At 70.9% G+C, this 56,487-nt stretch carries 54 protein-coding genes, 1 tRNA gene and 1 pseudogene (1 of these 56 cut by a window edge); 37 read left to right on the forward strand and 19 right to left on the reverse strand.

The genetic code is table 11. From position 1 onward, the window contains the following. Positions 1–67 precede the first annotated feature (67 nt). The 19 genes from ABIC53_RS00265 (at position 68) to der (ending at position 17,444) form a co-directional block, all read left to right on the forward strand. Complete coding sequence (locus tag ABIC53_RS00265) at positions 68–475, forward strand: hypothetical protein (RefSeq protein ID WP_354449943.1); 408 nt, start codon at positions 68–70, stop codon at positions 473–475. A 29-nt stretch (positions 476–504) separates the two neighbouring features. Then, positions 505–1,137 (forward strand): hypothetical protein, encoded by a 633-nt coding sequence (locus ABIC53_RS00270; RefSeq protein ID WP_269268025.1) that lies wholly within the window; start codon positions 505–507, stop codon positions 1,135–1,137. Then, the gene (locus tag ABIC53_RS00275; protein WP_274179021.1) at positions 1,137–2,171 is read left to right on the forward strand and encodes an HAD-IIA family hydrolase; all 1,035 of its coding nucleotides are present in this window, start codon (positions 1,137–1,139) and stop codon (positions 2,169–2,171) included. Before ABIC53_RS00270 ends, ABIC53_RS00275 begins: the two co-directional genes overlap by 1 nt. A gap of 20 nt (positions 2,172–2,191) precedes the next feature. Continuing rightward, positions 2,192–2,401, forward strand: coding sequence for a hypothetical protein (locus ABIC53_RS00280; protein ID WP_112617530.1), 210 nt, complete (start codon positions 2,192–2,194; stop codon positions 2,399–2,401). Further along, positions 2,398–3,204, forward strand: a complete 807-nt coding sequence (locus tag ABIC53_RS00285) for a TlyA family RNA methyltransferase (RefSeq protein ID WP_274179020.1) — start codon at positions 2,398–2,400, stop codon at positions 3,202–3,204. Before ABIC53_RS00280 ends, ABIC53_RS00285 begins: the two co-directional genes overlap by 4 nt. A gap of 8 nt (positions 3,205–3,212) precedes the next feature. Then, positions 3,213–4,136, forward strand: a complete 924-nt coding sequence (locus tag ABIC53_RS00290) for an NAD kinase (protein ID WP_439117198.1) — start codon at positions 3,213–3,215, stop codon at positions 4,134–4,136. Continuing rightward, positions 4,133–5,824 carry a DNA repair protein RecN gene (recN, locus tag ABIC53_RS00295; protein WP_274179018.1) on the forward strand — a complete coding sequence of 564 codons (1,692 nt, stop codon included), beginning with the start codon at positions 4,133–4,135 and terminating at the stop codon, positions 5,822–5,824. Before ABIC53_RS00290 ends, recN begins: the two co-directional genes overlap by 4 nt. Before the next feature lie 18 nt (positions 5,825–5,842). Further along, positions 5,843–7,537 carry a CTP synthase gene (gene pyrG / locus ABIC53_RS00300; protein WP_094262415.1) on the forward strand — a complete coding sequence of 565 codons (1,695 nt, stop codon included), beginning with the start codon at positions 5,843–5,845 and terminating at the stop codon, positions 7,535–7,537. Next, positions 7,530–8,096 carry an NUDIX domain-containing protein gene (locus tag ABIC53_RS00305; protein ID WP_112617526.1) on the forward strand — a complete coding sequence of 189 codons (567 nt, stop codon included), beginning with the start codon at positions 7,530–7,532 and terminating at the stop codon, positions 8,094–8,096. The genes pyrG and ABIC53_RS00305 overlap by 8 nt, the downstream gene beginning before the upstream one ends. Positions 8,097–8,101: 5 nt before the next feature. Further along, positions 8,102–9,025 carry a site-specific tyrosine recombinase XerD gene (gene xerD / locus ABIC53_RS00310; RefSeq protein ID WP_274179017.1) on the forward strand — a complete coding sequence of 308 codons (924 nt, stop codon included), beginning with the start codon at positions 8,102–8,104 and terminating at the stop codon, positions 9,023–9,025. Between the two features lie 51 nt (positions 9,026–9,076). After that, the gene (locus ABIC53_RS00315; protein WP_274179016.1) at positions 9,077–10,153 is read left to right on the forward strand and encodes a DUF2207 domain-containing protein; all 1,077 of its coding nucleotides are present in this window, start codon (positions 9,077–9,079) and stop codon (positions 10,151–10,153) included. A gap of 92 nt (positions 10,154–10,245) precedes the next feature. Then, a complete protein-coding gene (locus ABIC53_RS00320; RefSeq protein WP_274179015.1) occupies positions 10,246–10,869 on the forward strand; it encodes a vitamin K epoxide reductase family protein in 624 nt (207 codons plus the stop codon). Between the two features lie 161 nt (positions 10,870–11,030). After that, positions 11,031–11,915, forward strand: coding sequence for a ParA family protein (locus ABIC53_RS00325; protein ID WP_094262410.1), 885 nt, complete (start codon positions 11,031–11,033; stop codon positions 11,913–11,915). Then, complete coding sequence (locus ABIC53_RS00330; RefSeq protein ID WP_269268015.1) at positions 11,899–12,747, forward strand: segregation and condensation protein A; 849 nt, start codon at positions 11,899–11,901, stop codon at positions 12,745–12,747. The genes ABIC53_RS00325 and ABIC53_RS00330 overlap by 17 nt, the downstream gene beginning before the upstream one ends. Then, positions 12,737–13,330 (forward strand): SMC-Scp complex subunit ScpB, encoded by a 594-nt coding sequence (gene scpB / locus ABIC53_RS00335; RefSeq protein ID WP_112617521.1) that lies wholly within the window; start codon positions 12,737–12,739, stop codon positions 13,328–13,330. The genes ABIC53_RS00330 and scpB overlap by 11 nt, the downstream gene beginning before the upstream one ends. Further along, the gene (locus ABIC53_RS00340; protein WP_274179014.1) at positions 13,327–14,103 is read left to right on the forward strand and encodes a pseudouridine synthase; all 777 of its coding nucleotides are present in this window, start codon (positions 13,327–13,329) and stop codon (positions 14,101–14,103) included. Before scpB ends, ABIC53_RS00340 begins: the two co-directional genes overlap by 4 nt. After that, on the forward strand, positions 14,100–15,227 hold the full coding sequence (locus ABIC53_RS00345; RefSeq protein WP_274179013.1) for a prephenate dehydrogenase: 1,128 nt from the start codon (positions 14,100–14,102) through the stop codon (positions 15,225–15,227). The genes ABIC53_RS00340 and ABIC53_RS00345 overlap by 4 nt, the downstream gene beginning before the upstream one ends. Beyond that, complete coding sequence (gene cmk, locus ABIC53_RS00350) at positions 15,220–15,918, forward strand: (d)CMP kinase (RefSeq protein WP_274179012.1); 699 nt, start codon at positions 15,220–15,222, stop codon at positions 15,916–15,918. Before ABIC53_RS00345 ends, cmk begins: the two co-directional genes overlap by 8 nt. Further along, positions 15,918–17,444, forward strand: coding sequence for a ribosome biogenesis GTPase Der (der, locus tag ABIC53_RS00355; protein ID WP_112617517.1), 1,527 nt, complete (start codon positions 15,918–15,920; stop codon positions 17,442–17,444). The genes cmk and der overlap by 1 nt, the downstream gene beginning before the upstream one ends. Before the next feature lie 32 nt (positions 17,445–17,476). Here the strand turns inward: der and ABIC53_RS00360 are convergent. Beyond that, positions 17,477–18,854 (reverse strand): annotated as a pseudogene (locus tag ABIC53_RS00360) (HNH endonuclease signature motif containing protein). A gap of 128 nt (positions 18,855–18,982) precedes the next feature. Then, positions 18,983–19,402: a GNAT family N-acetyltransferase gene (locus tag ABIC53_RS00365; RefSeq protein ID WP_112617516.1), complete on the reverse strand. Its 420-nt coding sequence runs from the start codon at positions 19,400–19,402 to the stop codon at positions 18,983–18,985. Positions 19,403–19,495: 93 nt separating this feature from the next. Between ABIC53_RS00365 and ABIC53_RS00370 the strand changes: the two genes are divergently transcribed. Next, positions 19,496–20,386, forward strand: coding sequence for an NUDIX domain-containing protein (locus ABIC53_RS00370; RefSeq protein WP_354449944.1), 891 nt, complete (start codon positions 19,496–19,498; stop codon positions 20,384–20,386). Then, a complete protein-coding gene (locus ABIC53_RS00375; RefSeq protein ID WP_274179009.1) occupies positions 20,383–20,790 on the forward strand; it encodes a DUF2809 domain-containing protein in 408 nt (135 codons plus the stop codon). The genes ABIC53_RS00370 and ABIC53_RS00375 overlap by 4 nt, the downstream gene beginning before the upstream one ends. Here the strand turns inward: ABIC53_RS00375 and ABIC53_RS00380 are convergent. Further along, positions 20,729–21,376: a TetR family transcriptional regulator gene (locus ABIC53_RS00380; protein ID WP_354449945.1), complete on the reverse strand. Its 648-nt coding sequence runs from the start codon at positions 21,374–21,376 to the stop codon at positions 20,729–20,731. The genes ABIC53_RS00375 and ABIC53_RS00380 overlap by 62 nt on opposite strands. 51 nt (positions 21,377–21,427) lie before the next feature. On the opposite strand from ABIC53_RS00380, the gene ABIC53_RS00385 reads away from it, so the two are divergent. Genes ABIC53_RS00385 through ABIC53_RS00395 form a run of 3 tightly spaced genes read left to right on the forward strand, consistent with a single transcriptional unit; the run spans position 21,428 to position 23,374 of the window. After that, entirely contained in the window at positions 21,428–22,069 is a 642-nt protein-coding gene (locus ABIC53_RS00385; protein ID WP_274179007.1) for a biotin transporter BioY, read from the forward strand. After that, the gene (locus ABIC53_RS00390; RefSeq protein ID WP_274179006.1) at positions 22,066–22,752 is read left to right on the forward strand and encodes an energy-coupling factor ABC transporter ATP-binding protein; all 687 of its coding nucleotides are present in this window, start codon (positions 22,066–22,068) and stop codon (positions 22,750–22,752) included. Before ABIC53_RS00385 ends, ABIC53_RS00390 begins: the two co-directional genes overlap by 4 nt. A 25-nt stretch (positions 22,753–22,777) precedes the next feature. Beyond that, positions 22,778–23,374, forward strand: coding sequence for a CbiQ family ECF transporter T component (locus ABIC53_RS00395; RefSeq protein ID WP_274179005.1), 597 nt, complete (start codon positions 22,778–22,780; stop codon positions 23,372–23,374). A gap of 30 nt (positions 23,375–23,404) precedes the next feature. Here the strand turns inward: ABIC53_RS00395 and ABIC53_RS00400 are convergent, their stop codons facing one another. The 8 genes from ABIC53_RS00400 to ABIC53_RS00435 form a co-directional block, all read right to left on the reverse strand. Further along, the gene (locus tag ABIC53_RS00400) at positions 23,405–24,121 is read right to left on the reverse strand and encodes an anaerobic ribonucleoside-triphosphate reductase activating protein (RefSeq protein ID WP_274179004.1); all 717 of its coding nucleotides are present in this window, start codon (positions 24,119–24,121) and stop codon (positions 23,405–23,407) included. A gap of 10 nt (positions 24,122–24,131) precedes the next feature. Beyond that, a complete protein-coding gene (locus ABIC53_RS00405) occupies positions 24,132–25,928 on the reverse strand; it encodes a ribonucleoside triphosphate reductase (RefSeq protein ID WP_323986495.1) in 1,797 nt (598 codons plus the stop codon). A 209-nt stretch (positions 25,929–26,137) separates the two neighbouring features. Next, positions 26,138–29,164, reverse strand: a complete 3,027-nt coding sequence (locus ABIC53_RS00410; protein WP_354449946.1) for an alpha-mannosidase — start codon at positions 29,162–29,164, stop codon at positions 26,138–26,140. Positions 29,165–29,191: 27 nt separating this feature from the next. Beyond that, positions 29,192–30,043: a carbohydrate ABC transporter permease gene (locus ABIC53_RS00415; RefSeq protein WP_112617507.1), complete on the reverse strand. Its 852-nt coding sequence runs from the start codon at positions 30,041–30,043 to the stop codon at positions 29,192–29,194. A 1-nt stretch (position 30,044) separates the two neighbouring features. After that, on the reverse strand, positions 30,045–30,989 hold the full coding sequence (locus tag ABIC53_RS00420) for a carbohydrate ABC transporter permease (RefSeq protein WP_112617506.1): 945 nt from the start codon (positions 30,987–30,989) through the stop codon (positions 30,045–30,047). A gap of 7 nt (positions 30,990–30,996) precedes the next feature. Further along, positions 30,997–32,358 carry an extracellular solute-binding protein gene (locus ABIC53_RS00425; RefSeq protein ID WP_274179001.1) on the reverse strand — a complete coding sequence of 454 codons (1,362 nt, stop codon included), beginning with the start codon at positions 32,356–32,358 and terminating at the stop codon, positions 30,997–30,999. A gap of 107 nt (positions 32,359–32,465) precedes the next feature. Continuing rightward, positions 32,466–33,695 (reverse strand): ROK family transcriptional regulator, encoded by a 1,230-nt coding sequence (locus tag ABIC53_RS00430; protein WP_274179000.1) that lies wholly within the window; start codon positions 33,693–33,695, stop codon positions 32,466–32,468. An 88-nt stretch (positions 33,696–33,783) separates the two neighbouring features. Then, a complete protein-coding gene (locus tag ABIC53_RS00435) occupies positions 33,784–34,680 on the reverse strand; it encodes a Bax inhibitor-1/YccA family protein (RefSeq protein WP_269267994.1) in 897 nt (298 codons plus the stop codon). A 158-nt stretch (positions 34,681–34,838) separates the two neighbouring features. On the opposite strand from ABIC53_RS00435, the gene ABIC53_RS00440 reads away from it, so the two are divergent. Genes ABIC53_RS00440 through ABIC53_RS00460 form a run of 5 tightly spaced genes read left to right on the forward strand, consistent with a single transcriptional unit; the run spans position 34,839 to position 40,716 of the window. After that, the gene (locus ABIC53_RS00440; RefSeq protein ID WP_274178999.1) at positions 34,839–35,837 is read left to right on the forward strand and encodes a glycerophosphodiester phosphodiesterase family protein; all 999 of its coding nucleotides are present in this window, start codon (positions 34,839–34,841) and stop codon (positions 35,835–35,837) included. 6 nt (positions 35,838–35,843) lie between these two features. Beyond that, complete coding sequence (locus tag ABIC53_RS00445) at positions 35,844–37,466, forward strand: sensor histidine kinase (protein WP_274178998.1); 1,623 nt, start codon at positions 35,844–35,846, stop codon at positions 37,464–37,466. A gap of 10 nt (positions 37,467–37,476) precedes the next feature. Further along, on the forward strand, positions 37,477–38,436 hold the full coding sequence (locus ABIC53_RS00450; protein ID WP_274178997.1) for an ABC transporter ATP-binding protein: 960 nt from the start codon (positions 37,477–37,479) through the stop codon (positions 38,434–38,436). After that, positions 38,433–39,524 carry an ABC transporter permease gene (locus ABIC53_RS00455; RefSeq protein ID WP_112617501.1) on the forward strand — a complete coding sequence of 364 codons (1,092 nt, stop codon included), beginning with the start codon at positions 38,433–38,435 and terminating at the stop codon, positions 39,522–39,524. The genes ABIC53_RS00450 and ABIC53_RS00455 overlap by 4 nt, the downstream gene beginning before the upstream one ends. A 7-nt stretch (positions 39,525–39,531) precedes the next feature. Beyond that, on the forward strand, positions 39,532–40,716 hold the full coding sequence (locus ABIC53_RS00460; protein WP_274178996.1) for a sensor histidine kinase: 1,185 nt from the start codon (positions 39,532–39,534) through the stop codon (positions 40,714–40,716). A 10-nt stretch (positions 40,717–40,726) separates the two neighbouring features. Here ABIC53_RS00460 and ABIC53_RS00465 read toward each other — a convergent pair whose 3' ends face one another. The 3 genes from ABIC53_RS00465 to ABIC53_RS00475 form a co-directional block, all read right to left on the reverse strand. Continuing rightward, positions 40,727–41,644 (reverse strand): helix-turn-helix domain-containing protein, encoded by a 918-nt coding sequence (locus ABIC53_RS00465; protein ID WP_274178995.1) that lies wholly within the window; start codon positions 41,642–41,644, stop codon positions 40,727–40,729. 19 nt (positions 41,645–41,663) lie between these two features. Continuing rightward, a complete protein-coding gene (locus ABIC53_RS00470) occupies positions 41,664–41,990 on the reverse strand; it encodes a DUF7882 family protein (protein WP_112617498.1) in 327 nt (108 codons plus the stop codon). Positions 41,991–42,177: 187 nt separating this feature from the next. Continuing rightward, positions 42,178–42,387, reverse strand: coding sequence for a hypothetical protein (locus ABIC53_RS00475; protein ID WP_274178994.1), 210 nt, complete (start codon positions 42,385–42,387; stop codon positions 42,178–42,180). Positions 42,388–42,521: 134 nt separating this feature from the next. Here ABIC53_RS00475 and ABIC53_RS00480 point away from each other — a divergent pair, with 134 nt between their 5' ends. From ABIC53_RS00480 to ABIC53_RS00490, 3 genes are all read left to right on the forward strand, one after another. Further along, positions 42,522–42,857, forward strand: a complete 336-nt coding sequence (locus ABIC53_RS00480) for a DUF7882 family protein (protein ID WP_269267985.1) — start codon at positions 42,522–42,524, stop codon at positions 42,855–42,857. Between the two features lie 163 nt (positions 42,858–43,020). Further along, a complete protein-coding gene (locus ABIC53_RS00485) occupies positions 43,021–44,127 on the forward strand; it encodes a fatty acid desaturase family protein (RefSeq protein ID WP_269268047.1) in 1,107 nt (368 codons plus the stop codon). A gap of 43 nt (positions 44,128–44,170) precedes the next feature. After that, on the forward strand, positions 44,171–44,476 hold the full coding sequence (locus ABIC53_RS00490) for a biopolymer transporter Tol (RefSeq protein ID WP_274178993.1): 306 nt from the start codon (positions 44,171–44,173) through the stop codon (positions 44,474–44,476). Between the two features lie 8 nt (positions 44,477–44,484). On the opposite strand, the gene ABIC53_RS00495 is transcribed toward ABIC53_RS00490, so the two are convergent. From ABIC53_RS00495 to ABIC53_RS00505, 3 genes are all read right to left on the reverse strand, one after another. After that, positions 44,485–44,560 (reverse strand) — tRNA-Met (locus ABIC53_RS00495). A gap of 63 nt (positions 44,561–44,623) precedes the next feature. Beyond that, the gene (locus tag ABIC53_RS00500; protein WP_274178992.1) at positions 44,624–44,968 is read right to left on the reverse strand and encodes a hypothetical protein; all 345 of its coding nucleotides are present in this window, start codon (positions 44,966–44,968) and stop codon (positions 44,624–44,626) included. Further along, positions 44,965–46,464 (reverse strand): PspC domain-containing protein, encoded by a 1,500-nt coding sequence (locus ABIC53_RS00505; protein ID WP_274178991.1) that lies wholly within the window; start codon positions 46,462–46,464, stop codon positions 44,965–44,967. The genes ABIC53_RS00500 and ABIC53_RS00505 overlap by 4 nt, the downstream gene beginning before the upstream one ends. A 114-nt stretch (positions 46,465–46,578) precedes the next feature. Between ABIC53_RS00505 and ABIC53_RS00510 the strand changes: the two genes are divergently transcribed. From ABIC53_RS00510 to ligD, 5 genes are all read left to right on the forward strand, one after another. After that, complete coding sequence (locus ABIC53_RS00510; RefSeq protein ID WP_274178990.1) at positions 46,579–47,820, forward strand: ATP-binding protein; 1,242 nt, start codon at positions 46,579–46,581, stop codon at positions 47,818–47,820. After that, positions 47,789–48,472 (forward strand): LuxR C-terminal-related transcriptional regulator, encoded by a 684-nt coding sequence (locus tag ABIC53_RS00515; protein WP_274178989.1) that lies wholly within the window; start codon positions 47,789–47,791, stop codon positions 48,470–48,472. Before ABIC53_RS00510 ends, ABIC53_RS00515 begins: the two co-directional genes overlap by 32 nt. A 44-nt stretch (positions 48,473–48,516) precedes the next feature. Further along, positions 48,517–50,985: an ATP-dependent helicase gene (locus tag ABIC53_RS00520; protein WP_274178988.1), complete on the forward strand. Its 2,469-nt coding sequence runs from the start codon at positions 48,517–48,519 to the stop codon at positions 50,983–50,985. A 45-nt stretch (positions 50,986–51,030) separates the two neighbouring features. After that, entirely contained in the window at positions 51,031–52,113 is a 1,083-nt protein-coding gene (locus tag ABIC53_RS00525; protein WP_274178987.1) for an SseB family protein, read from the forward strand. Between the two features lie 186 nt (positions 52,114–52,299). Then, the gene (gene ligD / locus ABIC53_RS00530; RefSeq protein ID WP_274178986.1) at positions 52,300–53,331 is read left to right on the forward strand and encodes a non-homologous end-joining DNA ligase; all 1,032 of its coding nucleotides are present in this window, start codon (positions 52,300–52,302) and stop codon (positions 53,329–53,331) included. 15 nt (positions 53,332–53,346) lie between these two features. Here ligD and ABIC53_RS00535 read toward each other — a convergent pair whose 3' ends face one another. Together ABIC53_RS00535 and ABIC53_RS00540 are read right to left on the reverse strand one after the other, a co-directional pair. Then, a complete protein-coding gene (locus ABIC53_RS00535) occupies positions 53,347–54,645 on the reverse strand; it encodes a threonine/serine exporter family protein (protein ID WP_274178985.1) in 1,299 nt (432 codons plus the stop codon). 80 nt (positions 54,646–54,725) lie between these two features. Further along, positions 54,726–56,487: the 3' portion of a phosphatase PAP2 family protein gene (locus ABIC53_RS00540; protein WP_274178984.1), read on the reverse strand. 338 nt of this gene lie beyond the right edge of the window; only the last 1,762 of its 2,100 coding nucleotides appear in the window; its start codon lies off the right edge, out of view — the gene reads right to left on this strand; it ends in the stop codon at positions 54,726–54,728.

Consider the following 56,487-nt stretch of genomic DNA (forward strand, 5'->3'; position numbering starts at 1 on the left):
TACTCTGCTGCGGATTCCGGCGCACGGCGTCCGCGTCGCGACGGCGATGCTCGTCCGCCGCGTTCCAATGACGAGCGCCCGCGCCGGGAAGGCGATTCCCGTCCGCGTCGTGACGGCGATTCCCGCCCCCGTCGTGATGGTGACCGTCCGTCGTACCCGCGTCGCGATGGGGCGGGGGATGGTCGTCCCCGTCGTGACGGTGATTCGCGCCCCCGTCGTGATGGTGACTCGCGTCCGCGTCGTGACGGTGATTCGCGTCCGCGTCGCGATGGTGACTCCCGCCCGCGCCGCGACGGCGATCGTCCGTCGTACCCGCGCCGTGATGGTGACGCGCGCCCGCGGCGCGACGACCGCGACGGGGCACGTTCATCGCGTCCGCCGCAGGGGTCCGAGCGTCGCGACGTCCCGCGCGGCCCCGAGATCCCCGAGACCGTCACGGCTCGCGATCTGCCGGGCGCTGCGCGCAACGAACTGAAGACTCTGAGCAAAGAGAACGCGGAGCAGGTGGCCCGCCACCTCGCCATGGTCGCCCAGCTGATCGACGACGACCCCGCGCTCGCGCACGAGCACGCGCTCGCGGCTTCACGTCGCGCCGGACGCGTCGGGGTCGTGCGCGAGACCGTCGCCATCACCGCCTATGCGACGGGGGACTACGCCCTCGCCCTGCGGGAGCTCCGCACGTACCGACGGATCTCCGGCAGTGACGACCAGATCGCGATGATGGTCGACAGTGAGCGCGGTGTCGGTCGCCCCGACCGGGCGCTCGAGGTCGGTCGAGCGGTCGACCGGTCGACGCTTCCGATCGAGGTTCGCGTCGAGCTCGCGATCGCGATGTCGGGGGCACGGCTCGACCTCGGTGAGACCGAGCGCGCGCTGCAAGAGCTCGACATCCCCGAGCTCGACCCCGACCGTGCGTTCTCGTGGAGCCCCGCCCTGTTCGCCGCCCGGGCTGCCGTGCTCGAGGACCTCGGTCGCTCCGAGGAGGCCGCGCTCTGGCAGCGGCGCGCCCTCGTCGCCGAGGAAGCCCTCGGCGCGACTGATGCGGACCGTGAACTGATCGTGGTCGACGACATCGACGAGGACGCCGCGCTCGAAAGCGAGGCGCCGGCGGAAGGCAAGACCGAGGAGCGCGGCTGATGGGCCTGTTCTCCCGGGCACCGTCGACACCGCTCGACGGTGTGGATGCCGTCCTGGCCGATCTCGACGGTGTCGTCTATGCCGGTCCCGGCGCCCTGCCGCACGCGATCGAGAGCCTCAACCGCGCGGGGGAGACCCGCCGGCTCGGGTACATCACCAACAACGCGTCCCGGCGCGACTCGGTGGTCGCCGACCATCTGCGGGAACTCGGCCTGACGGCGACGCGCCCCGAGGACGTCATCACGAGCCCGCAGGCAGCGATGCGCCTCCTCCGCGAACGTGTTCCCGCCGGGGCGACGATCCTCGTCGTGGGCGGCGATGGACTGGTCCACGAACTCGAGAAGGCGGGCTACGTCCCCACCCGGTCTGCCGACGACGATCCGGCCGCCGTCGTGCAGGGATTCGCACCCGAGGTCGGCTGGGCGCAGCTTGCCGAAGCCGCCTATGCGCTGGCGACTCCGGAAGACGAGGGCGGCATCCCCTGGATCGCCACGAACACCGACTGGACCATTCCGCAGGCGCGGGGGATCGCGCCGGGGAACGGCACGCTGGTGTCCGCCGTGCACACGGCGGTCGGACGTCTCGCGACCGTCGCCGGCAAGCCCGAGCGACCCATCTTCGATGAGGCCGTCGCGCGTTTCGGCGCCTCCCAGCCGCTCTTCATCGGTGACCGACTCGACACCGACATCGCCGGGGCCCAGGCGGCCGGCATCCGGTCGGTGCTGGTGCTGACGGGTATCGATCGGCCCAAGCACGTGCTGGCGGCGCCCGCCAACTCGCGCCCGACTTACATCGTGAGCGACCTGCGCGAGCTCCACGAGCCCTACCCCGAGGTCAGGACGAAGGGCGACGTGACGACCGTCGGCAACGCGTCGGTGCGCATCGACGGCGCCGACATCGTCATCGTCTCGGCAGGCGACCGGCCGATCGATCTGGTCCGGGCGGGCGCGGCCGCGATCTGGGCGACGGGTCGCGCGATCTACGGATTCCGGGTTCCCGAGGCTCTCTACGCGGATCCCTTCCACCGTCCCTGACCCCGCGTATCGTGGGAGCCATGTCGATGGATGGTGCCGACCCGGGCGAGCACGAGCCCACCGCCGCGGACAGCGCGACGCCGAGCATCGCCGAGCAATGGCGCGACGACCTGCTGTCTTCGCTCGACGTCATCGAAGACCAGCCCCTGAGCGAGCGTGCCGCGTCGTACGCGGCGCTGCACGACGAGCTCGCGCGCCGCCTCGACTCCGGTCCGACCGGCGCCGCGTGAGCACCCGACTCGATGCGGCCGTCGCCGCCCGGGGTCTGGCGCGCTCACGCAGCCACGCCGCAACACTGATCGCTGAGGGACTCGTCTCCGTCGACGGGCGCACCGTCGTGAAGGCGTCACATCCGGTGGCCGACACCGCGACCCTCGTCGTCGCCGGCGCCGACCACTACGTCAGCCGCGCCGCCCACAAGCTGATCGCCGGACTCGATGCGTTCGATATAGCCGTCGCCTCGCGGAGCGCACTCGACATGGGCGCCTCGACCGGCGGCTTCACCCAGGTGCTCCGCGAGCGCGGCGCTCGGCCGGTCGTCGCCGTCGACGTCGGTCACGGTCAACTCGCGCCGAGCATCGCCGCGGACGACGACGTCATCGCGGTCGAGGGCTTCAACGTCCGCGACCTCTCGCCCGAGACGCTCGCCGGGCTCGTCGGCGCCCCGTTCGAGCCGCAGGTCATCACCGGCGACCTCTCCTTCATCTCCCTCGAGCACGTCCTGCCCGCCGTCGTCTCGGTCTGCTCACCGGGAACGGATGTCGTCCTGCTCGTGAAGCCGCAGTTCGAGGTCGGGCGGACCGCCGTCAAGGGCGGGCTGGTCACCGATCCGGCGCTGCGGGCGGATGCCGTGATGAGTGTGCTGTGGTCGGCGTGGGACGCCGGACTCGCCACCCACGGGGTGATCGCCTCGCCGCTAGTCGGCACCCACGGCAATCAGGAGTACGTCGTCCACCTGTGCATCCGCGCTGGTGAGGCGGGCAATCCGACACAATGGATACACACGGTGGACGAACTGGCGGGAGCCCGATGATCGATGCGATGCGCAACATCCTCGTCGTCGCCCACGCGCGCCGTCCCGACACCGTCGCCGCGGCGCAACGCGTCCTGAACGCGCTGTCCGACGCGGGGGCGCGTCCCGTGCTGGCGGCCGACGACCGCGCCGAGCTCGTCGAGGCGCTGGGCGAGCTTCCCGGTGTCGTGACGCTCGACCTCGACGTGAGCGTCGCCGAGCTCGAACTGGCGATCGTCCTGGGCGGCGACGGCACGATCCTGCGCGCCGTCGACCTCGTCCGGGGCGGCACCGCTCCCGTCCTGGGGATCAACATGGGCCACGTCGGGTTTCTCGCCGAGATCGAGGCCGACGACATGGACGATGCCGTCCGGCGGGTCATCGATCGCGACTACGACGTGGAGGAGCGCATGGCGCTCTCGGTGCGGGTCAAGGACGGCTCCGGCGACGTCGTCTACGAGACGTGGGCGCTGAACGAGGCGACCGTCGAGAAGGCCAGCCGCGAACGGATGCTCGAGGTCGTCCTCGAGGTCGACCGGCGTCCGCTCTCGGCCTTCGGCTGCGACGGAGTGGTGATCGCGACTCCGACCGGGTCGACGGCGTACAACTTCTCCGCCGGCGGTCCCGTGATTTGGCCGGACGTCGAGGCGGTCGCGGTGGTGCCGCTCTCCGCGCACGCGCTGTTCGCACGCCCGCTCGTGATCAGCCCGGAGGCATCCGTCGCGATCGAGGTCGGCGCGGGTACGAACGGCACCGGCATCCTCTGGGCCGACGGACGCCGCTCGCAGGAGCTGCCTCCCGGAGCACGCGTCGTCGTGCGCCGTTCGAAGACCCCGGTTCGCCTGGCCCGGCTGCATCCGGCCGCCTTCACCGACCGGCTCGTCCGGAAGTTCCGGTTGCCGGTGGTCGGGTGGCGTGGTCCCAGTCTCGAGCAGCGGGAGGGCGCCTCGTGATCGAAGAGATGCGCCTGCGCGGCCTCGGTGTCATCGCCGAGGCGACGCTGCCGATGGGTCCCGGGTTCACCGCGATCACGGGCGAGACGGGCGCGGGCAAGACGATGGTCGTCACCGGACTCGGGCTGCTGCTCGGCCAGCGGGCCGACTCGGGCGCCGTGCGTGCGGGCGCGCCGCAGGCATCGGTCGACGGCGTCTGGATCATCGACGAGGGCGGACCCGTCGCCGAACGCGTCCGCGAAGCCGGGGGAGACGTCGAGCCGATCGGCGGAGGCCGCTCCGAGCTGTATCTGGGACGCGTGCTGTCGAGCGAAGGTCGTAGTCGCGCCAGCGTGGGCGGGCGTCCCGCGCCGGCGGCCGTACTCGCCGAGCTCGCCGAACAGCTCATCGTCGTCCATGGGCAGTCCGACCAGCTGCGGCTGAAGTCGGCCACCGCCCAGCGCGACGCACTCGACCGCTTCGGCGGCCCCGAGATCACCACGGCGCGCGACCGCTACCGCGCGGCGTTCGACGCCTGGCGTGCCGTCGACGCAGAACTGACGCAGCTCGACGCCGATCGCGACGCGCGCCGCCGCGAGGCCGACGACCTGCGCGCGCGCATCGCCGACATCGAGGCCGTCGCCCCGCAGCCGGGGGAGGACGCGGCGCTCGCCGAGCGGGCCGAGAAGCTCGCCAACGTCGAAGAGCTGCGTGCCGCCGCTGCGACGGCGCACGACGCGCTCTCGAACGACGACGAGCTGCCCGACGCGGTGTCTCTGCTCGCCGAGGCCCGGCGCGCGATCGAGCGCTCGGCGGCGAGCGACACGGCCCTCGCCGCTTTCGTCGAGCCGCTGGCCGACCTCGGCTACCGCGCCGCCGACCTCGTGACAGGGCTGAGCGCGTACCTCGCCGATCTCGATGAGAGCGGGCCGCAGGAACTCGCGGCCGTCGAGGAGCGGCGCGCCGCGCTCGGCGGTCTGCTGCGCGTGCACGGCACCCTCGACGAAGCACTCGCGCTGCTCGAGAGCGGATCCGCACGGCTCATGGAGCTCGACGACGACGGCGACCGCATCGAGCGCCTGCGCGCTCAGCGCGACGAGCTCGCCGAGGCGCTGGATGCCGCCGCCGCCGAGCTGACCGCGGCCCGCACTGCCGCCGCGGAGCGACTCGGTGCCGCGGTCACGGCGGAGCTCCGCGAACTCGCCCTGCCCGACGCGCGCCTGGTCGTCACGGTCGAGCCCGGCACGCCATCGGTCTCGGGGCGCGACGACGTCACGATCCTGCTCGCGCCTCACCCCGGCGCCGAGCCCCGTCCGGTCGCCAAGGGCGCCTCGGGCGGTGAGCTCAGCCGGGTCATGCTCGCGATCGAGGTCGTGATCGCGGGAACCGACCCCGTGCCGACGTTCGTGTTCGACGAAGTGGATGCCGGAATCGGCGGCGCCGCGGCGATCGAGGTCGGGCGCCGGCTCGCCCGGCTCGCCGAGACGAGCCAGGTGATCGTCGTGACCCACCTCGCCCAGGTCGCCGCTTTCGCGACGAACCACCTGACCGTCGTGAAGTCGAACGACGGCTCGGTGACCGCGTCGAGCGTCCGGCGGCTGGAGGGCGGCGACCGCGAGGCCGAGATGGCGCGTCTGCTGTCGGGCCTGCCGGATTCGGGCGCCGCGATCGAGCACGCCCGAGAACTGCTGAACCTCTCGCGTTCCTGACTGATAGAATAGAAGCCCGTGACGGACACTCATCGCGCGGCCTCTTCCCAGAACACCACCAAGCAGATCTTCGTGACCGGTGGTGTGGTCTCTTCTCTCGGTAAGGGACTGACCGCCGCGAGTCTCGGCAACCTCCTCACCGCACGCGGTCTTCGCGTCGTGATGCAGAAGCTCGACCCGTATCTGAACGTCGACCCGGGCACGATGAACCCGTTCCAGCACGGTGAGGTCTTCGTGACCGATGACGGCGCCGAGACCGATCTCGACATCGGACACTACGAGCGGTTCCTCGACATCGAGCTGAGCCAGGCGGCGAACGTCACGACGGGCCAGATCTACTCGCAGGTCATCGCCAAGGAGCGCCGCGGCGAGTACCTCGGCGACACCGTCCAGGTCATCCCGCACATCACCGACGAGATCAAGCGCCGGATGCGGCTGCAGGCGACCGAGGAGCCCCGCCCCGACGTCATCATCACCGAGGTCGGCGGCACCGTCGGCGACATCGAGTCGCAGCCGTTCCTCGAAGCGGCCCGTCAGCTGCGCCACGAGCTCGGCCGCGACAACGTGTTCTTCGTGCACGTCTCGCTCGTGCCGTTCATGGGCGCCTCGGGCGAGCAGAAGACGAAGCCGACGCAGCACTCCGTCGCGGCCCTCCGCCAGGTCGGCATCCAGCCCGACGCCCTCGTGCTGCGCAGCGACCGCCCCGTCAGCGAGAGCAACCGCAACAAGATCGCGCTCATGTGCGATGTCGACGTCGAGGGCGTCGTGAACACCGTCGACCTGCCGAGCATCTACGACATCCCCTCGACCCTGAACGATCAGGGTCTCGACGCGTACATCACGCGCCGGCTCGGGCTGGCCGAGAAGGCCGACGACGTCGACTGGACGCGGTGGAGCAAGGTGCTCGACGCCGTCCACAACCCCAAGCACGAGGTCACGATCGGTCTCGTCGGCAAGTACATCGATCTTCCCGACGCGTACCTCTCGGTCACCGAGGCGCTGAAGGCCGGCGGCTTCGCGCAGGAGACCAAGGTCAACGTCACCTGGATCCCCTCCGATCTGTGCGAGACCCCCGAGGGCGCCGAGAAGGCGCTCGCGAGCGTCGACGGCATCGTCGTGCCCGGCGGCTTCGGCATCCGCGGCATCGAGGGCAAGCTCGGCGCGCTGAAGTTCGCGCGCGAGCAGGGCATCCCGACCCTCGGCATCTGCCTGGGGCTGCAGTGCATGGTGATCGAGTACGCCCGCAACATGGCGGGCCTCGCCGGTGCGTCGTCGAGCGAGTTCGACCCGGAGACCGAGTTCCCCGTCATCGCGACGATGGCCGAGCAGGTCGACATCATCGCCGGCGGCGACCTCGGCGGCACGATGCGCCTGGGCCTGTACGAGGCCGACCTCGCCGAGGGCTCGCTCGCGGCCGAGGTGTACGGGGCGACGAAGGCCTCCGAGCGCCACCGCCACCGCTACGAGGTGAACAACCGGTACCGCGACCAGATCGCCGAGGCCGGCCTGGTCTTCTCGGGCCTGTCACCCGACCGCAACCTCGTCGAGTACGTCGAGCTGCCGCGCGACGTGCACCCGTACTACATCGCGACGCAGGCCCACCCCGAGCTCCGGTCGCGTCCGACCGAGGCGAACCCGCTGTTCCGTGGGCTGGTCGCCGCCGCCCTCGACCGGCACCGCGCGAGCGAGCTGTTCGAGGTCGAGGATGCCTGAGCTGCGCGACGAGCCCGTCGAGCCCGAGGTCATCTCGAGCGAGCTGGTGTACTCGGGGCACGTCTGGGACGTGCGGAGCGAGACGGTGCGTTTCGGTGACGGGGAGATCACGCGCCAGTTCGTGGACCACCCCGGGGCGGCCGCGGTCGTCGCGATCGACGACGAAGAGCGCGTCGTGCTGATCCAGCAGTACCGGCATCCGATCCGTCATCGCGACTGGGAGATCCCCGCGGGGCTGCTCGACGTCGCCGGCGAGCCCCCGATCGAGACCGCGCGGCGGGAACTCGCCGAAGAGGTCGACCTGGTGGCGGCGTCGCTCGAGCCGCTCGTCAGCATCTTCACGACGCCCGGGGGCAACGACGAGGTCATCCACGTCTTCCTCGCGCGCGGCCTCAGTCCGGCGCCGAGCGCGTACGAGCGCGAGGACGAGGAAGCCGACATGCGCGTCGAGCGCGTACCGCTCACGGAGGTCGTCGACGGCGTGCTCGCGGGACGGTTCCGCAACGGCATCCTGGCGACGGGCGTGCTGGCGGCAGCCGAACGGCTGCGCCGGGGCTGACGGACGTGCGGCTCGACCGCGCCGTCGCGGCGTACCTGCGCCACATCTCGGTCGAGCGGGGGCTGTCGGCGCACACGGTCGCGGCCTACCGGCGCGATCTCGACGCGTACACCGCGTGGCTCGCCGAGCAGGGGATCGGTGACACGTCCGAGATCACGGCTGAGGTCGTGACCCGGTTCGCCGAGGAGGCGGCATCCGCCGACCCGCCGCCGGCGGCCACGTCGCTGGCGCGGCTGCAGTCGTCGCTGCGCGGGTGGCACCGCTTCCTCGCCCGTGAAGGCATCGTCGATGCCGATCCCACGCAGCGGCTGCGCCCGCCCAAGACGCCGCGGCGCCTGCCGAAAGCTCTGACGATCGACCAGGTCGAGAGTCTGCTCGACGCGGCGGGTCCCGCTCCGGGCGATGTCGCCGCGACCGACATCGCCGCGCTGCGGGATCGAGCGCTGCTCGAGCTGCTCTATGCGACGGGCGCGCGCGTGTCCGAGATCGTGCAGCTGGATGTCGACGACCTCGCCCTCGGCGACGTGCTGCGCGTTCGCGGTAAGGGCGCGAAGGAGCGGATCGTCCCGGTCGGCTCGTACGCGCGCGCTGCCGTCGAGGCCTATCTGGCGCGGGGCCGGCCGGAGCTCTCCCGGCGCGGACGCGCGACGCCCCGGCTCTTCCTCGGCGTCCGCGGTGCTCCGCTGTCGCGGCAGAGCGCGTGGCTGATCATCCAGCAGGCGGCCGAGCGCGCGGAACTGACGGCGCATGTGTCGCCGCACACCCTGCGGCATTCGTTCGCGACGCACCTGCTGCAGGGCGGGGCCGACGTCCGCGTCGTGCAGGAGCTGCTCGGGCACGCGTCGGTCGCCACCACCCAGATCTACACGCACGTCACGGTCGACGCGTTGCGGGAGATCTACGCCACGTCGCATCCTCGCGCGCGCTGAGACGGGGTACAAGCGGACGGCGTCGCAGCCCCGGCACGGCAGGATAGGGGCATGAGCAGCGGCGCACCCCGGGACGACGCCGGCGCCACCCCGTTCGGCACCGAGGCGCTCACGACCCCGCTCCCCGAGCCTGGCGAAGAGGGGCTCCGTGGCGAAGCGGGCCGGCGCGCCTCATGGCTGGTCGCCGTGCGAGCGGTGTTCGTCTCGGCGGTGCTGGTGCTCGGGGTGGGCGTGCTCGCGTTGCTCTTCGTCCTCTTCATCCAATCGATGGCAGGCGGCTCGGGCCTGTCGTGGTCGAACATCGTGATCGCGGCGGTGATGGTGCTGCCACTCGCGGTGAGTCGCTTCGGCGGGATGCGTCGCGCCCGGCAGGAGGCCGACGCCGCGTTGTACCGTCTGGAAGGGTTCGCGACCGCGAACCGGCTCGGTCTGCGCCACCGCGAGGACGACCCGCAGGAGAGTGCGACCGTCTTCGGCCTCGGCAAGCGCCGGATGGCGACCGCTGTCGTGACGGGGAGCGAGCCGCGCCCGTTCCGGTCGGCGGACTATTCGTTCGACACCTGGATCGGCCGCTATCGGATGCCGCACTCGCTGACGTATCTCCGCGTAGGCCTCGCCGCCGAGCTGCCGCGGGCGAGCCTGGTCGCGGTGCACGCGCCGGGCGCGCCCTCCTGGCGTCCGCCCCTCGGGCAGGAGCGGATCGAGATCGGTGGCGGGTTCGACGAGCACTTCGGCGTCTGGTGCGCGCCCGCCGACGGCGACCGTGTTCGCCGGATGCTCACGCCGTCCGTGCGCTCCGGCCTGGCGGCGGTCGCGCCCGACGTCGACGTCGAGACCGTCGGCCGACACGTGTACTTCCTCTCCCGTGGCGCGCTGGCGCGCTGGACCGCCCCGTTCTGGCGCTGGACCGAGGACCTGCTCGCGATCGCCGCGCGTATGGAGGATGCCGCGACCGCTCACCCGGAGCCGTCGCCGGGCGGCGCGCTGCGCAGCACCGACGCGGAACGGGCCGAGACGCGAGCGCTCCTGTTCACCCGGCCCGCGGTCGGTCGCCCCGTCGCCATCGGCTGCCTGCTGCCCCTCGTCTTCGGGGTCGTCGCAGGTCTCCTCACCGCCACCTGGCGCTGAAGCTCGGGCGGGGCTCGCGGCATCCGGTCGAACCCGGTTTTTCCCGGCACGGGGCGGCCGCGGGCGCGGTACCGGCGCCGCAGGATGACAGCATGCCCACCGCAGCATCCGCCGCCGTTTCGGAGAACAGGCGCGGCATCCGTCCCGGCCCCGCGCTCGCCGTCGTCTGGATCGTGGCGGGCGTCGCGGGCTGGATCGTGTCGTTCCTGCTCTACCACGAGTACGTCGGCCAGCTCACCGGTGCCGAAGCCCTCATCTCGTGCGACATCAGCCCGATCGTCACGTGCGGCCCCAACCTGCTGAGCCCCGGCGGGAACCTGCTCGGGTTCAGCAACTCGATCATCGGGATCGTGCTCTTCCCGGGCGCCATCTACGCGGGAGCCTCCGGGCTCGCGGCGCCGGGCGGGCTGCGTCCCTGGTACTGGCGGGTGTACGCGGGGTTCGTCGCGGCGGCGTTCGCGCTCGTCCATGTCTTCGCCTACCGCAGCGTGTTCGAGTACGGCTCGCTCTGCCCGTGGTGCATGGTCGTGTGGCTCGTGACGATCCCGCTGTTCTGGACGACTCTCGGCTGGACGCTGCGCGAGGGTGTCTGGGGCCGCGCGCCGCAGCGCGTCGGCGCGCTGCTGCTGGCGTGGACGCCCCTCGTCGTGGTCGTCGACTACCTGCTGATCGCCGTCGCCGCCCAGCTGCGGCTCGACGTGCTCGGGAGCCTATGACCCGGAGGCGTTGCGGCGATACGTTCGTCGGATCGGCGGTGCTGGTGTCGCCTCGGGCGTCGGCCCAGGCCACTTCTGCCCCGCGCGTCCGACGAACGTATCGGCTCACGCCGGGTGCCTGTGCGAGAATCGATCGCACGCTACGGAAAGCAGGAGTCTCGGTGACGGACAAGTCGCGGAAGGCCGGGAAGGCCCCCACGGAGGACACCCCGATCGGACCCACCGGTCGGCCATACCGAGGTTTCCCGACCCCGCCGAAGCTCGATGGTCACGGCCCGGCCCGCATCATCGCCCTCTGCAACCAGAAGGGCGGCGTCGGCAAGACCACGACGACGATCAACCTCGCCGCCGCGCTCGCCGAGTACGGTCGCAAGGTGCTCGCCGTCGACTTCGACCCGCAGGGGGCGCTGTCGGCGGGCCTCGGAATCGCGACGCACGACGTGCCGACGATCTACGACCTGCTGCTCGACACCAAGCGCGACCCTCACGAGGTCATCGTCGAGACGTCTGTGCCCGGGCTCGACGTCATCCCCGCGAACATCGACCTCTCGGCGGCCGAGGTGCACCTCGTCAACGAGGTCGCCCGCGAGACGATCCTGGCGCGCGTGCTGCGCGGGGTCTCGTCCGAGTACGACGTCATCCTCGTCGACTGCCAGCCCTCGCTCGGGCTGCTCACGGTCAACGCGCTGACGGCGAGCCACGGCGTGCTCATCCCGCTCGAGTGCGAGTTCTTCGCGCTGCGCGGCGTCGCGCTGCTGATCGAGACGATCGACAAGGTGCGCGACCGGCTGAACCCGTCCATCGAGCTCGACGGCGTCCTCGCCACGATGTACGACCCGCGCACCCTCCACTCGCGCGAGGTGCTCGAACGCGTCGTGGAGGCCTTCGGCGACGACGTACTCGAGACGGTCATCGGGCGCACCGTGAAGTTCCCCGATGCGTCGGTCGCGGGGGTCCCGATCATCACCTTCGCGCCGGAGCATCAGGCCGCGCAGGCCTACCTGCGTCTCGCGCGGGAGCTCGTCGCCCGTGGCGCCGTCGCCTGACGGGATCGTCGATGCGGCCGGGCCGGCCGAACCCGACGCGGGCGATCCGAACGGTCCGGGCTTCCGGGTCTCGCTGACGAACTTCGACGGCCCCTTCGACCTGCTGCTGAACCTCATCGGCAAGCACGAGCTCGACATCACCGAGGTGTCGCTCAGCAAGGTCACCGATGAGTTCATCGGCTACCTGCGCGGGCTCGAGCCCGCAGAGCTCGACGCCGCCTCGGAGTTCCTCGTCGTCGCCGCGACGCTGCTGGACATGAAGGTCGCCGGGCTCCTGCCGCAGGGCGAGCTCATCGACGCCGAGTCGGTGGCGCTGCTCGAAGCGCGCGACCTGCTGTTCGCCCGTCTGCTGCAGTACCGCGCGTTCAAGCAGGTCGCCGGCTGGTTCGCCGAGCGGGTCGTCGCCGAGGACCGTCGTCACACCCGGTCGGTTCGCCTCGACGAGAAGTACCGCGCGGCCGCGCCGGAGCTCGTGTGGACGCTGACCCCCGACGACTTCGCGGCACTGGCGATGCTCGCGTTCGCTCCGAAGGAGATCCCCGTCGTGGGGCTCGACCACCTGCACGCTCCGCTCGTGTCGATCCGCGAGCAGGCGGCCATCGTCGTGACGCTGCTGCGCGGCGCGGGTACCCTGAACTTCCGTGAACTCGTCGCCGGGGTCGCGCAGCCCGGCGTCGTCGTGGCCCGTTTCCTCGCCGTGCTCGAGCTCTACCGTCACGCGGCGCTGTCGTTCGAGCAGCTCGAGCCGCTCGGCGAGCTGACGCTGCGCTGGACCGCGGAGCGCTGGTCCGAGGAGAACCTCGCCACCCTGGGAGCCGACTATGACCGATGACCCGACACCGACCGTGGCCAACCCGATCGCGGACGTCGCGCGGCGGCTCGAGGCGGTTCTGCTGATCGTCGACGAGCCGCAGAGCCTCGTCTCCCTTGCCGCCGCCGTCGGGGCGCCCGTCGCAGCCGTGCGGCAGGCGGTCGCCGGGCTCGTCGCCGATTACGACGGCGAGACGGGCGGGCCGCGTCGCGGCTTCGAGCTGCGCGAAGTGGGCGGCGGGTGGCGGATGTACGTGCGAGCGGAGCACGACGCCCTCGTGAGCGAGTTCGTCAACACGCAGGCGCCGTCGCGGCTCTCGCAGGCAGCCCTCGAGACCCTCGCGGTCATCGCGTACAAGCAGCCGGTGTCGCGCAGTCAGGTGGCGTCGATCCGCGCCGTCAACGTCGATTCGGTCGTGCGCACCCTGCTCTCGCGCGGGTTGGTGACGGAAGTCGGTCACGACCCCGAGACCGGTGCCATCCTGTACGGCACGACCGACGCGCTGCTGGTCAACCTCGGCATCAACTCGCTCGACGAGCTGCCGCCCATTTCGCCGTTGCTCGACGACGGCGCCGACGGTTTCGAAGGAGAGGCGACGCGATGACGGATGCCGAAGGGGTACGCCTGCAGAAGGTCCTGGCCAATGCCGGGGTGGCGTCGCGCCGCGTGTGCGAGCAGCTGATCGTCGAGGGACGCGTCCGGGTCAACGGCGTCGTCGTGACCGAGCTCGGCAGCCGCATCGACCCGGCTGCCGACAGGGTCGACGTCGACGGCACGGCCGTGCAGCTCGACACGACGAAGCGCTACGTCATGCTCAACAAGCCGACGGGTGTCGTCAGCTCGATGAAGGACGAGAAGGGCCGCGCCGACCTGCGCCGGTTCACGAAGGACTGGGACGAGCGCCTGTACAACGTCGGCCGCCTGGATGCCGAGACCAGCGGTCTGCTCGTGCTCACGAACGACGGCGAGCTCGCCCACGTCCTGGCCCACCCCTCGTTCGGGGTGACGAAGGTGTACATCGCGAAGGTGCGCGGGCGCGTGACCCCGCAGACGATCGCACGGCTGACGAAAGGCGTCGAGCTCGACGACGGCCCGATCGCGGCCGACAAGGCGCGGCTGCTCGACACGTCGGGTGAGACGAGCCTCGTCGAGCTGACGCTCCACTCGGGCCGCAATCGCATCGTGCGGCGCATGATGGCCGAGGTCGGGCATCCGGTTCTCGAGCTCGTGCGGCGACAGTTCGGGCCGCTTCACCTGGGAACCCTCCCGGCGGGACGCGCCCGGGAGTTGACTACAGTGGAACGCGGTGCGCTGCTGACGCTCTCGCGCAGCGCCGACGGTGCCCCCGAGCACCCGACTTCTCCGGAGAACCCGTGACCGATTCCTCGCTCGATCCCGTGCGCCCCGGCCGTGCCGCGCGCACGGCCGGCACCGTGCGCATCGTCGGCGCGGGCCTGCTCGGCTCGAGCATCGGTCACGCCCTGCGTCTGCTCGGCGTCGACGTCGTCCTCGACGACGCTTCGCCCGCTCAGCTGCGGCTCGCCGTCGACTACGGCGCGGGCCGGCTCGCGGCCCCGGACGACCGCCCCGTCCTCATCGTGGTCGCGGTGCCGCCCGACGTCACGGCGGATGTGATCGAGCGCGAGCTGCGCGCCCACCCCGGCGTCGTCGTGACGGACGTCGCGAGCGTCAAGCTCGAGCCCTACCTCGAGCTGCGCAAGCGCGGGGTCGACCTCACCCACTACATCGGCTCGCACCCGCTCGCCGGCCGCGAGCGGGGCGGTGCGATCTCGGCGCGCGCGGACATCTTCGTCGGTCGCCCGTGGGTCGTGTGCCGTGACGATGAGACGCGCGCCTCCGATCTCGCGGTCGTCGAAGGGCTCGCGCTCGACCTCGGCGCGATGCCGCTCGAGATGACACCGCAGGAGCACGACGAAGCGGTTGCCCTCACCTCGCACGTCCCGCAGCTGGTGGCGAGCCTCCTCGCCGGACGCTTCGTCGCCGCTCCCGAGGGATCCCTGCGCCTGACCGGTCAGGGCGTGCGCGACACGACGCGCATCGCGGCATCCGCTCCCGAACTGTGGGTGCAGATCCTCGGCGCGAATGCGGCTCCCGTCGTCGCCGTGCTCGATGAGCTGGCGGGCGACCTGCGGGCGGTGGCCGACGCGCTGCGCGACCCGGCGGCTCCCGGTGCCCGCCGCGCGCTCGCCGACACCATCCGTCGTGGCAATGAGGGCGTCGAGCGCCTGCCCGGTAAGCACGGCCAGAACCGCCGGTTCGAGCAGATCGTCGTGCGCGTCGACGACACCGCGGGTCAGCTCGGGCGCCTGTTCGGCGACCTCGGCGAGCTCGGGGTGAACATCGAGGACCTCCGCCTCGAGCACTCCCCAGGCGCGCAGTTCGGGCTGGCCGAGCTGAGCGTCGTCCCCAGCGCCGTCCATGAAGCCGTCGCCGGGCTCGAGAAGCGCGGCTGGAAGATCGCGAGTGTTCCCCATGCCTGAATCGTCTCCGGTGCCTGAATCGTTCCCGGTGACCGTCGCGATCGACGGTCCCGCCGGCAGCGGCAAGTCGAGCGTGTCGAAGCAGGCCGCCCGCGTGCTCGGCTACGGCTTCCTCGACACCGGCGCCGCCTACCGTGCGCTGGCGTGGCGCGTGCTCGAGCGCGATGACGACACCGCCGACGCGGACGCCGTGGTGCGCGCCCTCGACGGTTTCGACTACGCGATCTCGCTCGACCCCGATGACCACTGGGTCCGCGTCGGCGACGTCTTCGTCACCGATGAGATCCGCGAGCCCCGCGTCTCGGCGGCCGTCAGCGGCGTCGCACGCGTGCCCGAAGTGCGCGAGCGCGTGAACGTCCTGTTCCGGGCGCTCGTCGCGGCATCCGGATCGGCCGGTGTCATCGTCGAGGGGCGGGACATCACCACCGTGGTCTTCCCCGATGCGCCCGTGCGCATCCTGCTGACCGCCAGCCCCGAGGTGCGCGCCGCGCGCCGCAGCGCCGAGCTCACGGGGGAGGATGCCGCGGCTGTCGCCGAGGCGCTCCACCGGCGTGACGCGTCGGACTCGAAGGTCGTCGACTTCCTCACCGCGGCGCCCGGCGTCGTGGTGGTCGACTCGACCGAATTGGACTTCGATCGGACCGTGGACGCCGTCATCGACGTCGTTCGCACCGCGACAGGAGAGAACTGATGGCTACGACCGAAGACGAGTACCAGGGCGGTCCCGACCAGCTCGAGGAGAAGCTCGCGAACCTCGACGAGGAGCTCGCCGACCAGCGGGCCGCCGCGCTGCGGGCGACCCTCGCCGACTACGAGCTCGATGATGAGGATGCCGACCTGCTCGCGGGCCTGACCGCGGGTGGCGAGGTCGTCGAGGTGCTCCCGGCGCTGCCGGTGGTCGCCATCGTCGGGCGTCCGAACGTCGGGAAGTCGGCGCTGGTCAACCGCATCCTGGGTCGGCGCGAAGCCGTCGTCGAGGACACCCCGGGTGTCACGCGTGACCGCGTCAGCTACAAGGCCGAGTGGATGGACCGCCGTTTCACCCTCGTCGACACCGGCGGGTGGGAGCCCGACGCCCGCGGCATCGACCGTTCGGTGGCCGCGCAGGCCGAGGTCGCGATCGACCTCGCGGATGTCGTGCTGTTCGTCGTCGACGCGATGGTCGGGGCCACCGCCACCGACGAGGCCGTCGTCCGTCTGCTGCGCAAGAGCGACAAGCCGGTCTTCCTCATCGCGAACAAGATCGATGACGCGCGCCAGGAGCCCGAGGCTGCGGCGCTGTGGAACCTCGGCTTGGGCGAGCCGCACCCCGTTTCGGCCATCCACGGGCGTGGAGTCGCGGATCTTCTCGACGAGATCATGAAGGTGCTCCCCGAGGTCTCGGCCGTCGCGAAGAACGAGCTGGGCGGACCCCGTCGCGTCGCGATCCTGGGGCGCCCGAACGTCGGCAAGTCGTCGCTGCTCAACAAGGCCGCGGGCGAGGAGCGCGTCGTCGTGAACGACCTCGCGGGCACGACCCGCGACCCCGTCGACGAGGTCGTCGAACTCGGCGGCAAGCTGTGGCGACTCGTCGACACGGCCGGCATCCGTCGACGGGTGCACCTGCAGCAGGGTGCGGACTTCTACGCGTCGCTGCGCACGTCAGCGGCCCTCGAGAAGGCCGAGGTCGCCGTCGTCGTGCTCGACGTGACCGAGTCGATCAGCGTGCAGGACCTCAACATCATCGACCTCGTGCTCGAGTCCGGTCGAGCGCTCGTGCTCGCGTTCAACAAGTGGGACCGCCTCAACGACGCCGACATGGACAACGCCGACCGTCGCCGCTACCTCGAGCGCGAGATCGAGCAGGACCTCGCGCACGTCACGTGGGCGCCGCGCGTCAACCTCTCGGCCCGTACCGGTCGTCACCTCGACAAGCTGGTTCCCGCTCTCGAGACCGCGCTGCAGTCGTGGGACCAGCGCATCCCGACGGGCAAGTTCAACGCGTTCCTCGCCGAGCTCGTCGCGGAGCACCCGCACCCGCTGCGCGGCGGCAAGCAGCCCCGCATCCTGTTCGGGACCCAGGCGTCGACGCGTCCGCCGACATTCGTGCTGTTCACGACCGGGTTCCTCGACCCGGGCTACCGCCGGTTCATCCAGCGACGGCTGCGCGAGATCTTCGGCTTCGAGGGCACGCCGATCGTGACGAACATGCGGGTGCGGGAGAAGCGCCAGCGCTGACGTCCGGCGCAGCACCCCGCGGCCGCTCGTGCTCAGAACGGTGGAGCCCCCGGGCCGGGTGGATCCGTGGTCGTGGTGGCGACCGTGGAGGCGACGAGCGGTGGTGGTGCGTCTTCGCGGTAGATCCGCCCGGTGGGTGAGGGCCAGATCAGCCTTCCGCCCGCGAGTTGTCGTACTCGCCATCGGGTGTGGTGTTTGACGTCGTGATGGCGTTTGCAGAGGTTGGCGAGGTTGCAGACATGTGTCGCCCCGCCGTCGGATGCGGCGATCGTGTGGTCGAGTTCGCACCGGATGGCGGGCTGCCGGGCATCCGGGGAACCGGCAGTGCCGGTCCCGTGCCCGCAGCAGCCGCACCATCGCCGCCGTGGGCCGGTAGGTGTCGCATTCGAGCACGGTTCCCGTGACCGGGTGGGTCAGCAACCGATCCCACGAGGTTGCGTTGCCCGCGAGTTCGCGTGCAGTGGCGGCGTCGATGGGCGAGCGCCCGGCCAGGTCAGCGGGCCCGTCGTCCTGACCCATCAGCGTGAGTGCGGACACGGCGACCTGCACGTGTGCCCGGATCGCCCCGAGCGTTCCCTTCCCGTCACCGGTGCCAGTCGGGTCGAGGGCCGGCGCCCCCGCGAGGAGGAGGTCGGAGAACACGTCGGCGCGGACCTGGTCGATCGATCGCGCATCGTCGATGAACGACGACCCGTCGCGAATCGTCGTGTCGGCATCGGGTGAGCCGCCGTTCGCGTCGGCTCGAGTGTCAGGCGTGCCAGGCGCATCAACCTGCGCCCGCGCGTTGATGATCTCCCGGGCCTGCCGCGTCAGCCGGTCAACAATCCCATCCGCGATCACCGTCGGCAGCGTCGCGATCAGGTCCGACATCCCATCGGCCCCGGCCTGCACCCGCACGCACCGTCCCGCCGCGGCCTCCTCGTGCCGTTCGGTGAACGTCCGCGGGTGCATCCGCTCGGCGATCATCCGCAGCGCCTCGCGCACCCGGTTGGGCGTCTCGCCCTCGCACCGCTCAACCGCGACGCGTTCGAACTCCGCCCGATCCGCCACGGGCACGAGGCATCCGACCTCCTGGATCACCCGCACATGCCCGCGGACGATGCGCCCGTCCTCCCACGCGGCCATCGTCACCGGGTAGTTCTCAACCAGGTCCCGCGCTTCGTCGATCCGCCGCTGCAGCGTCCGGTCGGTCGCGACGAACACCCCGGCGAGTTCAGCCGCGATGCCCCGCAGCGCCATCTCGCGCGCCTTGACCTTCTCCGATGCCCCGGCCGCCTGTTTCTCCGCGAGCACCCCGGCCGCGGCGAGCACCCGAACCTCACGCACCTGACCAGCCCGAACGACGTCCGCCGCCCCCTCCGCATCCGCGACCAGCTGAGCGAGGGCATCGACATCACCGTCGCTACCCATCCCGCCGCCGAGCCCATCATGCGAATGCATGTTCGAATCTTGTCACGGACCTCCGACATCGCGCCTCGACTATCCACAGGCAGCGCCGTGCTGATCGCTGCCGGAGCGCGTCCACCGGTTTCTGCTGCCTAGCGCTTGGCGGGTGACGCGCGACGCACCATCGCGGTCTCGTCGGGGGTCTCGAAGCCGAATTCGGCGTAGAGGCTGTGCGCGTCGCGCGTGAACAGCGTCCAGCGGAAGTCGTGCCCGGGGCCCTCGTCGATCATGCGCCGGAGGATACGGTGCGCGACGCCCGCGCCCTGGTGCTCGGCGACGACGAAGACATCGGCGAGATAGGCGAAGCTCGCGCCATCGGATGCCGCGCGGGCGAAGCCGATCTGTTCTCCGGTGTCGGCGCGATAGGCCCCGACGACCCGCCAGGCCGCGTCGAGCTGCGCCTCGAGCACGGAGCGCTCGCGCCAGCGGCCCCAGTAGGCCTCGGACGAGAGCCAGCGCCATACGACGTCGCGCTGGATGCGGGCGGGTGAGTCATCGATCTCGTACTCCACGTCCCCATTGTGCGCCGCAGCACCGGGGAGACCCGGCTGGTAACACGATGCCAATCACGGGCCCGCGGACCGCGGCTGTGTCAGGCTGTGAGGATGACCGACGATCCCGCCGCCGCCCCGCGCCCGCCGCACGGCCCGCGCGATCCCGGCGACGCGTGGGTCGTGGCGCCGTCGGGCGAGCGGTACTGGGGGCGCTTCGGTGCCGCGGGCCTGCTGGCCATCGATCCGGAGCGGGGCGTGCTGCTGCAGCATCGGGTGTCGTGGAGCCACTTCGGCGACACCTGGGGTCTTCCCGGCGGCGCGCGTCACGCGGGGGAGTCCGCGCGCGACGGAGCATTGCGCGAGTCGGCGGAGGAAGCCGGCGTTCCCGCGGACGCCGTTGCGCCGCGGTTCCTGTCCGTGCTGGATGTCGGGGTGTGGACCTACGGCACCCTCGTGGCCGACGTCACGACGCCCTTCCACCCGGTCATCAGCGATCCCGAGAGTCGCGAGCTCGCGTGGGTTCCCATCGATGAGGTCGAGTCCTTCCCGCTGCATCCCGGGTTCGCGGCATCCTGGCCCCGGCTGCGCGGCCTGCTCTCGCTACGCCCGACCGTCATCGTCGACGTCGCGAACGTGGTCGGTTCGGTCCCCGACGGCTGGTGGCGCGATCGGGCCGGTGCCGCCGAGCGGCTGCTCGCCCAGGTGGCGGCGTTGGCCGAGCGGGGGATGGATGCCGCGGACCTGGAGCTCCCCGAAGACATCTGGTTCCCGCGCGTGGTCGCCGTCGTCGAGGGGCAGGCGCGCGACGTCACCGCCCCCGCGGGGGTCGAGCTCGCTCGCGCACCGGCCGCCGGTGACGATGCGATCGTCGACGCGACCACCGCCGCCGTGGCCGCGGGTGAGCGGGTCAGCGTCGTGACGTCGGATCGCGAGCTGCGCGCTCGCGTCGAGGCGGTGGGGGCCCGGGCGGTCTCGACGTCGTGGCTCCGCGACCGGCTGTGACCACCGGCCGCGCAGCCCGGCGCTGGGGCGCGGCCGCGCTGGCCGTCGCTGTCGTCGCGGCAGGGCTCGTGGTCCACGGCATCCTGCCCGACACCGCCGCGACCGACATCGCCGGTGACGCGCTCTACGCCGTGTTGATCTACGCTCTCGTCGTCGCCGTCGCACCCCGTGCCGCAACCGTCGTCGTCGCGGCGGTCGCCGGCATCTGGTGCATCGCCGTCGAGCTGTTGCAGCTGAGCGATCTGCCCGCGCGGGCGGCCACCGTCTTCCCGCCGGCGGTCCTGGTGCTCGGGACGGTGTTCGACGCGCGCGACCTGCTCGTCTACGTCGTGACGATCGTCATCACCGGGGCGCTGGATGCTGTGTGGCGCCGCCGGCGAGCACCGTCGTCGCCCCCGCGATGATCAGGTCGAGCGCCGCGGTGAAGCCGTCATCGTCGCCGGCGGCGATGCGCGCGGGCGATGCAGCGACGTCACCCGAGGCCGCGCCCCACGCGTCGGCGCTGCGGCGCTGCTGCTGGTGGAAGGTGAAACCGACGACGAAATGGGTGACGGTGTCGGCGATCGTCTCGGCGAGAGAAGCCGACTCGCCGCGCTCGAGTGCGACCGCCCGGAGCCGCGCGTGCGCGGGTGGCTCGACGAGCCCGAGCGCGAGCGAGCTGGAGACGACCTCGGCCCCGTCGCGGTAGGCGAGCAGGCTGTCGTGCAGGCGAACGGCGACGTCTCGGGCGGCGGCGTCGAGGCTCGTGCCGGCCTCGTCATCGGCGCTGACCGGACGGAGGATGCGCGCGCTCACGGCCGCGAGCAGCTGCTGCTTGTTCTCGACGTGCCAGTACAAGGCACTCGGCTGCACGCCGAGATGCTCGGCGAGGCGCCGCATCGACAGATCGGGCAGGCCGACCCGGTCGAGCAGCTCGAGGGCGGCGTCGACCACGTCGTCCCTCGAGCGTCGGGGCGCGCGACCTCCGCGGTTTGAATCGTCGGCGATCATGGCGCTACTCTACCTGAACGCCGTTCACGTGAACGGTGTTCAGGAGGAGCCATGACCCCGTCGATCCCCGCGTCGCGCGCCGCGCTCGATGCGACCGACCTCGCCCGCGCCGCGGTGTTCGCGGCCCTCATCGCCGTGCTCGGGCTGCCCGGCTCGTTCCCGCTGTTCGGGGGTGTGCCGATCACAGCGCAGACCCTCGGCGTGATGCTCGCCGGCGCCGTTCTCGGGCCCGTCGTCGGCGCGGCCTCGGTGGGCACCTTCCTCGCTCTCGTCGCCGTGGGGCTTCCGCTCCTCGCGGGCGGCCGCGGCGGGCTCGCGGTCTTCGCCGGCCCGACGGCGGGCTACCTCGTCGGCTGGCTCGTCGGCGCCGTGGTGGTGGGGCTGATCGTCCACGCCGGCGGGCGGCGACCCGTGTGGTGGCGCACCGCGGCCGGGCTCCTCATCGGCGGGGTGCTCGTCGTGTATGCGTGCGGCATCCCGGTCCAGAGCCTCGTCCTGCGCCTGCCGCTCGAGCAGGCGGCGCTGGCGAACCTCGCTTTCGTCCCGGGCGACATCGTCAAGGTCGTCGTCGCGACGCTCGTGGTCGGAGCACTCGTGCGCGGCTACCCTCGCGCCTTCCGGCGCACGTGGGCGCCGCGTGCGAGCACCCGGGCCGGCGATGATGCGCCGACCCGGACCGCCGCCCCGGCATGACGGTCGGCATCCGTCTCGAGGCCGCGGCCGTCCGCCTCGGGGACGTGCAGGTGCTGGAACCCCTCACCCTCGGCCTCGACGCGCGCACGATCGCGGTGGTCGGCGACAACGGTTCGGGCAAGTCGACGCTCGCCCGACTCATCGGCGGACTCGTGCGGCCGACCTCGGGAGCCGTCCGGGTGCTCGGCTGCGACCCGGTCCGGGATGCGGCCGAGCTGCGGCGCCGCGTCGCGATCGTCTTCAGCAACCCGGACGCGCAGATCGTCATGCCCACGGTCGCCGAGGACGTCGCCTTCTCGCTTCGCGGCGATCGCGGCTCGCGCGCCGACCGCGTTGCACGGGTCGACCGGGCGCTCGATCGGTTCGACCTGACCGATCTCCGTGACCACCCCGCGCACGAGCTGTCGGGCGGGCAGAAGCAGTTGCTCGCCCTGTGCGGAGCCTTCGTCCGCGACCCCGAGCTCGTCGTCGCGGACGAGCCGACCGCGTTCCTCGACGGGCGGAACGCCGCCCGCATCGCCGGTCATCTTCTCGGCGACACCGGCCACCGACTGCTGCTCGTGACCCACGACCTCGATCTCGCGCGGCGGTGCGAGGTCGGCGTGCACGTCACCGCGGGACGCATCGTCGACGTGGGAAACGCGGCCGAGGTCGTCGATTCATACGCGAGGACCTGGCGATGACGTCTACCGAGGCGGGTGCGGCACGATGCTGACCCTCTATCGTCCGGATGCGCGGGGGTGGCACCGGCTCCCGGCGGGGCCGAAGACCCTGCTCCTCCTCGGCCTGGTGATGACGGTGTCGCTGCTCCCGGCTGCACCGGCGACTGCGGCCGGTGCGGCCGCCCTGTGCCTCGCCTGCTACGCCGTCCCCGGAACGGGCTGGCGCGAGCTGGTCCGACAGATCCGGGCGCTGCGGTGGCTCGTGATCATCGCGCTCGCCGGCCAGCTCATCTTCCTGGGGCTCGAGTCCGCCGTGGTCGGAACCGTGCGCATCCTGGCCGCGATCCTGCTCGCCGCCCTGCTGGCGCTGACGACGCCGGTTGCCGCGCTGCTCGACCTCTTCGAGCGTGCCCTCCGTCCCGCCCGGGCGATCGGCGCCGACCCCGAGCGCATCTCCCTCCTCCTCGTCGTCGCGCTCGGCTCCGTGCCGACGCTCGCGCGCCTGGCAGGCGAGGTGCGAGACGCGCACCGCGCGCGGGGCGCGGGAGGCGGCATCCGTTCCTCCGCGCTGGCGTTCATCGTCCTGGCACTGAAACACGCCGACGACCTCGGCGACGCTCTCACCGCGCGGGGCGTGCGCTGACTCGTGCCGAGTTCGCGCAACCGCGGCGCCTCATCTCACGTCGACGCGCTCGAACCGTTCTCGCGGCACGCGGTCGAGCCGCAGCGGGGCGGCGACCGGCGTGCCGCACCGGCTGCCCGCCGCACGGAATCGCTGGATCGCCCACCGCCGCACCCCGCGGTCGGCCAGCAGCTCGCCGAGATCGCCGAGCCGGGCGTCGTCGATGAGGTCGGGATGCACGGTCGTGCGGACCTCGACATCGAGCGGATGCGGCGAGGCGGCGCGCTCGCGCTGAGCGGCGACCACGAGGTCGAGCGAGCGCAGTGCGGCGCGTCCGCTCGGACCCCGGCCCGTCACGCCGGCGTAGTCGTCGGCCCCCGCTTTCATATCGAGGCCGATCCACGACAGGGCCGGCAGCACGGCTTCGAGCAGGTCCGGGTAGGCGCCGCCCGTATGCAGTCCGACGTCGAACCCGAGTTCGCGGGTCCGTGCGATCGCGTCGGGGAGGGCGCGTTGCATCGTCGGCTCACCGCCCGAGAAGACCACCCCGTCGAGCAGGCCGCGGCGCTCGCCGAGGAAGGCGGCGACGTCCGCCCACGGCATCACCCCGCTTGTCCGCGGATCGATCAGATCGGGGTTGTGGCAGTAGGTGCAGTCCCACGGGCACCCCTGCAGGAACACCGTCGCCACGAGGTGCCCCGGCCAATCGACCGTCGAGAACCGCGAGAGTCCCGCGATGCGCAGCCCGGAAGCGCTGCGACCCGCCACAGCGGACACGTCACACGACCGCCGCGGCGCGTTCGTACGAGAACGCCACACGCTCGGCGGCCTCGCCTCTCTTGCCGATGTTGAACGACGAGACCGGGCGGAAGTAGCCCATCACCCGCGTCCAGACCTCGCACTCGGCGAGGCACTGAGGGCACGTCGCGTGGTCGCCCGAGAGGTACCCGTGCTGGGGGCAGATCGAGAACGTGGGGGTGATCGTGATGTACGGGATGCGGAACCGCTCGAGCGAACGGCGGACGAGGGTCTTGCACGCCGCCGCCGTCGGTGCGGCCTCGCCCATGTAGAGGTGCAGGACGGTGCCGCCGGTGTACCTCTGCTGCAGTCCCTCCTGGAGCTCCATCGCGAGGAATGGGTCGTCGGTGAACGCGACCGGCAGCTGCGACGAGTTCGTGTAGTACGGGTTGGCGGTCGTGCCGGCGTGACGGATGCCCGCGAAGCGCGCGATATCGGCGCGGGCGAAGCGGTAGGTCGCCGACTCGGCCGGGGTGGCCTCGAGGTTGTAGAGGTGCCCGGTCTGCTCCTGGAACTCCACCATGCGTACGCGCACGTGATCGAGCAGGTCTGCGGCGAACCGCATCCCCTCCTCGGTCGTGATGTCATCCGTGTCGCCCGAGAAGTTGCGCACCGCCTCGTTCAGCCCGTTCACGCCGATCGTCGAGAAGTGGTTGTCCAGGGTGCCGAGGTAGCGCCGGCTGTAGGGGAACAGGCCCGCGTCGAGGTTGCGTCCGATGACGGTGCGCTTGGCCTCGAGGCTGTCGCGCGCGATCTCCAGCAGCCGGTCGAGCTGCGCGTACAGGCCCGCGCGGTCGCCGGCGTGCACGAATCCGAGCCGCGCGCAGTTGATCGTGACGACCCCGACCGACCCGGTCTGCTCGGCCGAGCCGAACAGCCCGTTGCCGCGCTTGAGGAGCTCCGTGAGGTCGAGCTGCAGGCGGCAGCACATCGAGCGGATCATTCCGGGGTCGAGGTCGGAGTTCACGAAGTTCTGGAAGTAGGGCAGGCCGTACTTCGCCGTCATCCGGAACAGCGCGTCGGCCTCGGGGGAGTCCCAGTCGAAGTCCTTCGTGATGTTGTAGGTCGGGATGGGGAAGGTGAACGCCCGGCCGTCGGCGTCGCCCTCGGTCATCACCGACAGGAACGCGCGGTTGATCATCGCCATCTCGGGCGCGAGATCGCCGTACGTGAAGTCGGCGAGGCGCCCGCCGACGAGCGGGCGCTGGTCGGCGAGGTCGTCGGGGCAGGTCCAGTCGAAGGTCAGGTTGGTGAACGGGGTCTGGGTGCCCCATCGCGAGGGGACGTTGAGGTTGAAGACGAGCTCCTGGATGCCCTGGCGCACGGCTCGCTCGTCGAGCCCGTCGAGCCGCACGAAGGGTGCGAGATAGGTGTCGAACGAGCTGAACGCCTGCGCTCCGGCCCACTCGTTCTGAAGGGTGCCGAGGAAGTTGACGATCTGGCCGAGGGCGCTCGAGAAGTGCTTCGGCGGGGCCGACGAGATCGCGCCCGGAACCCCGTTGAACCCCTGCTCGAGGAGCTGGCGCAGCGACCACCCGGCGCAGTAGCCGGCGAACACGTCGAGATCGTGGATGTGGATGTCGCCGTCGCGGTGCGCGGCCCCGGCCTCGGGCGCGTAGACCTCGTCGAGCCAGTAGTTGGCGATCAGCTTGCCAGACGCGTTGAGGATGAGCCCGCCGAGGCTGTAGCCCTGATTCGCGTTCGCGTTGACGCGCCAGTCGCGTCTCTCGAGGTACTCCTCCACGGTGCTTCGGACGGGGATGGTGCGCGTGGTCATGGAGGTCCCTTCGCGAGATGCCCCAGATGTGGGGGTCGGATCTCGATTCAGCCACTACATGCTGTGTCGGCCCCGCGTGGCGCGCCGGAACAAATCCGCGCACGGCTCGCACACGAACAGCGGAGAATGTCGCGGACTTCGGACGTATCGCGCGAATAGGTCCGAAGTACGCGGCATCCTCCGAGTTCCGCGACCCGCGGAGGCAGGGCTCAGCGGGCGAAGCGAAGGGTCACGATCTCGAACGGGCGGAGGGACAGCGCGGTATCGCCGGACAGAGCGGATGCCGCGACCTCGCGCTCGAGCAGATCGGTCTGGGTCACCGCGCGGGCGTCGAAGCCGGGGTGCACGACGGTGTCGACGCGGCGGCCGAGCGCCTCGTACAGCCGCACGACCACGTCGCCCGAGCCGTCCTCGGCGAGCTTGACCGCCTCGACGACGACCCCCGGATCAGCCACCGTCACGATCGGCTCGATCGCGGATGCGGTCCCCCTCACCACCCGTTCGGGCAGATTCAGCCGATAGCCCTCGACGACGGCATCCTCGACGTCCGCGCCGACGACCAGGCCGACGCGCAGTGCATACGCGCCCTGATCCTGCGTGGGATCGGGGAACAGCGCCGACCGGATGAGCGACAGTCGGACGACCGAGACCGTGCCGCCGCCGACCGAGCGCTCGGCTCGCGTGATGTCGTGACCGTACGTCGAGTCGTTCACGACCGCGACGCCGAAGCCGGGTTCGCCCACGCGCACCCACCGCTGCGCAACGGTCTCGAAGCGAGCAGCATCCCATGACGTGTTGGTGTGGGTCTTCCGCTCGATGTGGCCGAACTGCACCTCCGAGGTCGCGCTGTCGGTGTGCACGTCGACGGGGAACGCGAGCTTGAGCAGTTTCTGCGTCTCGTGCCAGTCGAGTTCGAACCCGAGCGACAGGGTGCGCGACCCGGCATCGAGTCCGATGCGCTCGACCACGCGCGACGAGCCGAACGACCGGGTGACGACGACCTCGTCGCCGTCGAGCTCGAGGCCGTCGATGTCGGTGAGGTCGGTGACGGTGTTCCGATAGTGCACGTCGACATCCCAGGCATCCCACTGCGTCGGGGTGTCGCGGTGCAGTTGCAGAAGAGCGGATGCCGCGCCCGGCGGCACACTCTCGCGACCACTCGCCACATCGACCGCCGAGACGATCAGGCCGCGATCGTCGATCACCACGCGCACGATGCCGTTGTCGAGCACCCAGCCCTCGGGCGAGCGTTCGGGGCGCACGCGGGATGCCGGGGCAACGGGTACGGCTCCGAGCGCCGGAACCCCGCCGCGCGCGTGCGGCGCGGCGTTGACCCTGAGCTCGGATGTGGCCTCGCCCGACTCGGGCGGTCCCGCGAGAGCGGTCAACGCGTCGCCGATGATCTCCTCGAGCTCGCGGGCGACCGCGGCGTAGTTGCGCTCGGCGTCCTGATAGACCCAGGCGATCGACGATCCCGGCAGGATGTCGTGGAACTGCTGCAGCAGCACCGTCTCCCACGCCCGCGCGAGCCTCTCGGCGGGATACGGCGCGCCGGTGCGCACAGCCGCGGTCGTCGCCCACAGCTCGGCCTCGCGCAGCAGGTGCTCGCTGCGGCGGTTGCCCTGCTTCGTGGCGAGCTGGCTCGTGTAGGTGCCGCGGTGGAACTCGAGATAGAGCTCGCCGACCCAGACCTCGGGCTCGGGGTACTCCGCTTCGGCGGTCTCGAAGAACCGCTGCGGTGTCGAGTGAACGACACGGGGTGAGCCCTCCAGCGAGGTCGTCCGCGCGATCGCCGCCGTCATCTCGCGCGTGGGGCCGCCCCCGCCGTCACCGAATCCATAGGGGAGCAGCGACACCGTGCCGCGCCCCTTGTCGGCGTAGTTGCGTTCGGCGTGCGCGAGCTCGGCTGCCGACACGATCGAGTTGTACGAGTCGACCGGCGGGAAGTGGGTGAACAGGCGGGTGCCGTCGATGCCTTCCCACCGGAAGGTGTGGTGCGGCATCCGGTTCGTCTCGTTCCACGAGATCTTCTGCGTGAGGAACCAGCGGGCGCCCGCGGCCTTCGCGATCTGCGGAAGAGCCCCGCTGTAACCGAACGAATCGGGAAGCCACACCTCGGGGGTGTCGATGCCGAACTCGCGCTCGAAGAAGCCTTTGCCCGCGATGAACTGCCGCGCCAGGGCCTCCGCGCCGGGCAGGTTCGTGTCGGATTCGACCCACATGCTGCCGACCGGCACGAACCGGCCCTCCGCCACACGCGCGCGGATGCGCTCGAACAGGTCGGGGTAGTACTCCTTCACCCATGCGTACTGCTGCGCCGACGACGCGGCGAAGACGAAGTCGGGGTCTTCGTCCATGAGCGAGAGGACGTTCGAGAACGTGCGAGCGACCTTCCGCACCGTCTCGCGCACCGGCCACAGCCACGCCGAGTCGATATGGGCGTGCCCGACGGCATGCAGGGTGTGTGCGCTCGCCGAGGCCGGCGCGGCCAGCACGGGAGCGAGGACGGCGCGGCCCGCGGCGGCGGTACCGGCGACGTCGTGCGGGTCGACGACGTCGATCATCCGCTCCAAGGCGAGAAGGAGGTCGGCACGGCGGGCCGACGCCGGGTCGAGCTGCGCCGCAAGTCCCCGAAGCGCCGAGGTGTCGTCCAGGAGAGCGGTGACCTCGAGGTCGCGCAGTCGCACATCGACCGTCCGCAGCACGTAGACGGGATCGTCCCCGGCGGTCGCCCGGTCGCCGACCGGTGTGGGCGCGAAGGTGAAGATGCTCCCGACGTCGGGGTTGGAGGCGCCCTCCACGAAGACGTCGATCTCACCGCCCGGCGACACCGCCTCGGTCACCGCGTTGTTGAACGGCGCGATGCCGCGCAGCGGCCGGCCGTCGACCGACCACACCATCGCCTCGCATTGGAAGCCCGCCTGTCCGGTCGTGAATCCGAGGTCGACGACGAGCTCGGGTCGCGTCCCGGCGATCGGCTCGCCCCCGTCGAACCACTCGTCCGGCGCCTCGCCCGTGACGCGGAACCAGGTCGTCCCCCACGGGCGTCCCCACGGTTCACCGACCGTGATCGGACGGTAGGCGCCGTCGCGGGCCTCGTCGAAGGCGACCGGCTCGGCCGGCGCCTCCCAGCAGCTGACCGCGAGCGGGCGGGAGTCGCGGTGGATCGCCGGGGCCAGACGTTCCCGGACGAATCGGTCGATGCGCAGCAGCGCGAGAGTGGAGCGGTCGTGCATGGAGGAGCCTTTCGAGGAGGAAGCGGGTCAGCCCTTGACGGAGCCGGCGAGGGCGAACGAGCCGCCCGAGAATCGCTGAACGAGGACGTACAGCACCACCATCGGTGCGGCGTAGAGCACCGAGTAGGCGGCGAGCTGTCCGTAGGCGATCGAGCCGTACTGACCGAAGAAGTTGAAGATCGACACCGCCGCCGGGAACTTCGACGACGTGAAGAGCAGCACGAAGGGGACGAAGAAGTTCCCCCAGGCGGTCGTGAAGACGAAGATGAACACGACGCCGATGCCTGAGCGCATGAGCGGGATGACGATGCGCGCGAGAGCCTGCATCGACCCGGCCCCGTCGACCCAGGCGGCCTCTTCGAGAGAGATCGGCACCGAGTCCATGAAGTTCTTCAGCATCCAGATCGCCATCGGCAGAGATGTCGCGGCCATGAAGACGATGACGCCCCACACCGAGTCGAGCAGCCCGAACGAGACGAACAGCGCGTAGACCGGCACCATCATCGCGGTGATCGGCAGCCCGGTGCCGAAGAGGATCGCGTACATGAACGTCTTCTGGAACCGCATCGCGTAGCGCGACAGCGGGTAGGCCGCGAGCACACCGACGACGACGGTGATGACGGCGGTGCCCAGCGAGACGAGGATCGAGTTCAGGAGAGGCTGGAACGTGAGCTCCCACGTCATCACCTGCGTGTAGTTCTCGAGGGTCCAGGTCTCGGGGACCTTCATCGTGACCTTCGCGTCGCCGTCGAAGGAAGCGAAGACGATCCACAGCAGCGGCACGAGGAAGAGCACGCCGATCGCCGCGAGGATGATCGACGACAGCACGGTCTGAGCCCGCTTCCGCGGTGCCGAGACCGAGGTGGCGATGGTGGCCATGTCAGTCGACCTCCGGCTTGAGGATGCGGATGTAGACGGCGGAGAAGACGGCGCCGATCAGGAGCGTCACGACGGCGATCGCGGTGCCGTATCCGACCTGGGCGAACTTGAACGCCTCCTGGAACGCCAGCACGGGGAGCGTCGACGACTGTGTTCCCGGACCGCCCCCGGTCATCACCCAGATGAGCGTGAACACGCCGAGCGTCTGCAACGTCGTCAGCAGCAGATTGGTCGAGATCGACCGCCGGATGACGGGGAGGGTGACGCGGATGAAGCGCTGCCAGGCGCCGGCGCCGTCGATCGTCGCGGCCTCGATCAGCTCGGGCGGCACCTCGGACAGCGCCGCGTTGTAGACCATCATCGAGAAGGCCGTGCCGCGCCAGATGTTCGCCAGGATCACCGCCAGCATCGGGAAGTAGTACAGCCAGCTCGTGCCCTCCAGCCCGAACCAGCCGAGGAAGGTGTTGAGGGTGCCGTCGGTCTGGAAGAAGGCGTAGAGGGCGAAGGCGGCGACGATCTCGGGCAGCACCCACGCCAGCACCACGAGTCCGCCGACGAGCGAACGCAGCGGCTTCACCGAGTTCCGGATGAGGACCGCGAGCAGCATCCCGAGGACGTTCTGGCCGATCACGGCGGACGCCAGCACGAACACCACGGTGAGCCCGAGCGAGAGCCAGAACTCTCCCGAGGCGAACAGGGCCGTGTAGTTGTCGAGTCCGATGAACTGCGGGTTCGCGGCGCGGGGCCCGGTCATGGCGCGGTCGGTCAGTGACCCGTAGAGCGCGTAGACGATCGGTCCGAGCATGAACGCCAGCAGCAGGAGCACCGCGGGCAGGAGCGGGAGAAGTCGTGCGGCGGCACGGCCGGCCGACCGGCCGGACCGGGAGGTGATCTCCCGGCCCGGGCGGTGCCGACCGCCGGTGGTGACGGTGGCGGTGGCGGTCATCGCTGGATCAGCCCGCCTGCGTGTTCTCCTCGCCGACGATGCCGACGAGAGCGGAGTCGTACGCGGCCTGTGCATCCTGCGGGGTCGCCTGACCGGTGAAGATCGACTCCGTCGCGCGCGGGATGTTCGCCGAGATCTGCGAGTAGTCGGGCGTCGCCGGCCGGAAGTGGGTGTACGGCACGAGCGATGAGAAGAACTCGAACGACGGGTTGTAGTCGAGGTACTCCTGGCTGGCGGCGACGTCCTTGCGCACGGCGATCTGTCCGGCCTCCTGGTGGTACATCAGCGCGTTCTCGAACGTCAGCGCCTGGGCGATGAAGTCGAAGGCAGCCTGCGGGTTCTTCGCGTTGGCGCCCATCGCGAGCGTCCAGCCGCCCGACATCGAGGTGAAGCCGTCACCGCCGCCGTCCTGCGTCGGCATCGCGGCGAAGCCCATCGTCTGCTCCCACTCCGGCCAGGCGTTCTCGCCCTCGATCCAGTTGCTCGGCAGCCACGAACCGTCGAGCGCGATGGCGATCCCGCCCTGGGGAAGGAGTTCCGTGCTGACTTTGGTTCCCCAGCCGGCGTCGAGAGCCAGCGCGGGGTCGGGGCCGAGCTTCTCCTCCGCGACCGTCTGATAGAACTCGAGTGCGTCGAGGAACCCCGCCGAGCCGGTGACCCACTTGTTCGTGTCGGTGTCGAGGAGCTCATCCTCGGTGCCGTAGAGCAGCATCTCGAAGCCCTGCATCGACGTCGCCTCGCCCAGGGCCTGCGACGCGTAGATGTTGAACGGGATGACGTCGGGGTTGCTCTCCTTGATGGTGCGCGCAGCCTCGAGCACGTCGTCCCAGCTCTCCGGCGCCCAGTCCTCGGGAAGCCCCGCCGCCGCGAACAGCTGCTTGTTGAAGTAGAGGCCCCGGGTGTCGGTGCCGAGCGAGACGCCGTACGTCTTGCCGTCGTCGCCGAGCCCGGCCTGCTTGGCGCCGTCGTCGTACTGCTCCCACTGGTCCCAGTCGGCGAGATAGTCGTCGATCGGCTGCAGGTATCCGGCGGCGGCATCCGATCGGATCTGGAAGGTGTCCTCGTAGATCACATCGGGCGCCGTCCCCGCCGACCCGTTCATGAGGGCGAGCTTGGTGAAGTACTGGTCCTGCTCCGCCTCGATCGGCACGAGCTCGACCGTCATCCCCTCGTGCGCGGCCTCGTACTCCTCCTTCGTCTTCTTCATGAGCTCGTCCATCGCGGTGAACGACGTCGTCTTCTGATAGGCGACGCGGATCGTGTCGGACGACGCTTCGTCTCCGCCCCCGCCGCCGCTGCCGCAGCTCGTGAGAGCGAGCGAGAACGCTGCGATGCCGACGACGGCCACGGTCGTGATGGGTCTCTTCATGGTCGAAGCTCCTTTGCTTTGACGAGGGGCGCTGGTGCGTGCGCACGTCTTTTATAAAACAAATGGAATAAAAGAACAAGGCTTCGCCTCGGCGTTTCCCGGTGGGTTCAGTCCGGGGCGCCCGCAATCATGAGGTCGGTCGGGCGGGCGGTCATCGCGGCATCGAGCACGAGGCACGCGGCGCCCACGGCGGCGGCATCCGTGGCCAGTCCGCTTTCGAGCACGCGGATGCCGCGCACCGTGGCGGTCTCGGTGCTCGCCGCCACGGCGTCGGAGAGGGCGGGCCCGGCCGTCGTCGAGAGGAGCTTCCACAGCGGCCCCCCGACCACGACGACATCCGCGTCGAGGAGGTTGTTGATCTGCACGACGGCGCGGGCGAGGCTCGACCCGGCTCGCCGCACCGCCGACGCGGCGCGCTCGTCGCCGGCGCGCGCCCGGGCGGCGAGCTCGCGGAGGCGTTCCCGGAGCGCGGGTGCGGCCACGGGCTCACTGCCGTCGATCACGCCCCCGTCGACGAGCAGCCGTTCGGGGGCGATGGCGGCGCCGAGGCATCCGCGCTGACCGCATCCGCATGCCGGCCCGCCCGGTTCGACGACGAGGTGGGCGACGTCACCGGCGTTTCCCGTACGGCCCCGGATCGGTGCGCCGTCGACGGCGAGGCCCGCGCCGACGCCCGCTCCGTAGTACACGAAGATGGAGTCCTGCAGCTCTTGCGCGGCATCCCGCCAGAGCTCGCCGACCATCGCCGCGACGACATCCTTCTCGACCGTGGTCGGCAGTCCCGTCGCCTCGCGCAGCAACGGCCCGAGGGCGAGGTCGTGCCAGACCGGCGGCAGGAGCGGCGGCTCGAACAGGACCCCCGCGTCCGCGTCGAGGGGGCCAGGAGCGGCGACGCCGATGCCGAGCACGGATGCCCGGGAACGGCCGCCCTCCGCGAGCAGCGACTCGACGGTGCCGACGAGGTCGTCGAGGATCTGCTCGCGGGTCGCGGCGGGTCGCGGGGCGCGCTCGGTCTGAGCGACGACCTCGCCCAGAAGGTCGACCACGACGACCGTCTCGACGGCCGGATCGAGATGGATGCCGACGGCGCACCGGGCCGTCGGGTCGAGCTGGAGCGGGGTCCGGGGCTTGCCGGGCCCGGTGACGATCGGGGTCCCCTCGCGCACCCAGCCCTCGGCGACGAGACGGCGGGCGACATTGCTGAGCGTCTGGGCGGACAGCCCCGTGCGGGCGGCGAGCTCGATGCGGCTGATGCCGTCGGGGGAGCGCCGGATCAGGTCGAGCACGAGCGTCTGGTTGTACGTGCCGACGGCCGGCAGGTTCGAGCCGCGTCTCATGGTTCCTCCCGTCGAACCATACTGCGCACGCGCATGACGAAGGCCCGCCCGGCGAACCGGACGGGCCTTCGGCGATCGCGGGGGAGCGTCAGTTGTTGCCGCGCAGGATCGCGATGATGCGGAGGATCTCGACGTACAGCCAGACGACCGTCACCATGATGCCGAAAGCGCCGACCCAGCCGTACTGACGGGGTGCGCCGTTGCGGACGCCCTGCTGGATGTTGTCGAAGTCGAGCACGAGCGAGTACGCCGCCATGATGACCACGAGCACACCGATGATGAGGCCGAGCGGGATGCCAGCGATCTTCATGCTGTGGAGGCCGAACATCATGCCGCCCGGGATTACCCCGAAGAGCATCAGGCCGACGTTCAGCAGCGAGAAGACGAGGTAGCCGAGCATCGCGATCATGAAGATCTTCGTCGCCTTGGCCGACGCGCGGACCTTGCCGCTGGCGAAGAGGGCAAGGGTCACGCCGACGACCGCGAGGGTCGCGAGGGTCGCCTGCATGACGATGCCCGGGAAGATGAACTCGAGGTAGGCGGAGATACCGCCGACGAAGAGGCCCTCGAACGCGGCATACCCGAAGATCAGGCCGGGCCGGACCTTCTTGCGCGAGGTGAAGGTGACGACCATCGCCAGGACGAAGCCGCCGAGCGCACCGATGATCCAGGGCATCATCGTGGGGGCGGGGTTGTCGCGCGTCACCGGCGAGAGTGTCCAGACCCAACCGACGACCGCCGTGGCCAGCAGGATCGCGAAGAGCCCGAGCGTCTTGACGACGGTGTCTTCGACCGTCATGCGGGAGGTCTCGCGGGCACCGGCGGCGGGTGCCGCGTACATGCCTTCGAGGTGGGCCTGCGTAGCGGCGTTCACGCCGGCGTGCTGCGCCGAGGCGGTCTGCATGCCGGGGGCGGCGGGCGGCGTCAGACCCGGCCGCTGCTCCTTGAACGCGGGATTGTCGAATGCGGGGTTATTGAGGGCCACTGCTCTCACACTCCAAGTCGAGGGTCGACACAGCTGGATGCCGTGTATACCCAGCCTACGGGAACCGGTTCCTCCCGGATATGCGCGGCGCTGTGAGCAGGCCATGAAGCCGATCGCCCTGAGCGAAATCACGCGTCATCGGCCCGTACGCTGGGGTCGTGTCCCGCCCGCTCGTGATCGGCCACCGCGGTGCGCCCGGGTATCGTCCCGAGCACACCCGCTCCTCCTATCACCTCGCGCTCGAGAGCGGGGTCGATGCCGTCGAGCCGGACGTGGTCTTCAGTCGGGACGGGGTCGCCGTGATCCGGCATGAGAACGAGATCGGCTCGACCACCGACGTTGCCGACCATCCCGAGTTCGCTTCGCGCCGCACCACGAAGACCGTCGACGGCGCGTCGCTCACCGGCTGGTTCGCGGAGGACTTCACCTGGGACGAGCTGTCACGGCTGCGCTGCCGCGAGCGGCTCCCGGCGCTGCGGCCCGACAGCGCTCGTCATGACGGCGCGGAGCCGATGCTGCGGCTGCGCGATCTCCTCGACCTCGTCACGGATGCCGCGAAGACCTCCGGGCGGCGGCCCGGCGTCGTGCTCGAGATCAAGCACGCCACCTTCCTGGAGGCCGCCGGCTTCGACGTGTCCGAGCTCATCGCGGCAGAGCTCGACGCGGCTGGCTGGACCGACGGCGACCTGCCGCTGTGGATCGAGTCGTTCGAGCTCACGATCCTCGACCGCCTGGCAGACGCCGGCGTCCGGGGCGCGCGGATCTTCCTCCTCGAGGCCGACGGTGAGCCGTACGACTCGGTCGCGACTGAGGGCGCGGGGGCACGCAGCTACCGGGAGTGGTCGTCGCCCGCGGGGCTCGACGACCTCCGCGGGCGGGTCGCCGGTGTGAGCCTGGACAAGCGGATGATCCTCGACCCCGCGCGGGGCACGGACGGCGGTCGGGTGCTCGTTGCCGCAGCGCACGAGCGCGAGCTGGCCGTCTTCACGTGGACGGCGCGTCCCGAGAACGCCTTCCTCGTCCGGCGGCACCGACGCGGTGGCGGTCGGTCCGCCTGGGGAGACTACGCGGGCGAGTGGGCCGAGCTCGCGGCATCCGGCGTCGACGGCGTCTTCGTCGACCACCCGGATCTCGGCGTCGACGTGTTCGGGCGCTGATCCCCGATGCTCAGCAGACCCCGGATCCAGCCCTACGCCCAGTATCTGATGGGGGCGTCGACGGTGATGATCTCCACGACCGTCGCGGTCGTCGCTCCCGAGCGCATCACCGTGGCTTACGTCGTCGGCGTGAGCGTCATCGTCGCGGCCTGTGTCGCGATGGGGTTCGTCTGGCGCGACAAGCCGACTCGCGGAACCGTCTGGGTGTGCATCGTCCCGCTCGTCTCGATTCTCGCCTGCGCCCCGCTGCGCAACGGTGCCATCGATCTGCTGCCGGTGACCGGAATGCTCGTCATCTTCCCGATCGCCTGGCTCGCCTTCGCGTTCCCACCGCCCGTTGCGGCGCTGGGAGTCCTCCTCGCGGGGCTGCTGCCTCTCGCGGCGGCGACCGAGCCGCCCGCCGGGCTCGCGGAGTGGCTGGCGCTCGCGACGGTGCCGGCGCTGCTCGGCATGTTTGCGATGGGAAGTCGTTTCGTCTCCACCGACCTCGGCCGCCACCGCACCAGGGCCCGACGCGCCACGCATCGATTGGCCGAGGCGCTCGACTCCTCGAACCGGGCCGACGCCGCGCTGCGCCAGCTGCTCGACACGAGCCCGGACGCGATCGTGCTCTTCGGCGATGACGGCGCGGTGCTGGTCGCGAACGCCCCCGCGCATGCGCTGGCCCAGCGTGCGGGGATCGCGATCTCGCTCGACCAGGACGGGCGCACGTCCGTCTACGAGGAAGACCGGATCACCCCGGTCGTGGTGGGGGCGGACCTGCGCGACATCATCCTTTCGGGTGAACTCGCCGAGGCGCGTCGCGTGTGGGTCGGTGAGCCGGGCGATCAGGTAGCGCTGCGCTTCGTCGCCCGCCCCATCGCGCTCGACGGCGAGCCCATCGGCGTGCTCGTGGTCGCCCAGGACGTGACCGAGCTCGTCGAAGCCGTCGACGTCCGCGATCGATTCCTCGACACGGTGGGCCATGAACTTCGGACGCCGCTCACGGTCATCCTCGGCAATGCCGAGCTCGCGCTCGCCGGAGCGATGCCGGAGCATCGCGACCGCTGGGAGACCATCCACCGCGCCGCCGAGAGACTGGAGCACACCGTCGAACTGATCCTCGCGACGGGTCGAGCGGACGCGACGCCCGGGACAGCGGCGTGCGAGGCTCGTGCCGTCGTCGACAGGGTCGTCGCCGAATCGGCCGACGGCGACTCCGGCGTGGCCGTGACCGTGACTGGAGCCACGGTGCACGCGCGCATCGCAGCCCGCGACCTTCAGGCGATCATGACCGAGCTGCTGCACAATGCCCGGCAGGTGTCGCCTTCCGCCGGTGTCGTCGAGATCTCGATCGCGATGAGACCGGACGAGGTCGAGATCTCGGTGACCGACGAGGGCCCCGGCATGACCCCTGCCGAGCGCCGTCAGGCGTTCGAGCGGTTCTATCGCACCACGCGCTCGCGTCGGAGCGCTGCGCAGGGGCTCGGGCTCGGGCTCGCCCTCGCGCGCGGGCTGGCGCGCGCCCACGGGGGCGAGGTGCGGCTGACGCCCGGGCGGGTGGGCGGTACCGTCGCCGTCGTGAGGCTGCCGCGGGCCAGCCCGCCGGACGCCCCTCCCCCACTCGATCACGTCTCCGCCGTCCCCTAGGGTGTCGGACATGCTCACCGCCGGGATCACCGTCCGCGATGTCCGTCGATCGTTCGGGCGCGTCGAAGCCGTTCGCGGAGTGGATCTCGACGCTCGCGCGGGAGCGGTGACCGGACTCGTCGGCCCCAACGGCGCCGGTAAGACGACGCTGCTCCTGATGCTCGCGTCGCTTCTGCAGCCGGACGCGGGCAGCATCCGGATCGCCGGCGTCGACCCGGTGACCGATCCCGCCCAAGCCCGCGCGCGGCTCGGATGGATGCCCGACGCGCTGGGCGCGTGGGGCTCGCTCACCGTGCGGGAGACGCTGGAGATGACCGCCCGGCTCTACGACCTCGACAGAGCCGCAGCGGCCCGCCGCGCGCGGGAGCTTCTCGATCAGGTCGGTCTGGTCGATCTCGCCGAGTCGCCCGCCCGTGTGCTCTCGCGCGGGCAGAAGCAGCGCCTCGGTCTCGCCCGAGCTCTCGTGCACGACCCGTCCGTCCTCCTCCTCGACGAGCCTGCCTCGGGCCTCGACCCCCAGGCGCGGGTGGACCTGCGCGGACTCCTGCGCGCGTTCGCCGCTGCAGGGAAGACCGTGCTGATCTCCAGCCACATCCTCTCCGAGCTCGAGGAGGTCGTCGACGACGCGGTGTTCCTGCTCGATGGCGCGACCGTGAGTCCCGACCGGGTCGCGGCGGCGGCTCGCCGCACCCGCACCTGGCGCGTCCGCGTCGCCGATCTCGATGCGCAGGCTGCCGTGCTCCCGATCGCGACGGCCCTCGGACTCGACGTCGCGCGCGTGCCGACAGACCGCCGCGATGTCCTGATCCCGTTCTCGTCCGAGATCGAGGCTGCCGCCGGTCTGCGGGCGCTGCTGGGCGCGGGCATCGCGGTCGCCGAGTTCTCGGCCGCGACCGGGATGCTCGAGCACACCTTCCTCGATCTCGGCGCCGGCCGGGATCTGGGCACCGAGGGGAAGGAGGCGTCATGAGCGTCGCCCGGCTGTGGACGGTCGCTCGGCTCGAGCTGCTCCAACGGGTGCGCACGGTGTCGTGGTACGTCCTGCTCGGCATCTTCGCCGTGCTGCTGATCGGTGTCACCGCGCTGTCGTTCCTGGCCTTCGGCGGGGGCATCGCGGAGGGCGAGCAGCGCGGCGCCGGCATCTACTCGACGATCGTCATCATCACGTTGCTGCTCGTCGTCCTCGTCTCGCCCACACTCAGCGGCAACTCCGTCAACGGCGACCGGGATGCCGCGACCCTCGCACCGGTCCAGGTGACGCTCGCGCGAACCTCCGAGATCCTGCTCGGCAAAGTGCTCGCGGCATGGGTCACGGGTCTCGCGTTCGCCGCGGTGGCCGCCCCGTTCCTCGTCATCGCGACCCTGGCCGGGGGAGTGGACCCCGTCGTCGTCGTGGTGTCGCTGGTCGTCCTCGTGATCGAGATCGGCATCATCGCTGCGATCGGCGTCGGGCTGAGCGGCCTCATCGCCCGGCCTCTCTTCTCGGTCGCCGCGACCTACCTCGTCGTCTCTGCGCTCGTCTTCGGAACGCTCATCGCCTTCGGCCTCGGCGCGACGGCGTTCTCGAGCGAGGCGACCGCGACCTACCGGCCGGCGCAGTACAACGCCGACGGGTCGCCGCAGTGCATCGACGGGGCGGACGACTGCTGGAACGATCCCGCTCGCATGGTCTGCGGCGAGCCGGAGACATCGACCTACACCGTGCCGCGGTTCGATCGTGTGTGGTGGGTGCTCGCGGCCAACCCCTTCGTCATCCTCGCCGACGCGACGCCTGCCGAGTACGACCGGTTCGGCTACCCCGTCGACCTGTTCGGTCAGATCGCATCCGGTGTCCGGCAGGCACAGGTCGCACCTGATCTCGAGACGGGGTACGACGAGTGCCGGCCAGCCGCAGACGGCGCCGTGCCGACCGCGGCGGAGATCCGAGAACGAACGGCGCCGAGCTGGTTCGTCGGACTGGCCGGGCAGATCGTGGTCGCGGGTCTGCTCGTGGCGGGAGCGTGGTCGCGGACGAGGACCCCGGCCCGAGCCCTGCCGCCCGGAACGCGGATAGCGTAAGAGTGCCATGGTCACCGAACTCGACATCACCCGCCGCGAGGCGATCGACGCCTATCACGTGATCGGCGAGGCCCCCGCGCCCGACCTGCAGGGGATCGTCCGTCTCGCAGCCACCGTCTGCGGCGTCGACACGGCCGTCATCAACATCATCGACGACCGCTCGCAGCATCAGATCGCCGCGGTCGGTTTCGAACCCGCGGTCTGCTCACGCGAAGACTCGATGTGCGCCGCCGTCATCGCGCGTCCCGGTCGGGTCATCGTGCCCGACGCGCGGCTCGACGAGCGGTTCGCACACAACCCCTTCGTCACCGGTGAGATCGCCCACGTGCGCTTCTACGCATCGAGTCCGCTCGTCACGCCGGCGGGCGTCGCCATCGGCACCCTCTGCGTCTTCAACGACTCCGTGGGTGACCTCGACGAATCGGCTCGCGAGGCGCTCGATCTGCTGGCTCATCAGGTGGTCGACCTGCTCGAGCTGCGCCGGATCAGCCGCGCTTTGAGCGAGTCGAACGATCAGCTCTCGCGTTTCGCGGGGCAGATCAGTCACGACCTCCGCAATCCGCTGACGGCCCTCACCGGCTTCCTCGAGCTCGCGATCGACAGCCCCGACATGGACAACGCGCCCGAGGCGGCGCGCGTGCTCGCCCGTGCGGAGTCGGCGGCCGACCGCATGAACGCCATGATCTCCGACATCCTCGCCTACGCCCGCATCGGCGGTGCGAGCCCCCAACGGGCGCGCGTCGATCTCGGTGCCGTGATGCACGCCGTCGTCGAGGATCTCGACGCGTCCATCTCGGCCTCCGGCGCCGACATCCGTCAGGACATCGAGGTCGAGCCCGCCGGTGATCCCACGCTCCTGCGCGCGGTGCTCCAGAATGTCGTGGCGAACGCGGTGAAGTTCACCGCGGCTGCGGGAAAGGTCCCGCAGGTGCGTGTCGAGGCGCACACGGTGCACGGCGGCTGGCGCATCACCGTCGACGACAACGGTCCCGGGGTGCCCCCGGCGGACCGCGAACGCGTCTTCGCGCTGATGGAGCGGGGGGACTCCGAGGCCGAGGGCCTTGGCATCGGCCTGTCTACCTGTCGACGGGTGATCCAGGCGCACGGTGGGCGCATCGGTCTCGACGACTCACCGCTCGGCGGCACCCGCGTCTGGATCCTCCTGCCGGACCCCGCGGCGACCGCCGCCTGAGTCGCGCGCCTCAGCGGCGCAGCGTGTGCGAGGGGTGCTCGCCGTACATCGCGGCGTAGAGCTGCGCGAAGCGTCCCGTGTGCGCGAACCCCCAGCGCAGAGCGACATCCCGCACGGTCGTCGACCCGGGAGGCGCAGCGCGGAGCTCGCGGTGGGCGCCCTCGATGCGCAGGCGGCGAAGGTAGGTGCTCGGCGGGATCTCGAACGCCTTGTGGAAGGCGCTCTGGAGTGCGCGGACCGATGTTCCGGAGGCCACCGCGATGTCGCTGATGCTGATGGGGTTGCTGACGTTCTCCTCCATGAACGCCACAGCGCGGCGCACGGCTCGCGCGGTCGGGCGTCGGCGTTCCCCCTCTTCGGGGTCGATGACGGGGAACGCCGTCACGAGCGATGCGACTGCCTGGTGCATGAGCTGAGTGCGCATGAGAGGCGAGGCGGCGACCTTCTCGTCGGCCAGCATGGTCGCCTCGAGAAAGCGCAGGGTCTCGGCGACGAGCCGTGGATTCTCAGCCCGGCGGTTCAGTCCGGAGAACTGCAGATGGTGAGGGTCGTCGCCGATCATGCCGCGCAGCACGTGGTCGAGCGTCTCCGTGGTGACGCTGAACGTGCGCAGGTGCAGCTGACCGAACTCGGCGGTGAACTCGGTGTCCGGCGGCACGATGAAGGGGGTCCGGCCGTCGCCGGACTCGCCTCCGACCTGCCACCGGTGGCTGCCATGCGCCGCGTGCGCCACGATGAGACGCGGAAAAGCTCGCGTCGTGGTGCGCATCGTCCCCGTGAACCGCACAGCGGCGGCGGCTGCGGCCGGGTGGGCGAGCGCCGCCATCTCGTATCGGAATGGCGCGGACCCGTCGACCGCGAGCGCCACCGGCGTCTCGTACAGCGAGCTGACCGATTCCTGTGCCCGACCGGGGTCGTCGGTCTGCAACCCCCGCCGAACGGGCTCGCTATTCAACAACGAGCTTGTCGGATGCGGACTCTGCCGGTTCGGGGACGACGTAAAGTCCGCTGGGGGAGTTGGCCGTGTACATCAGCGCCTCGAGCCAGGCACGGTTGATCGCGGGGGTCCGGCTGCCGTGGAACGTGAAGACGAGAGAGGCTCCGGCGTGCATCCAGACGGTCGTCCGCCCCTTGCCGACGCTGACGTCGTCCTTCCAAGTGAAGAAGAACGCCTCACCGCGACGAAGCTTCGCACCGATGGTCATCTGGAGGTGTGCGAGCGTGCGGTCCTCGATCTCGACGCGATTGTTGCCGTCGTAAACAAACCTGCCCAATATTCCTCCTCGCGCGCCATTCGGCGCGATCATCAGCTTCCGCGATCGGGTCACGACGCCGCGCGGAAGAGTCCGTTCCGCGCGCGCTCTGTCCGCGACGCGCACAGCCGTGCTGTGCCACCGCAGATTTCAGGCAGTTGTCAGGGAGTGGGAGGGGGTTGACTTTTACGGACGATTACGTAACACGTTAATCACCGGGGATGGCGGCGAGTGTGACGTCCACCCCGGAGGTGATGAGCAGATCGGTGGTCTGCGCCACGCCTTCGCCATCGTTCACGGTCAGCCAGCCGTGACCGAGCGCGAGTGCCGCCGCGATCTCGGCGCGGACGTCTTCGATGTCGCGACCGCCGATGCTGTACGGGCGACCGCCATAGAACACATCGACTCTCTTCGACACGCTTTCGCCCTTCGCTCCACCGGCGTCGAGTCCGCCGTGTCAGGCGAGACTACCGATCAGCTGAGGAATCACAAGGGGATGCGGCAGGACCGCGCTGATCACTATTGTCAGGTCGAGCACGGGAAGGAAGTGCGATGGGCAGATTCATCTACGAGAACCAGATCCGCGCAGATTTCGAGGATCGGACGCTCGCGCACCTCCAGGCCGTGATCACGACGAAGCTCCGCCGGGGCGAAGCCTTCACGCTCACCTGGAAGGACGACGTGAGCATCGGCGACGGCCGCACGACGGTATGGCTGCACCCGGGCTGCGGCCTCGTCTTCAAGTACTACGGCAGCCGGACGCCGTCGCTGAATCGCGCATGGCTCGAGGCGCTGACGTACACGGCGAACTCGCCGACGGGCCTGTACGTCGTTCCCGAGCCGCCGGAATCGCCCCGTAACGGCGCATTCCTCGACGGCGCGGAGTAGCGGGGCGCCGAGCGTCCCGCCTGTGCGACCGCCGTGCATCGCCGGTGAGACCGGGGCATATACCGCTCCGGCGATCCAGCGCTCCGTAGTGTGAGCCACAGCCGTCGGCATCCGCCTTCTGCTCCCGACCTTCCCGGTCACGAACGAGTCAGCAGGTGCTCTCATCGCTTCATCCGTCGTCGAGTCGCGTCTCGGCCCCATCCGCACCACTTACGCCGGAACCGCCGATTTCCCGCCGATGGCCAAGGCCTTCACCGATGTCTCCCGCGTCGTTCGGGAATCGGGTCTGCTGCGGCGCACGCCCTGGTTCTACGGCCTCGTCGGCCTCGCCCTGATCCTCGCGATCGGCGGCTGCGTGACCGGATTCGTCCTGCTCGGCGACAGCTGGTTCCAGCTGCTCATCGCGGCAGCCCTCGGCATCGTCTTCACCCAGGTGGCTTTCCTCGCACACGAGGCCGACCACCGGCAGGTTCTCGCCTCCGGCCCCGCGAACGACCGCCTGGCCCGCTTCCTCGCCGTCGGCGTCGTCGGCATGAGCCTGTCGTGGTGGACGTCCAAGCACGCCCGGCACCACTCGAACCCGAACAAGGTGGGCAAGGATCCCGACATCGAGATCGACACGATCTCGTTCATCGAAGAGGACGCGGCCACCGCGCGCGGCATCCGCCGATTCATCACGCAGCGCCAGGGCTGGTTCTTCTTCCCGCTGCTGCTGCTCGAAGGCCTGAACCTCCACGCGCTGTCGATGCGCCACCTCTTCAGCCGAGGCCCGGTGAAGAAGCGTGCGGTCGAGATCACGCTGATCATCGCGCGGTTCGCGGTCTTCGTCGCTCCGATCTTCATCTTCCTGCCGATCGGTATGGCCTTCGCCTTCTTCGGCGTGCAGGTCGCCGTCTTCGGGCTGTACATGGGCGCCTCCTTCGCGCCGAACCACAAGGGCATGGCGATCATCGCGCCCGACGCGAAGCTCGACTTCTTCAGCAAGCAGGTGCGCACCTCGCGCAACATCGGCGGCGGCTGGTGGGCGACGTGGCTCATGGGCGGCCTCAACTACCAGATCGAGCACCACCTCTTCCCGAACATGCCGCGGCCGGCACTCGCCCGCGCTCGCGAGATCGTGAAGGACCAGTGCGACGCCCTGAACGTGCCGTACACCGAGACCACACTCTGGCGCTCCTACGCCATCGTCATCGACTACCTCAACCGCGTCGGACTCGCCGCCCGCGACCCGTTCGACTGCCCCATGCGCGCGGAGTTCCGTCGCGCCTGAGGCGCAGCATCCCTCGACGTCGGCCACGGCTCATACTGAGTCCGTGGCCGAAGTCGATTCCGAACGCTGGCTCGTCATCGACGGGAGACGCTGGCGGCGCACCGACCCCTCGCTGCCCGATGATCTCGTCGCTGCGCTGAAGTCCCACCTCGGACGCGGCCGATCGGCGGTGGGAGCCGCGAAGCGGCGCGGAGACGACGAGGCGGTCGCCGCAGCACGCGAGCGCGTGGGCCTGGCCAAGCATGGCCTGGGAGAGCGCGGACCGTACTGGTGGGACGAGCCCGAGGGCGATCGCCTCGCGCGGGCGCGGGACGCGCTGCAGCGGCTCGATGCGCTCGATGAGGGCTGAGACCCGAATGGACGCGACGGCGGGAGTCGAACCCGCAACGCGATCGGTTATGAGCCGATGCCCGGGACCACCCGGATCGCCGCGATGCCTTCACGCTACGTGGGCGTCCGCCGGGTCGCCAGGGGTGTGAAGGCCGGAGACGCCGAGCTACGTCGTGTGACGCTCCGGTGTCTCGGTGACGTGGTCCGTGCTGGGCGCGGCAGCGTGGCGGGGCGCCAGCGAGCGCTGAGCGTGCCTGAGCATGCCGACGATTCCCGTGACGAGGACCGCGGCGCCCACGGTCAACAGGCCCGTGGCGACGAGCGTCGGAATCGAGATCGCCGCCACCCGCTCGAGCAGTCCGCCGTAGGCGTCGGGTGACCGGGTGAGCACGACGCCCGCGACGGCGAGCGTCGCGAAGGCGAGACCCCACACGATGCCGGCCCACCGCACGCGGGGAGGAGGAGGAGGCGAGGGGAACGCTGTGTCTTCGGTGGAGGTCAGGTCGGTCATCGGTTGGTCTCCTTCGGGTCGAGGATGCGGATCTCGATGTAGCCCCTCTCCTGGTCGAGGGTGAGCGACTGACGCGTCGTCGTCTCCCCTCGAGAGGGGATCGTCGTATCGACCGCGGTTCGGTCCGCACCGAGATCTCGTGCGTCGGGGCTGTCGGTGAGTACGGTCCATTCGTCGCCCTCCGAGAGGATCAGTGATGCATCGTCGCCGACAGATGCATGCAGCGTCACTTCGACACCGGGTGCGACGGTCACGTAGGTCGAGCCGGATCCCTTCTCGATGGTCAGCGGCGCCGCATCGGACGCGTCGACGAGCGCGACGCGGAGTTCGCCGAACGTCTGCCGGTAGGTCTCCGCCCCGGCCTCGGATGAGACGTTCGAGATCCCGTAGACGCCGATGTGCAGTTCCTCGACGACGGAGACAGCGACCGCGACGCCCCCGCCCATGAGCAGGCATGCGGTTGCGAAGGCGAGGAAGCCGCTGCGGCGGCGGATGGCTCCGGCGACGATCATGGCGAGAGCCGTGACCAGGGCAGCGATGAAGACACCGAGCGCGACGGAGAGGGGGCCTGGAGCGGCCAGGCCGGCGATCGTGCCGGCGATGGCGGCGGCCCCCGCGGTCACGGCGACGAAAGCGATGCTCGTGCGGGGGTGCGCAGCGCGCCGTACGCGTCGGCGCTCCGCCGCCTCGCGCGCGAACGCCGCCGCTGCGGCGCGGCGCTCTTCCCGCGCGGCGGTTCGAGCCGCGCGATCAGCGTCGCCCTGCTCGCGACGCCAGGCGCGATCTCGCTCCCTCCAGGCCGAGTGCTGAGCGCGCCAGGCGGTTAGCTCGTCGGCGTCGGCGTCGGCGTCGTTGCTCGGGGGTGGGGGCGGGGTAGGCGCAGGGGCGCCCTCCGCTCCGCCCGCGCCGGTACCCGAGTCGGAGCCGTCGGCGGATGCGGCCGGGACCGTCTCGGACGCTGCGGAAGCCCATCGCCGCTCGTCCTCCACGGCGCCCGGGACCCGACGCGCTGCTCGGACCAGCAGCGCGATCACGCCGGCCGCCACCACCACCCCGCCCATGAGAGCGAGTGCCCCGAGGACAGCCGTGACCGCTGCAGCGCTCGAATTCGTCGCGAGGCCGGCGAGAGTGATCAGGAGACCGAGGATCTGCACGACCCCGATGATCGCGACGGCGAGGATCGCACCCTGGGCGTACGAGAACCGGCCGCGCTCGAGGTCGGCGGCGTGCGACCGCCCCGAGGCATCGGGCAGGATCGCCCAGGCGGTGGCGTAGGCGACGATGGCGGGGAGGCCGATCACGGTCGCGACGACGGCGAGCCCGCGCACGATGACCGGGTCGACACCCCAGCGCGCGGCCACTCCCGCACACACGCCGCCGATCCACCCGTCTCGGCGGGCGGCGCCGAGGGCGTCGACCCAGCGGAAGAACCGGCCCTCCGTCGGTGACGCGGGATCGGGTCGCGGTGGGGCGGCGAGAGGCGGTGCGGAAGTCATGATCCGATCCTCCGCGGTGCGCGGCAGCGGGCGATATGGGGGATCGCCCTGAGGCTTCCCTGATCCTGCGCCGGCGCTGGTGTGCGGCCGCGTCCGGAGTGATTGGATGTGGCCATGTCCTCCGCTCTCGCGACTCCCGCCGCGCACCCGGGACCTCCGCCTCCGCGACCGGTCATCGGCCCGGGCACGCGACCGCCGCTCGATCGCGCTCGCGACAGCGTGGTCTCGGGCGTCAGCGCGGGGCTCGCCCAGCACCTCGGCGTCGGGGTGGGCAGCATCCGTGCGCTGTTCGTCGTCCTGACGCTCGTCGCGGGAGCCGGTCCGCTCCTGTACCTCTGGTTCTGGGCCCTCGTGCCCCGCCGACCCGGGCCTGCGGCGCCGACCCGGCAGGCGCCGGTCGCCTGGATCCTCGCCGCAGCCGCGACCGCCGCGCTGCCGATCCTGTTCGCGGTCCTCGCCATCGAGGCCCGTGATGCCTGGATGTCGCGATCCTTCTCGCCCACTCTCCTGGCGGTCGTCGCGTTCGTGACCGTCCTCGCGACGACCGCAGGGTGTTGGGCCGAGCTCGTCGACCGCCGAGACATCGATCGCGGGGGCCGGCATACCGTCACCGTTCGGACGGTCGCGGCCGGCATCCTGATCGTGGTGCTCCTCGCGATGCTGCCGCGCGTCGACTCCGACGGTCTCGTGGCGCTTCCTGACCTGGCCCTTCCCGTCGCGGGGGTGCTCGCGCTCGGCGGGGCATTCCTCGCCGGTCGGTGGCGCGACCTGTCGGGGGAACGCGTCCGGCGCATCCGCGAGGAGCAGCGAAGCGCGATGGCAGCGCATCTGCACGATTCGGTGCTGCAGACTCTCGCGCTCATCCAGAACACGGCGGGCGCCTCGAGCGAGGCCGCGCGCATCGCTCGGGCACAGGAGCGCGAGCTTCGCGCCTGGCTCTTCGACGGCGAGGCGCACCCCGACAGCGACCTCGTCAGCGACCTGCGCGACTACGCCGCCGCGCTCGAGCTCGATTATGCGGTGCGGATCGACGTGGTCTCCGCCGGGCTGTCGGCCGAGCAGGCCAGCGGTGAACTGGCGGCGGCGGCGCGCGAGGCGATGCTCAACGCCGCCCGGCACGCCGGCGGCGACGTCTCGGTCTACATCGAAGGTGGAGCCCACGGGGTCGACGTCTATGTGCGCGACCGAGGGCCCGGGTTCGACGTGACCGCGATCCCGGATGACCGGCTGGGCGTCCGGGAGTCGGTCATCGGCCGGATGCGGCGCGCCGGGGGATCGGCATCGGTCCGCACGGCGGCCTCGGGCGGCACCGAGGTCCACCTCCATGTCGGCGGCCCCGGGGACGCACGTGGCTGACGCGCTGCGCGTCGTCATCGTCGACGACCACTCCATCTTCCGGTCGGGGCTCCGGGCTGATCTGGGCACGGGGATCGCCGTCGTCGGGGAGGCCGCGGACGTCGAATCCGCCGTCGAGGTCATCGCGCGAACGGAGCCCGACGTCGTGCTGCTGGACGTGCACCTGCCCGGCGGAGCGGGCGAGGACCGTGCCGGGGGAGCGGAGGTGATCGCCCGGGCCGCCCCGACACCGGCGCGGTTCCTCGCGCTGAGCGTCTCGGATGCCGCCGACGACGTCGTGCGGGTCATCCGCGCTGGCGCACGCGGATACATCACCAAGGGCTCATCGGGCGACGAGGTGAGCCGCGCCGTCGCTGCGGTGGCGGGCGGAGACGCCGTCTTCTCGCCGAGGCTCGCGGGATTCGTCCTCGACGCGTTCGGGGCCGTGGCCGGTGAGACGGCGACGGCGGTGGAGGAGCTCGACCGGCTGTCTTCGCGCGAGCAGGAGGTCATGCGGCTCATCGCCCGCGGCTACGCATACAAGGAGGTCGCGGCCGACCTGTTCATCTCCGTGAAGACGGTCGAGACGCACGTCTCGGCGGTGCTGCGCAAACTGCAGCTGTCGTCGCGGCACGAGCTGACCGCCTGGGCGACGGCCCGACGCCTGCTCTGAGTCGCCGGGCGGGTGTCGGTGGCCGAACGTAGAATCGAGTGGTCATGCCAGAGCCCATCAAGCCCGTCATCGTCGGGTCCGCCGCATCCGTGCGCCCCGGCGCCTCCTCGGGCGAGCGTCCCGACGCCGACCTCCTCGAGGGACTCAACCCGCCCCAGCGCGAGGCGGTGACCTATCGCGGTCCGGCGCTGCTGATCGTCGCGGGCGCCGGCTCGGGCAAGACCCGGGTGCTCACACATCGCATCGCGTCGCTGCTCCGAGGCCGCGAGGCGTGGCCGAGCCAGATCCTCGCCATCACCTTCACCAACAAGGCCGCCGGCGAGATGCGCGAGCGCGTGCAGCAGCTGATCGGCGACAGCGCACAGGGCATGTGGATCTCGACGTTCCACTCGGCGTGCGTGCGGATCCTCCGGCGCGAGGCGCAGCAGTTCGGCTTCACCAAGAACTTCACGATCTACGACTCGGGCGATTCGCGCGCGCTCATCAAGCGTCTCGTGAAAGAGCACGAGGCCGACGCCTTCGGACTCACGCCGGCGGCTGTCCAGAGCCGCATCTCGAAGCTCAAGAACGAGCTCGCCGACGCCGACTCGTACGCGCGCCAGGCGAACATGTCCGATCCCGCCGAGCGCGTCTTCGTCGAGCTCTTCGGCGCCTACCAGTCCGCCCTGCAGCGGGCCAACGCCTTCGACTTCGACGACCTCATCGCCCAGACGGTCTACCTGTTCCGGGCGTTCCCGCATGTGGCCGACGTGTACCGCAAGCGGTTCCGGCACATCCTCGTCGACGAGTACCAGGACACCAACCACGCCCAGTACGCGCTGATCCACGAGCTCACGCGCCCCGTCCAGGGGCAGGGCGGCGACGCGTTCTCGTCGGGCGGCATGATGATCTTCGAGCCCGAGTCGGCCCCCGAGGTCGAGGCTGCGTCGCTGACCGTCGTCGGCGACTCCGACCAGTCCATCTACGCGTTCCGCGGCGCCGACATCCGCAACATCACCGAGTTCGAGCGCGACTATCCCGGCGCGAAGGTCGTGCTGCTCGAACAGAACTACCGCTCGACGCAGAACATCCTCTCTGCCGCCAACGCCGTCATCTCCCATAACTTCGACCGCAAAGACAAGAAGCTCTGGACGGATGTCGGCGCGGGCGACGCGATCGTCGGCTTCACCGGCTACTCGCAGCACGACGAGGCGCAGTTCGTCGCCGACGAGATCGAAGCGCTGCACCGCTCGTCGGTGCCTTACTCGCAGATGGCGGTCTTCTATCGCACGAACTCGCAGTCGCGAGCGCTGGAGGAGATCTTCATCCGCGCGGCGATCCCGTACAAGATCATGGGCGGCACGAAGTTCTACGACCGTGCCGAGATCAAGGATGCGCTGGCCTACGTCGTCGCGGTGGCGAACCCCGCCGACGAGCTCGCGGTGCGCCGCATCCTGAACCGCCCGCGCCGCGGCATCGGCGACGTCACCGAGACGTCCATCGCCCGGTACGCGGCCGACCACCAGATCACCTTCCGCGATGCGCTCGCCAACGCCTCGGCGCTCGGCGTGGGTCCGAAGATCCAGGCCGCGATCGCGCAGCTCGATGCCGTTCTCGCCGAAGCGTCCGAGATCATGCTGCCGAGCTCGGGCGAGATCGCCCCGCCGACGTCCGTGACCGAGGGCCTGACGGTGCTGCTGAACAAGTCGGGGTACATGGACGCCCTCCGGGCGAGTCGCGACCCGCAAGACGAAGCGCGCCTCGAGAACCTCGACGAGCTCATCGCGGTGACTCGCGAGTTCGCCCGTAACAACCCCGAGGGAACCATCCTCGACTTCCTCACCGAGGTCGCCCTCGTCGCCGATGCCGACGACCTCGACGACGCATCCGGCACGGTGTCGCTCATGACCATGCACACGGCGAAGGGTCTCGAGTACGACGCCGTGTTCGTCACGGGCGTGGAAGAGGACCTCATCCCGCACCGCATCTCGGCGAACGAGCCCGGCGGCCCGCAGGAAGAGCGGCGGCTCTTCTACGTCGCGCTCACCCGTGCCCGCAAGCGCCTGCATCTCTCGCTCGCCATGACGCGTGCGCAGTTCGGCGAGGTGTCCGCCGCGATGCCGAGCCGGTTCCTGCAGGAGATCCCGCACGACCTGATCGACTGGCGGCAGTCGCCCGGTGACGTCAACTCGCGCGGGGGCATGCAGTCACGAGCCCTCAATGGTCGGCGTTCCGGCGGATCCGGCGGCGGCTTCGGCGGATCGGGCAAGCGATACGGCGACGACCTCGTGCCGCTTCCGCGCAAGGAGAAGAGCGGCGATATCGCGAAGTTCGCCAACCGCATCCCGGCCAAGGTCCGTGACAACGGCGACCTCGAGCTCGGCCCCGGCGACCGCATCAGACACGACGACTTCGGCGAGGGGCGGGTCGACGCGGTCACGGGCGAGGGGGCGAAGCGCGTCGCGCACGTCCGCTTCGATTCGGCCGGCCCGAAGAAGCTGCTCATCAAGATCGCACCGATCGTCAAGCTGTGACGCAACCCCCCGCGCGGCGCGGGGGCGCGGGTTAGGCTCGGGGACATGGCGATCTTCAAGCGCTCCGCGCGAGACACCACGAGCCAGCCCGCGAACGCCGACGAGGTCGCTGCCGACGTCGACGGCGACTCCGCCGTCACCCCCGACGCCGAGACACCTGCCGAGGTGGTGCCCCACGTGGGCATCTCGGTGTCGACTTTCGGTGCTCCCGCTCAGGCCGCAGCCCCGGCGCAGCCCGAGCGGACGGTCACGCGCCCGCCGGCTGAGGCCCCCGCCCGCACCGAGACGGTGACGGGCATGCCCGACAACACCCTCGTGCAGGCGGCCCTGGCGTCGCTGCCGGAGAAGCCCGGCAACGTCGACGTCATGAACGTCATGCGTCAGAGCATGCAGGGCACGATGTACGTTCGCGTGCGCGGAGACGCGCGGGCCCTGACGGCCGAAGGCAAGCCGATCACGCTCGCGGTCTCGCAGATCGACGGTGCCCGCTTCCTCCTCGCCTTCACCGGCGGCGCATCGCTGCGGGCGAGCGTCGAGGCCGACGGCGACCGCGACACCTCGGCGCTGGGGCTTCCCGTCGCGAACGTGTTCCGCAACGCGATCGAGGGTCCGTACGAGGGCCTCATCATCGATCACGCGGTCGCCGGATCGCGCATCGTCCTGCCCGTGCAGCTCATCACGAAGGCGTTCGAAGAGGGCGATCCCGCCTTCACGATCAAGAACCTGCTCGCCGGACCGCGCAGCGCCGAGACGGCGGCTGCGGTCGGCGAGGCTCTCGCGCAGGCACCGTTGTGGGTGGCCGCGGGTCCCGCGGGCGACAGCGGCCAGCTCGGTCTCGCCGAGTCGCGCACCGTATCGGGCGAGCGGCGCCTCGAGGTCTACTCGCACCCGCTCGAGGTGCTCGTGCTCCAGCGCGGCGACCGCCCCGTGCCGGTGACCGCGCCCCAGCTGGCGCGTGCCCTCCAGTCCAACCCCGCGCTCAACGGCGTGATCGTCGACCCGGGTGGGCCTTGGATCCATGTCGACCGCGCCGACCTCGGTCCCGTCCTCGCGCGGGCCGACGAGCCCGACCCCGAGCCCGCTCCGGGCGCGCCGGCTGAGCCGGCCCCCGAGCCGCCGGCGTCCTGACGACGCCGTCGCGCTGATACATCCGTCGGGCCGCCGGTGCAGGTGAGCCCACACGCCGCGTGCGAGGGCTCACCAGCACCGCCGGTCCGGCAGGTGTATCAATCCGCTCGCTCCGTCGCCGAGCATTTCGCCGACGGGATTGTCCAGGGGCTACGTCATCCGTTCCCGACGCCCTAGGGTCGGGCCATGGCGAGCGAGCGCATCACCCTGACCGTGCCCGGCCCCGAGGGCGACCGTGAGGTCGGCCTCTCGAGCCCCAATCGCGTGCTGTGGCCCGAGCTCGGCATCACCAAGCACGAGTACGCCGAGTACGCGATCGCCGTCTCCGAGCCGTTCCTCCGTGCGAACGGTCATCGGCCCGTCTCGCTCGAGCGCTTCCCCGACTCGATCGGCGGCGAGCGATTCTTCTCGAAGAATCCGCCGAAAGGCGCCCCGGGCTACGTCGATCAGGTCGTGTGCACCTACAACAGCGGGCGGCGGCATCCGCAGGTCGTGCTGAACGAGACCGCCGCCGTCGTGTGGGCGGTGCAGATGAACACGGTCGTCTTCCATCCGTGGGCCTCGCTCGCCGCCGACACGGACAACCCGGTCGAGCTGCGGATCGACCTCGACCCGCAGCCGGGCACGGACTTCGCGGATGCCGCATCCGTCGCGCCGGCTCTGCGTGAAGTCCTCGCCGAGGCCGGCCTGACGGCGTTCCTCAAAACGAGCGGCAATCGCGGCCTGCACGTCTTCTGTCCGATCGAGCCGACGCACGAGTTCCTCGATGTGCGGCACGCGGTCATCGCCGCCGGGCGCGAGCTCGAACGCCGGATGCCCGACCGGGTGACCACCAACTGGTGGAAGGAGGAGCGAGGCGAGCGCGTCTTCGTCGACTTCAACCAGGCGAACCGCGACCGCACGATGGCGGGCGCCTACAGCGCACGGGCGCTGCCGGCGGCGACGGTGGCGACCCCGATCACCTGGGAGGAGCTCGAGGCCGGAGTCGAACCGTCCTCGTTCACGGTCCGCACCGTGCCGCAGCGGCTGGCGGACATCGGCGATCCCTGGGCCGAGCTGCAGGCCGACCCCGGCCGCATCGACACCCTGCTGGAGTGGTGGCAGCGCGACCTCGACGCCGGTCTCGGCGAGCTGCCCTTCCCGCCGGAGTTCCCCAAGATGCCGGGAGAGCCGCCGCGCGTGCAGCCGAGCCGTGCTCGACAGCCCGGCGCCGACTAGCCGGGATCGCGCCGCTCACCGTGCGGAGGGTCGCTGCCATTCGCGCTCGGTGACCACGCGCGCAACGGTGAGGCCCACCGCCAGAGCGACGACGACGAACACCGCCGTCACCCCGTACTGCACCGCGCTGATGGTGTCGCTCTCGATGGTCCCGACGATGGCCCGGTAGGCGGAGGCCCCCGGCACCATGATCAGCACGGCGGGCACGGTGAGGGTGATGCGCGGCGCCCGGACGAAGCGCGACACGGCGAACGCTCCGAATCCGACCGCGACACCGGCTGCGGCGGCCGCGACCGGCTGCATCGTGCCGTGGTCGATCATGAGGAGGCGGCCCACGTTGGCGACCGTGCCGATCGCCGCCGCCGCGAGAGCGATGCGCCAGGGCGTCGAGAACAGCAGCGCGAAGCCCATGACGCCGACGAACCCCGCGACGAGGCGTCCCAGCGACAGCAGCGGCTCGCCCAGTTCCGGGGCGGCGATGGCGACGGCACTCGTCTGGAACACGGCGGCCACGGCCCACACGGCGCACCCTGTCGAGAGCAGCACGAGGCAGGCGTACACGACGCGGTTCACTCCCGCGTTGAGATCGAGGCGGGCGAGATCGAGCGCGCCCGTGACAAGGGGGAATCCGGGCACCAGGTAGAGCACGGCGCTCGTCAGCGCGGCGCCGTACTGCGGCGAGGGCGCACCGAGCAGCTCGATCAGATGCGAGACGCCCAGGAAGGTGAGCAGCGCGGCCGAAGCCGACAGGAACACCAGCAAGAACTCGTTGACCTGCAGCCGGGCTCCGCGAACGCGCACGTACTGGCCGAGCGCGACGGCCAGCGCCACGCTCAGGCACTCGGCCCATCCGCCGTTGTTGAGGAACGCGAAGGCCGTGCAGGCCGCCGCGGCGGCCAGCACCCGCACCGCGGTCGGGTAACGCGGCGGCATCCGTTCGATCCGGTCGAGCTCGCGCTGCAGGTCGTCCGCGGTGACGCCGCCGGCGACGCGATGGGAGAGGTGCATGACCTCGGCGATCCGCTCGGAGTTGACGACCGGATGCCGCACGTCGGCCACCCTCGTGCGGAAGAGCTGTCCCCGCTGCGCGGTGATGACGATGTCGGTCATCCCGACGCGCGACTCGAGGCGATCGAGGCCGAGTCCGTGAGCGGTGCGGTCCATCGTGTCGCGCACACGGGCCGAGGAAGCGCCCGCGCCGAGCATCAGCGTGCCGAGGCGGAGGACCGCATCCGTCCGCGCGATGAACCGCAGGGGCTCGAGGTGCAGTTCGGCGGTGCCGTCGGGGACGTCGTCGCGCTGGTCATCCCGCATGGTTCGATCCTCCCACCCGAGGAGGCTGCTCGGGTGGGAGGATCGGCCGGACCAATCGGGTCGATCGGGTCGCCGCGCTGTCAGCGGCGCGCGAGGCGACGGAGCCGCGAGAGCAGCACGACGCCTCCGGCGGAGACCAGGAGGACTCCGCCGATCAGGAGACCGATCGGCGAGCCCTCGCCGCCGGTCCGCGCGATGCGGTCGGTGGTGGGCCGCGCCGCGCTCGTTCCGATGGCCGCAGCGGAGTCGCCTCCGGCAGCGGTGTCGGAAGCTCCGGGCATCGGAACGCCGGGCGCCGGGATGCCGGGCGCCGGGGTGCCGGGCGTCTCCCCGGGAGCGGCGACGTCGACGAGGTACACCCCGTCGGCACGGTAGTCGAGTGCGCCGTCGAATCCCGCCCCGGCGCCGGTGAGCTCCACCGCGTCGAACGTCGTGTCGGCGGCACGCGCGCCGTACGCGATCAGCCGCAGGGGAGAGGTCGGAGCCTCCGCGGGAAGGTCGACGCGCAGGGTGCCTCCGAGCGTGGCGGTGCCCGCGATCGAGAGGGCCGGCGCTGCGTTCTCGACCGACAGCTCGAGCGCGGCATCCTTCGCCTGCGTGAAGTCGCCGCCCACGGCGAGCCCGGAGGTCGCCTCGACGAGCGATCCGCCGGTGACCGAGAGGTCGCCCGTGCCGAGGGCCGTCGGGGAGGTCGCCTGCACGATGCCGTCGTCGACGATGGTGCCGCCGGTGTAGGTGTTCTCGCCCGACAGGACGAGGGTGCCGGAGCCGTCCTTCGTCAGCGACCCGGCACCGTCGATGTCGTTGCGCCACTCGTCGGCTGCGGCGAAGCCGCCGGAGCCGGCATCCATCGTCACCGTGACATCGGTGTCGAAGGCGCCGTAGCCGTTCGACGCCTCGAACAGGTTGAGTCGTCCCCAGCCCTCGGGGTCGTCGAGCACGGCGTGGCCGGAGTCGATGGCGGTGGAGTGGAGCACCCAGCGGCGCTGCTCGGCGTCGAGGTAGGGCAGCCGGTGCTCGAGCAGCACTTCGGCGCCGGCCGGGACGCGTGCGGGCAGGCCGGCGATGCCCGTGCTCGGCAGCCCGTAGGTCATGCGATCGCGGTACTGCTGCGCGAGCGCGTCGTAGTCGGCATCGTCGAGCGTGGATGTGGATGCCGGGGCGGGCAGCGTGTCGATCAGACCCTGCGCCTCGGCCGACGCGGCGGCGCGCAGCTCGGCGTTCGCGGGATCGTTCAGGCTTGCGGCGGCGAGGGCGGTCGCCAGCACGCGACCGCCGATGACGTCGAGCGAGGAGTGCATCCCGGCAACGATGCGGCTGTCGCCGATCTCGGCGGCGTTCGCGATCAGGAGGTCCTGGTACTGCGGCGCCGCGTCGGCGAGGGCGAACGAGGCGAGGTAGGCGGCGTTGGTGTGACCGCTCGGAAAGCCGCCGTCGCTCGCCGCCTCGCTGTCGGGCTTTCGCACCGGCATCAGCGCGGGGACGATGATCGAGTCGTCCACCCAGCGGAAGGGTCGCTTGTAGCTGAAGAAGTTCTTCGACGGGTTCGACGAGGCCGAGGGACCGCGCACCGTGTCGACGAGCGCGACGACCGAGCCGAGCTCGGAGTTCGGGTCTGCCCAGCGGCCCGACGCGTTGCCGGCGTCGTCGTAGCGCACCGTCGTGGCGTCGGCGGGGATGGCGTCGGGGATCGTGGTGCCGGCATTCATCGCCTGGCGGAACGCGGAGGCTGCCGGGCCGAGTCCGTCGATGGCGCTGTAGCTCTGATGACGGCGGTCGAAGATCCACGCGGCGGTCTCGTCCGCTGCGGTACGGGTGCGCGCGACCTCCACGTTGCGCGCG

The organism is Microbacterium sp. 1262, assembly GCF_040544895.1.
GTDB classification, from domain to species: Bacteria; Actinomycetota; Actinomycetes; order Actinomycetales; family Microbacteriaceae; genus Microbacterium; species Microbacterium plantarum.

Coding starts and splice junctions, on each gene's coding strand:
- ABIC53_RS00265 (WP_354449943.1), top strand. CDS start 68: ATGACGAGCGCCCGCGCCGGGAAGGCGATTCCCGTCCGCGTCGTGACG.
- ABIC53_RS00275 (WP_274179021.1), top strand. CDS start 1,137: ATGGGCCTGTTCTCCCGGGCACCGTCGACACCGCTCGACGGTGTGGAT.
- ABIC53_RS00280 (WP_112617530.1), top strand. CDS start 2,192: ATGTCGATGGATGGTGCCGACCCGGGCGAGCACGAGCCCACCGCCGCG.
- ABIC53_RS00290 (WP_439117198.1), top strand. CDS start 3,213: ATGCGCAACATCCTCGTCGTCGCCCACGCGCGCCGTCCCGACACCGTC.
- ABIC53_RS00305 (WP_112617526.1), top strand. CDS start 7,530: ATGCCTGAGCTGCGCGACGAGCCCGTCGAGCCCGAGGTCATCTCGAGC.
- ABIC53_RS00315 (WP_274179016.1), top strand. CDS start 9,077: ATGAGCAGCGGCGCACCCCGGGACGACGCCGGCGCCACCCCGTTCGGC.
- ABIC53_RS00320 (WP_274179015.1), top strand. CDS start 10,246: ATGCCCACCGCAGCATCCGCCGCCGTTTCGGAGAACAGGCGCGGCATC.
- scpB (WP_112617521.1), top strand. CDS start 12,737: ATGACCGATGACCCGACACCGACCGTGGCCAACCCGATCGCGGACGTC.
- ABIC53_RS00340 (WP_274179014.1), top strand. CDS start 13,327: ATGACGGATGCCGAAGGGGTACGCCTGCAGAAGGTCCTGGCCAATGCC.
- cmk (WP_274179012.1), top strand. CDS start 15,220: ATGCCTGAATCGTCTCCGGTGCCTGAATCGTTCCCGGTGACCGTCGCG.
- der (WP_112617517.1), top strand. CDS start 15,918: ATGGCTACGACCGAAGACGAGTACCAGGGCGGTCCCGACCAGCTCGAG.
- ABIC53_RS00370 (WP_354449944.1), top strand. CDS start 19,496: ATGACCGACGATCCCGCCGCCGCCCCGCGCCCGCCGCACGGCCCGCGC.
- ABIC53_RS00380 (WP_354449945.1), bottom strand. CDS start 21,376: ATGATCGCCGACGATTCAAACCGCGGAGGTCGCGCGCCCCGACGCTCG.
- ABIC53_RS00385 (WP_274179007.1), top strand. CDS start 21,428: ATGACCCCGTCGATCCCCGCGTCGCGCGCCGCGCTCGATGCGACCGAC.
- ABIC53_RS00390 (WP_274179006.1), top strand. CDS start 22,066: ATGACGGTCGGCATCCGTCTCGAGGCCGCGGCCGTCCGCCTCGGGGAC.
- ABIC53_RS00395 (WP_274179005.1), top strand. CDS start 22,778: ATGCTGACCCTCTATCGTCCGGATGCGCGGGGGTGGCACCGGCTCCCG.
- ABIC53_RS00405 (WP_323986495.1), bottom strand. CDS start 25,928: ATGACCACGCGCACCATCCCCGTCCGAAGCACCGTGGAGGAGTACCTC.
- ABIC53_RS00410 (WP_354449946.1), bottom strand. CDS start 29,164: ATGCACGACCGCTCCACTCTCGCGCTGCTGCGCATCGACCGATTCGTC.
- ABIC53_RS00415 (WP_112617507.1), bottom strand. CDS start 30,043: ATGGCCACCATCGCCACCTCGGTCTCGGCACCGCGGAAGCGGGCTCAG.
- ABIC53_RS00420 (WP_112617506.1), bottom strand. CDS start 30,989: ATGACCGCCACCGCCACCGTCACCACCGGCGGTCGGCACCGCCCGGGC.
- ABIC53_RS00425 (WP_274179001.1), bottom strand. CDS start 32,358: ATGAAGAGACCCATCACGACCGTGGCCGTCGTCGGCATCGCAGCGTTC.
- ABIC53_RS00430 (WP_274179000.1), bottom strand. CDS start 33,695: ATGAGACGCGGCTCGAACCTGCCGGCCGTCGGCACGTACAACCAGACG.
- ABIC53_RS00445 (WP_274178998.1), top strand. CDS start 35,844: ATGCTCAGCAGACCCCGGATCCAGCCCTACGCCCAGTATCTGATGGGG.
- ABIC53_RS00450 (WP_274178997.1), top strand. CDS start 37,477: ATGCTCACCGCCGGGATCACCGTCCGCGATGTCCGTCGATCGTTCGGG.
- ABIC53_RS00455 (WP_112617501.1), top strand. CDS start 38,433: ATGAGCGTCGCCCGGCTGTGGACGGTCGCTCGGCTCGAGCTGCTCCAA.
- ABIC53_RS00460 (WP_274178996.1), top strand. CDS start 39,532: ATGGTCACCGAACTCGACATCACCCGCCGCGAGGCGATCGACGCCTAT.
- ABIC53_RS00480 (WP_269267985.1), top strand. CDS start 42,522: ATGGGCAGATTCATCTACGAGAACCAGATCCGCGCAGATTTCGAGGAT.
- ABIC53_RS00500 (WP_274178992.1), bottom strand. CDS start 44,968: ATGACCGACCTGACCTCCACCGAAGACACAGCGTTCCCCTCGCCTCCT.
- ABIC53_RS00505 (WP_274178991.1), bottom strand. CDS start 46,464: ATGACTTCCGCACCGCCTCTCGCCGCCCCACCGCGACCCGATCCCGCG.
- ABIC53_RS00510 (WP_274178990.1), top strand. CDS start 46,579: ATGTCCTCCGCTCTCGCGACTCCCGCCGCGCACCCGGGACCTCCGCCT.
- ABIC53_RS00515 (WP_274178989.1), top strand. CDS start 47,789: ATGTCGGCGGCCCCGGGGACGCACGTGGCTGACGCGCTGCGCGTCGTC.
- ABIC53_RS00520 (WP_274178988.1), top strand. CDS start 48,517: ATGCCAGAGCCCATCAAGCCCGTCATCGTCGGGTCCGCCGCATCCGTG.
- ABIC53_RS00525 (WP_274178987.1), top strand. CDS start 51,031: ATGGCGATCTTCAAGCGCTCCGCGCGAGACACCACGAGCCAGCCCGCG.
- ligD (WP_274178986.1), top strand. CDS start 52,300: ATGGCGAGCGAGCGCATCACCCTGACCGTGCCCGGCCCCGAGGGCGAC.
- ABIC53_RS00535 (WP_274178985.1), bottom strand. CDS start 54,645: ATGCGGGATGACCAGCGCGACGACGTCCCCGACGGCACCGCCGAACTG.